This is a genomic window from Streptomyces sp. NPDC008125, assembly GCF_042957125.1.
In the GTDB taxonomy this organism is placed as follows: Bacteria; Actinomycetota; Actinomycetes; order Streptomycetales; family Streptomycetaceae; genus Streptomyces.
On sequence record NZ_JBIBHR010000008.1, the window covers coordinates 1 to 57,127 of the forward strand.

Genomic DNA, 57,127 nt, shown 5'->3' on the forward strand with positions numbered 1-57,127 from the left:
TCGAGCCCCACCTGCAAAAAGGCAGGTCAGCACATCGCTAATCGCGCAACACCTTCTAAGCGCTTGGCCGCAGGTTCGAGTCCTGCCGGGGGCACCGCCGAGAGCCCTCCCCTTCGGGAGGGCTTTTCGCTGGTCAGGGCCGTCGCGTACTGCGAGATCGTCTACGGGATCCCGGTCGGTCGGCAGTAGCGACCTGCCGCGTCCGTGACGGCATGCCGCGCAGGTCTGGCGCCTACCTTCGGCGCCGGAGGTACCAGGCCGCCGCGAGCACGATGAGGATGGCAACGACGAAGGCCCAGACCGTCGTTGCGCCGCTGTAGGACCGGTAGGCATACAGAGCCAGCATGCTGAGGCGGATACCCCGGGCTCGTGGCTTCAGCCGACATCCGCCGCACGCCCCGTGCCGCATACGAGGCAAAGGCGGCCGGTGCGGCGGTAACGCGGGAGTCGCCCACACCGCGCGGGACGACCCGGCGGGACAGCCGTCGCACGTGGTCCGTCGCCGGTGGCCAAGCGGCCGAGGACGCCTCTGCCGCTCGACCACCCTGCCGTTCGACCACCCTCCCGCGCCACCACCCTCCCGCGCGGCCACCCCGCCGCTGGCCCACCCCGCCGCAGCGACGGCCCGCGCGGCAGGGTGGGCCAGCGGGCCCTGGTCCCGGGCGGACCGGGCGAAGGGCCGGACCAGCCGGACCACCCGAACCGCCCGAACCGCCCGGACCGCCCGGACCAGGCCGGGCCGGACCGGTCCGGGCGTCAGCCGCTGGAGCAGACCGTGCCGTTGAGGCGGAAGGCCGTCGGGGCCGGGTTGGGGCCGTCGTTGGCGCCGACGAATCCGAAGGAGGCCGTCGAGCCGCCGCCCGGGGCCAGCGGCCCCGCGCCGTCGGGTGCGGTCACCCGCACGTGGGAGCCGGTCTGGTGGAACGTGGCGTTCCAGCCGGAGTCCACCGTCTGGGTCCCGGTCGGCCAGTCCCAGTCGACGGTCCAGCCGGTGACCGGCGTGTCGGAGAGGTTGCGGACGGTGACCGTGGACACGAAGCCGTTGCCCCAGCTCGTGTCACGGCGGTAGGTCACCGCGCAGGACGCGTCCGACGGGATGCCGGTGGTGAAGGTGAGCGGAGAGGACGCGGCGGAGAGCCGCCCCGAGGCGTCGGCCGCCAGCACGTTGACCGTGTGGGTGCTGCCCGGGGGCAGGTTCCGCAGGGTCACGGACGTGCCGGTGGACTCACCGACCAGGCGGGTGTGCGTGCCGTCGCGCTCCTGGATCAGGTAGCGGGCGGCGCCCGTCGCGCTCGTCCAGGAGAGGCGCGCGGTGGTGTCGCTCACCCCCTCCAGCTTCGGGGTGCCCGGGGTTCCGGCGGCCGAGGCCCCTGGACCGGTGCCGGCCTGCGGTTCGAGGGTGACGGTGAGCAGTGCGTACGGCGGGACGGTGACCCGGGAGGCGGACGCCTCCCCGGCGGCGACCGCGGTGATGTCGCTGTCGCCCCGTGCGTAGCGGCTGGCCTCGGGCGCGGTGGCGGCCGGAGTGAAGCCCGCGTAGCCGAGGTCCACGGTCCGGGCGGCGTCCGGGTTCTTGTTGACGAGCAGGACGCTCAGCCGCCCGTCGCGGCGGAGGACCGCGTGGGCCGAGACGTCCTGCGCGGAGGACGCGGCAGCGACCATGGTGTCGCCCGCGGTGCCGAGTTCGCTGGTCATCTTCATGCCGAAGTAGGGATGGAACGGCGTGTTCGGCGCCGGCTCGCACACGTCACCGGCGCAAGCGCCGCTGGAGAGCATCCCCATGTCGCCGTAGTCGGTCTCGCCGTCGACGGTCGTGATCTGGCCGACACCGTTGTGGGTGTTCCACCAGTCGACGTTGAACACGCCGTTCTCCAGCGCCGTCATGAACGCGTCCGCGGCGAACAGTCCGTTGGGACGGGCGGTGAGCCGGGCGCCACCGGTGTTGGTGTTGATCTCGGTGAGGGCGATGCCGATGCCCGGCGAGTCGGTCCCCGCGTACTGGTCGAGTTGGCTGCGCACCTCCCGCAGTTCCCCGGGCAGCCTGGCCAGCCTGGCCGAGGCGTCCGCGGCGGTGGTGTCGGACCCGCCCGCGTACCAGTGGACGCTCACAAAGTCGATGACGTCGGCCACTTGGGGCAGGACGGTGTTGTTCCAGTCGCCGGGGTCGCCCTCGCCGGCCACGCCGTCCGGCCATTCGCCCGGAGAGGTGAGGACTGCGCCGATCTTGATGGTCGGGTCGACGGCCTTCATGGCCGCGGCGTAGGCGCGGACCTGGCGGGCGTACTCGCCGGGGCTCTTGTCCTGGTGGTCGTCGTGCTCCCAGCCACTGCCGTAGTGACCGTTGCCGTAGATCTCGTTGCCGATCTCCCAGTACTTCGCGCCGTAGCGCTTCGTGATGTTCGCGTACCTGACCCAGCCGGCCGCCTCCTCGGGCGTGCCCGAACCGTAGTTGGCGATCAGGATGGGTTGCGCACCGGTGGCGGCGACGGTCCCCATGAAGGAGTCGAAACCGGTACCCGGAGCGACGTAGCCCCCGGGCGCCGTGTGCGTCTCCCAGTGGTAGATGTCCGCGTACGACCCACCGGGGTAGCGCATCGCCCCCACATCGGCCGCCTTCATCAACTCGGCCACCTCGGGATCGTTCATGTGCGAGTCCCACACGGCGGTGTTGACGCCGCGGGCGGTGTCGGACAGCCGGCCGAGCGACGCCTGGGCGTTGACCTGGACCGCCACGTCCGCGGCGTCGGTCGTCGAAGACGCGGCGGGCGCGACGCCGACCAGCGACGTCAGCAGGGCTGAGGCCACGGCCAGGACGGCCGCGCCGCGCGCGAGGGGGCGTAAGCCGGTGGCGGCCGGGCGGCCGGGTCCGTGCGGTGCTGGCATGGGAGTCCTCACTGGGTGATCCATCGTCACGAGCGGTTCGGTGGAGGTCGGGCCGTGCCGCCGGGCGGGCGGACGACCGGCGTGGCGGGCGAGGCGTCGTCCGGGCAACGGAACGTTCCGCGCGGGCGGCGCGGCAGGCGGGACGTGAGCACGGTGCGGTCGGGCACATGCGGGTCGACGGACCGGTCCCGCCGATGGGAGCGCTCCCATAGTGAGAGCGGTGCGACCTCCTGTCAACGCCCGTACACCACAGCGATTTCAGGTGCCCCACGACGACACGACCCGGTCCGACCGTGCGGCTCGGCCGGGGCGGAGGGCCCACCCGGCGAATGCACAGTTTCAGCCACACGGCGCGGAAGTGGCGCGTTCACACATTGCCGCTTTGTTTCACAGCGCGGCAATCTGAGGCGCGGGAGCGCTCCCATCGCACCTTCCCGCCGCTGCCCATGGCCGACACTCCCCACGGAAAGAAGACATCAATGACTTGTCAGGCACATGCAAGACAGCGGGTGGTGCGGCCACGGCGCGGGCTGCTCCCGCGACTGCGTCCCACGTCAGGGATCCGATCCCGCTGGGGCGTCGCCCTCGGCGTCGTGACCGCCTTGTTCGCCGTCGCCCTCACGCCGCTCGCCGCGACCCCGGCCGCGGCCGCCCCCGCGTTCGCCTACGGCGAGGCGCTGCAGAAGTCGCTCTTCTTCTACGAGGCCCAGCGCTCCGGCCGTCTGCCCGGCGACAACCGGGTCTCCTGGCGCGGCGACTCGGGTCTGGACGACGGCAAGGACGTCGGCTTGGACCTGACCGGCGGCTGGTACGACGCCGGCGACCACGTCAAGTTCGGTCTGCCCATGGCGTACAGCGCCACCGTCCTGGCCTGGGGCGGCGTCGAGCAGAAGGCCGCGTACGCCGCGTCGGGGCAGCTGAAGTACCTCAAGGACAGTCTGCGCTTCGTCAACGACTACTTCGTCAGGGCGCACCCGTCTCCGAACGTGCTGTACGGCCAGGTGGGCAACGGCGCCGACGACCACAAGTGGTGGGGTCCGGCCGAGGTGATGCCGATGGCCCGGCCCGCCTACCGGATCGACGCCTCCTGCCCCGGTACGGACCTCGCCGGGCAGACGGCCGCCGCGATGGCCTCCTCCTCGATGCTGTTCTCCGACGACGACCCGGCCTACGCGGCGAAGCTGGTCACCCACGCGAAGCAGCTGTACGCGTTCGCCGACACCTACCGGGGCAAGTACAGCGACTGCATCACCGACGCGAAGTCGTACTACAACTCCTGGAGCGGGTACCAGGACGAACTGGTGTGGGGCGCCGTCTGGCTCTACCGGGCCACCGGTGACGCCGCCTATCTCGCCAAGGCCGAGCAGTACTACGACGGCCTCTCCACCGAGCCGCAGACCACCACTCGCTCCTACCGGTGGACACTCTCCTGGGACGACACCTCCTACGGCTCCTACGTGCTGCTCGCCAAGATCACCGGGAAGCAGAAGTACATCGCCGACGCCAACCGATGGCTGGACTGGTGGACGTCCGGGGTGGACGGCGCGAAGGTCCGCTACTCCCCCGGCGGCGAGGCCGTGCTGGACTCGTGGGGCTCCCTGAGGTACGCGGCCAACACCGCGTTCGCCGCGCTCTCCTACAGCGACTGGCTGACGGGCGACGCGACCCGCAAGGCGCGGTACCACGACTTCGCGGTGCGCCAGATCGACTACGCGCTCGGCGACAACCCCCGCAGGGCGAGCTACGTCGTCGGCTTCGGCAACACACCTCCCACCAAACCGCACCACCGCACCTCGCACGGCTCGTGGACCGACCAGATCACCAGCCCCGCCGAAAGCCGCCACGTCCTCTACGGCGCCCTCGTGGGCGGACCGAGCGCACCCGACGACGCCTACACCGACGACCGGCAGAACTACACCAACAACGAGGTGGCCACCGACTACAACGCGGCGTTCACCGGTGCCCTCGCCCGCCTCTACGCCGAGTACGGCGGCGCCCCGCTCGTCGCCTTCCCGCCGACCGAGCAGCCGGACGGGCCGCAGGTGCTGGCGCAGGCGTCGGTGAACGCCTCCGGGAGCAACTTCACCGAGATCAAGGCCTACCTGGTGAACAAGTCGGCCTGGCCCGCCCGACCGCTGACGAAGGCCTCCCTGCGGTACTACTTCACGCTGGAACCGGGGGTCTCGCCGGCGAACATCACGGTCACCACCAACTACAACCAGTGCGGTACCGCGAGCGGCGCCACGCGGTACGCGGGCGACGTGTACTACGTGAGCGTGGACTGCTCGAACACGGTGATCGCGCCGGCCGGGCAGTCGGCGTACCGCAAGGAGGTCCAGTTCCGCGTCAGTTCCTCGGGCGCCTGGGACCCGTCGAACGACTGGTCCCTCCAGGGCCTGCCCACCACGCCGGGCGCCACCCCGGCGGACGCGCCGAACCTGGTGCTGCTGGACGGGGACGTACGTCAGTGGGGAGCGCTGCCGGACGGATCCGGTCCGACGCCCACACCCACCCCCACCCCCACCCCGACGCCGACACCCACGCCGACCCCGACACCCACACCCACACCCACACCCACGCCGACGCCCGCGCCGGGTGCGGGCTGCGCCGTCACCTACAAGGTCGGCTCCTCCTGGGGCGGCGGCTTCACCTCCGACGTCACCATCCGCAACACCGGCACCACCACGGTGAACGGTTGGCGTCTCGCCTGGAGTTTCGTCGGCGACGAGAAGGTCACCAGCGCGTGGAACGCGACCGCCACCCAGACCGGCGCGGCCGTGACCGCCATCGACGCCGGTCACAACAAGGCGATTCCACCGGGCGGTTCGGCGTCCTTCGGATTCCAGGGATCCGGCGTGCCCGGCGCCGCCCCTACGGGCTTCGCCCTGAACGGCGTTCCCTGCGCCTGAGAAGGTGAACGGTTGCACGGCGTCGGCGGCGCCGTGCGACCGTGAACGTGACGGACCACCCCGTGGAGGCCCGCCCGTCGGTGGGTGCGGCGGGCGGGGACCGCGCGTGGCTGCATCGGTGTACCGGTATCGCGATCACCGTGGGTGTGTCTCCCGTGCCCGCGTGCCACCGGCCGTTACGTTCCTGGCATCCAAGCACCGGGAGAGGCCATGCGCGTCAGTCGTCGTTCGCTGCTGAGAATGGGGGGCGCCGGTACGGTCACCGCCGGCCTCGCCGTCGTGGGCCCCGGGGCCGCCGCCTCGGTCAGGGACGGGGGCACGGGGGCAGCCGGCAAAGGCTCCAAGGGCTCCCGAGGCTCGAAGGGTTCCGGAGTCCCGGCCGCCGAAGGAGCCGCATCCGTGTCCGTGGGACCCGTGAAGCAGCCCGGGTCGGCCGCTGCCCGGGCGAAGGCGGTCGAGCTGGTCGGGCGGATGACGACGGACGAGAAGATCGCCCTGCTGCACGGGGTGAACGTCAAGGAGGTCGTCGCCCGGCCCGGGTACATCGGCAAGGTGCCGGGCAACGAGCGGCTCGGTGTCCCCGCGACAATCCTGGCCGACGGGCCGAGCGGGGTGGGGAACGGGTCGACGGGGGTGACCCAGTGGCCCTGTTCGAAGGCGCTGGCGGCGACCTGGGACCCGGCCGCGGCCGAGACGTACGGGCGGGCGTACGGGGGTGAGCAGGCGGCCAAGGGGCACAACGTAGCGCTGGGGCCGTGCGTCAACATCCTGCGGACGCCCCGGTGGGGCCGGTCGTTCGAGACGTTCACGGAGGACCCGCACCTCAACGCGGCGCTGGCGGCGCCCGTCGTACGGGGCATCCAGTCGAACCACGTCATCGCGACGGTGAAGCACTTCGCGGCCAACAACCAGGAGACGCTGCGGCACTCCATCGACGTGGTGGTGTCCTCCCGGGCGCTGCACGAGATCTACTTCCCGGCGTTCCGCGCGGCCGTCCAACAGGGCGGCGTGGGCGCGGTGATGACCGCGTACAACAAGGTCAACGGGGTCTGGACGCACGAGAACCGCACCCTGGTCCAGGACGTGCTGCGGGACGGCTGGGGCTTCGACGGCATCGTGATGTCGGACTGGGGCGGTACCCACAGCACGGTGCGGACCGCCGAGGCGGGGTCCACCACCGAGATGCCCGGGTCCACGTACCTCGGTACGGCGCTCGCCTCGGCGGTCGCGCGGGGTGCGGTCACCGGGGAGACGCTCGACACGATGGCCGTGCAGGTGCTGACGGGCATGTACCGGGTCGGGCTGTTCGACCACCCGCTCCCCGACCCGCTGACGCTGCTGGACACGGTCGTCTCCACCGAGGAGAACCGGCTGCTGGCCCGTCGGATCGGGGTCCAGGGCAGCGTGCTGTTGAAGAACGCGGGCGGGGTGCTGCCGTTCGGCGCCCCCCGGTCCGTGGCGGTGATCGGGGACGCGGCCGGTGCGGGATACCGGTCGCACGGCGGTGGTTCGGGCAGCGTGAACCCGTACGGCGGGGTGGTGACCCCGCTCGCCGGGATCACGGCCCGCGCCGCGAAGGCCCCGGTGAGCATCCCGGTGACGTACGCGCGCGGCACCCTCGGGGTCGGCGCGCTGCCCGCCGTGCCCGCCGACGCCCTCGGCTCGGGCCTCCGGGCCGTCTACTACGCCTCGGCCGACCTCACCGGCACGGTCCTCGCCACCACGACCACCGACCGCCTCGACTGGACGGCCGCACCGCCCCCGGTGAGCGGCCGGACCGGCGCCTGGTCGGTGCGGTACAGCGGTACGTACACGGCGTCCGTCACCGGGCGGTACCGGTTCTCGCTGAGCGGCGGCGGGGCGGTGGTGCTCACCGTCGACGGGACGGTGGTGGCGGATTACGCGACCGGGGCCGAGGTGGTGCAGAACGGCTTCGTGACGCTGGCGGAGGGCCCGCACTCCATCGAGGTCACCTACCGCCACACCTCCGGCACCGCGAGCCTGCGGGTCGGCCACCAGCCGGGGCAGGACCGGCTGATCGCCGAGGCCGCCGCCACCGCCGCGGCGGCCGAGGTGGCGGTGGTGGTCGTGGTGGACGTGACGGCGGAGAGCATGGACCGCTCCACCCTGTCCCTCGCCGCCGACCAGGACGAGCTGATCGCCGCGGTCGCCGCGGCCAACCCCCGTACCGTCGTGGTGCTCAACACCTCGGGGGCGGTGCTGATGCCGTGGCTGCCGGAGGTTCCGGCGGTGGTCGCCAACTGGTACGGAGGCCAGGAGCAGGGCAACGCGGTCGGGGCGATGCTCTTCGGCGACGCGGAGCCCGGCGGCCGGCTCCCCGAGACCTTCCCGGCGACGGAGACGCAGGGGCCGGCCAAGCGGCCGGTGGAGTTCCCCGGCGACGGCAAGCAGGTCTACTACGACGAGGGACTGGCCGTCGGGTACCGCTGGTACACGCAGTCGGGCGAGCAGCCGCTCTTCCCGTTCGGCCACGGTCTGTCGTACACCACCTTCGCCCTCTCCGGACTGAAGGTCGTCCGGGCCGGTTCCGGTCACCGGGCGACCGTGCGGGTCCGCAACACCGGGTCCCGGGCGGGCAGCGAGGTCGTACAGCTCTACGTCACCTTCCCCGCGGCGGCGGGCGAGCCCCCGGCGCAGCTCAAGGCGTTCGCCAAGGTGACGGTGGAGCCCGGGCGTTCGGCCGTCGTCACGCTGGACGTACCCCGGCAGGCGCTGGCCGTGTGGCGGTCCGTGGAGGACGGCTGGACGCTGCTGCCGGGGTCGTACGAGTTCGCGGTGGGGCGCTCGTCCGCGGAGCTGCCGCTGCGTACGCGGGTGCGGGTCACCGGGTAGGGCGGGTCCGGGTCCCCCGGCCAGGGTTCGGCCCCCGGCCAGGGTGCGGGACCCCCGGCCAGGGTTCGGCCCCCCGGCCAGGGTGCGGGTCACCCGGTAGGGCGGGACCCGGGCTCTTCGGCCACGGGGGCGGGGAGGGCCGCGATACGCTGCGCGCCCCTTCGCCCCGGTGACCGAGGGTTCGGGAACGGTTACGGAGGGGCACAACATCCTCGTGGGGCGCATTCCGCACGACTGCGTTCCTACGGCCGCAAACCGTGCGGCTGCGGTCGTACGACCGCATTCCGCACGACCGCAGCCGCACGACCGCATTCCGCACGACCGCGCAGACGAAGCACCGAGGGAGCACCACCATGGCAACCCCCTTGTCCGCCGACACCCTGCTCAAGGCCCTTCGCGACGAGGGGCTGAAGGTGGTGGAGTACAAGAGCTGGCGCACGAACAACCGTGATCACAAGGGCTCCTGGGGCCCGGTCAACGGCGTGATGATCCATCACACCGTCACTTCCGGCGTCGCGAGCTCCGTGGAGCTCTGCTACTCCGGCCGCTCCGACCTCCCCGGGCCGCTCTGCCACGGGGTCATCGACAAGGAGGGCACGGTCCACCTGGTCGGCAACGGTCGTGCCAACCACGCCGGGCTCGGCGACGACGACGTGCTGCGCGCGGTGATCGCCGAGTCGGCGGATCTGCCCGCCGACAACGAGGCCAACACGGACGGCAACACCCATTTCTACGGCTTCGAGTGCATCAACCTCGGCGACGGCCAGGACCCGTGGCCGGCCGCCCAACTGCTCGCGATCGAGCGGGCGTCGGCGGCGATCTGCCGCGCCCACAAGTGGTCCGAGCGCTCGGTGATCGGGCACCTGGAATGGCAGCCGGGGAAGGTGGACCCGCGCGGCTTCCCGATGACCGCGATGCGCGACCGGATCGCGGTCCGGCTCGGCGCGGGTCCGGACGGGCCGATCCCGGAGCCGTACGAGCCGTTCCCCGGGGCCGGGTTCTTCACCGTCGGGCGGAACAGTCCGATCATCACCGCCATGGGCAAGCGGCTCGTGGCGGAGGGCTGCGACCTGTACGCGGTCGGGCCCGGGCCCACCTGGTCGGCGTCCGACCGCGCGTCGTACGCCGCCTGGCAGCGCAAGCTCGGGTACGCCGGGGACGCGGCCGACGGCGTCCCGGGCGAGGACAGCTGGGCGAAGCTCAAGGTCCCGAACGTGTGAGAGGGAAGCGGCGGGGAGGGCCCGCGACTGCGGTCGCCGGCCCTCCCCGTGACGCCCCGCTCAGCCCATCTCGCCCTCGGCCGGTGCCTCCGGCAGGTCGTCCGCCGCGCCCTTGAGCTCGGCGGCCCGGCCGATCGCGTCGGCGAGCTTGCCCACCGAATCGTCCTCGGTCTCCGCCGCCAGCTTCCGTGCCCGGGACGCGAGTTCGCCCAGCGCGGGCGTTCCGGGGAGAGTCCCGCCGCGCAGGATGTCGGCGAAGTAGGCGGCCACCGCGGTCACTTGGAGGCGCTCGTCGGAGCCGCCCCAGAGCGCCCCGCCGATGGCGCCGGTCTCCACCGATCCGGTCGCCTCCCGCGCCTTGCGGGTCGCCGGGTCGAGCCAGCGCACGGTGGCGGTGGCGACATGGCCGGAGGCCTTCTCGCGCAGGCGCACGGCGTAGAGCGCGGTCACCGTGTGCCCGGGGCCGACCTCGCCGCCGTCCACGCTGTCGTCGCGGAAGTCCTCGTCGGCGACGGCCCTGTCCTCGTAGCCGATGAGCTTGAACTGCTGGACCGTGCCACGGTCGAACGCCACCTGCGCCTTGGCGTCGCGGGCGCGGAGCTGGACGTGGGCGGGGAGCTGGTCGACGAAGACCTTGCGGGCCTGGGCCTCGTCGGCGACGTAGGTGGTGTTGCCGTCGCCCTTGTCGGCGAGCCGTTCCATCAGCGCGTCGCCGTAGTCGCTGCCGACGCCGACGCCGAAGAGGGTGATGCCGTACTCGCGCCGTGAGCTGTCGATCCGCTCCAGGATCGCGTCGGCGTCCGTCTCGCCGGTGTTGGCGAGGGCGTCGGAGAGCAGGACGACCCGGTTGGTGGCGCCCTCGCGGCGGCCGTCCACGGCCTCGTCGTAACCCCGCTCCACCCCCGCGGCGACGTTGGTGGAGCTTGCCGTGTGGAGCGACTCGACGGCTTCCCGGATCTTCGTGCGGTGGCCGCGCAGCGGGGTCATCGGGACCACGGTCTCGGCCTCGTCGCTGAAGGTGACCAGGGCCACCGAGTCGTCGTCGCGCAGTTGCTCGGTGAGGTACGCGAGCGAGGTGCGCACCAGGTCCAGGCGGCCGGTCTCCGCCATGGAGCCGGAGATGTCGACGACGAAGGTGAGTGCGGCGGGGGGCCTCGGGGTGGTGGTGTCGGCGGCCTTGGTCGCGAGCCCGACCCGCAGCAGCGACCAGCCGTCCGCCCCTTGCCCGGCGCGGGCTCCGTCGACGCTGACGGAGAAGCCGTTGCCGCCGGGGCGTTCGTACCCCTGTTTGAAGCTGTTGACGAACTCCTCGGGACGTACGGTCTCCGGCTCGGGGAGCTGCCCGTCGCCGAGGACGCGGCGCGCGTACCCGTAGCTGGCGGTGTCCACGTCGAGCGCGAAGGTGGAGAGGTAGTCGGGCGCGGCCTCGTCCTCCTTCGCCTGCTTGCCCGCCTCGTCGCCGGTGGTGGCCGCCGGGGCGGGCACGGGGCCGCCGCCGGTGACGGAGCCGCCGCGCGCGTCGGCGGCGGTTCCGTCGGACGAGGAGCCGCCGCCCGCGGCCGAGCATCCGGCGAGGAGTGCGGCGCTCACCAGCAGGGCGGCGAGCATTGCGCCCGCCCGTGCCCGGCCCGCCGGGCGTATCGATGTGCTGTGCTTCATCCCTGGCCCCCATGTCGTCGACATCTGTGAATGTGACGCGCGAGGGGGCCGCCGGGAGCCGTCGAACCGGTTGCGGATGAATCTCGATGCGGTGACGGAGAGCTGCCGAAGGGCGTCCGGGACGCGGAACATCAGGGTCCGGACACGATGTCCTCACGGACCGGCTCCGGCCGGCGGACCGGAGGCGTCACGACACGATGTCCTTCCGGCTGAATCCCCGGAAGGCCAGGGCGAAGAGGATCAGGGCGTACGTCACGGACACGGCCGAGCCCTTGATCATGCCGCCCCACTCCAGTTCGGGCTGGAGGGCGTCCGCCCAGGCGAACTGCCAGTGCGCGGGCAGGAAGTCGCGCCAGTGGCCGAGCGCGGTGACCGCGTCCAGGACATTGCCGACGATGGTCAGGCCGACCGCGCCGCCCACCGCGCCCAGCGGTGCGTCCGTCCGTGTCGACAGCCAGAACGCCAGGGCGGCGGTCACGAGCTGGGAGACGAAGACGAAGGCGACGACCAGCGCGAGCCGGGGCAGCGCGGCGGACTGGGCGAGTTCGCCGCCGGTCGGCAGCTGGAGAGGTCCCCAGCCGTAGGCCACCGCTCCGGCCCCGAGGGCGACCAGCGGGAGCAGCACCATCGCGGCCAGGCTGAAGCCGAGGGCGACGACGAGCTTGCTCCACAGCAGCCGGGTGCGCGGGACGGGGGCGGCGAGGAGGTAGCGCAGTGAGGACCAGCTCGCCTCGGAGGCCACGGTGTCCCCGCAGAACAGCGCCACCGGTACGACCAGCAGGAAGCCCGCCGAGACGAACAGGTTGACGGCGGCGAAGTTGGCCGCCGAGGCGGTGGCGGTGTCCATCAGGTTGATCCGGTCGGCACCGGAGCCTCCCCGGGAGCCGGGGGTGCCGCCGATGGCGAAGGCGACGATCAGGATGAACGGCAGGGCAGCGAGCACCCCGCCCATGAGCAGGGTGCGGCGGCGGCGCAGTTGCCGCATCGCCTCGACGCGGAGCGGGAGGGTGCGCCGGGGGTGGTAGCCGGGTGCGCCGGGCGTCTCCGTGGCCCCGGCAGGGCCGGAGCCGGGGGAGGTACCGGGGCCCGGGCCGGTGAGGACGTCACTCATGCGGAGCCTCCGGAGATCAGGGTGAGGAACGCGTCCTCCAGGCGGCGGTGCGGGCCGACGCCGGTGAGCGGCACGTCGAGCCGGACGAGGTCGGCGACCAGCGAGGCGGTGGTGGCGCCGTCGAGCCGTACGAGAAGCCCCCGCCCGTCCTCGGCGGGGACCGCGGAGGCGACGCCCGCGAGGGCCTCGATCTTGCGGAGCACCGGTTCGGTGACCTCTTCGGCGGTGGTGACGAGCAGCATGTCGCCGGAGCCGGTGATCTCGGCGACGGGACCTGCCTGGACGAGCCGCCCCCGGTCCATGACCACGAGGTGGGTGCAGGACTGTTCGACCTCGGAGAGGAGGTGGCTGGAGACGATGACGGTCCGGCCTCCGGCCGCGTAACGGATCATCACGTCCCGCATCTCGCGGATCTGCGGCGGGTCGAGGCCGTTGGTCGGTTCGTCGAGGATGAGGAGGTCGGGCATGCCGAGCATGGCCTGGGCGATGGCGAGACGCTGGCGCATGCCCTGGGAGTAGGTGCGTACGGCCCGGGCGAGCGCGTCGCCGAGGCCCGCGATCTCCAGCGCCTCGTCGATGCGGGAGTCCTCGGCGGGGCGGCCGGTTGCCTGCCAGTACAGCTCCAGGTTGGCGCGGCCGGTCAGGTGCGGCAGGAAGCCGGCGCCTTCGACGAACGCGCCGACACGGGAGAGTACCGGGGCGCCGGGCCGGATGGCCTGGCCGAAGACGCGGATCTCGCCCGCGTCGGGGGTGATGAGACCCATCAGCATCCGCAGGGTGGTGGTCTTCCCGGCGCCGTTGGGGCCGAGAAGTCCGAGCACCTGCCCCTGTTCGACGCGGAAGCCGAGGTCCTTGACGGCGTAACGGTCCGCGGCGCCCGCGTACTTCTTCGCGAGCCCGGAGATCTGGAGCGGTACGCCCGCGAGCGCCGGGTCCGGGGCGGGCGTCGCGGTGCGGCGGCGCGCGGTGAGCAGCAGCACGGCGGCGATGACGAGGGCGGCGGCCGGAAGCCCCCAGGTCCACCAGGGGAGTCCGGCCGCCGCCGCGGTCAGTCCGGCGTCGGTGGGTACGGAGAGCGGGCCGTCGACGGTGACGGTGTACGTGTTCGGCTCGGCGGGTGAGGCGTAGCCGAGATCGGTGGCGGAGAGCACCAGGCGGAGGCGGTGTCCGGCGTCGAAGGCGTGGTCGACGGCGGGCAGGGTCAGCTCGACGGGCCTGCCCTGCCGGCCGGGGGTGATCCGGAAGGGGGCGACGAGCTGGGAGGGCAGCTCCTGGCGCTTGCCGTCCGGCGCGACGTCGTACACCTTGCCGAAGAGGACGGCATCGCCGGTACGCGCCTTGACGGTGACCCGCACGGTGGGGGTGCCGGTGGCGCGGACCGATGAGGTCAGCGGCGCGCTGTCGAAGGTGGCGTGCTGGCCGGGGAAGTCCAGGGAGAGGCCGACGCCGAGGGAGGAGAGCTGCGAGAGTCCGGCGCCGAGTCCGGGAACGGCGGAGATCGCGGGCGGGCTGCCTCCGGCCGGGTTGCGGACGGTCGCGGTGTCCGCGGTGTCCGCGGCGCTCCCGGTGTCCGAGGCGCTCCCGGTGTCAGGGTTGGCCTCGGTGTCCGGGTTGGCCTCGGTGTCCGGGTTGGCCTCGGTCGCCCTGAGGGCGAAGTCCTGGGCGCCGCCGCGCAGTCCGGGGTAGGTGCCGGCGCTCGCGCCCCTGGTGAGGGCGGCCCCGTCGGTGGAGTCGACGCCGCCGGTGCGGGTGACGCGGAAGGCGGGGCCGGTGTCGGCGTCCCTGTCGCCCTTGAGGTAGCGGTCGAACCAGGCGCCGATCCGGTTCTGGACGCGGGTGTCCTCGGTGTCGCCGCCGTCGTGGCCGCCGGCGATCCAGTCGACGGAGACCGGTGCGCCGTTGCCGGAGACAGCCTTCGCCATGGCGTCGGCCTGGCCGAGCGGGAAGAGCGAGTCGGTCTGGCCCTGCACGATGAGAGCGGGCACGTCGATACGGTCGGCGACGGCGGAGGGCGAACGTTCCGTCAGCAGGGCGCGCGCCTCGGCGTCGGGTACACCGCTCGCCGCGACGCGTTCGTACATCGCGCAGAGCCGCGGCTCGAACTTCTCGCAGCCGCCGCCGCTGCTCACGAAGATCCCGGCCCAGAGCTTCTTGAACACCCCGTCCGGGAAGAGCGCGTCGGCGAGGTTCCAGTAGGTGATGACGGGCGCGATGGCGTCCACCCGGTCGTCGTACCCGGCGGCGAGGAGGGAGACCGCGCCGCCGTAGGAGGCGCCGGTGACGCCGACGCGCGGGTCGCCCTTGCCGTCGAGCCGGACCTCGGGGCGGGCGGCGAGCCAGTCGACCAGGCGGGAGACGTCCTCGACCTCGGCACCGGGGTCGTTGAGGCCGATCTTTCCGCCGGACCTGCCGAACCCGCGCGCCGACCAGGTGAGGACCGCGTACCCGTCCGCCGCGAGCTTCTCGGCCTCGGCGCGCACGTCGGCCTTGCTGCCGCCGAAGCCGTGGCCGAGCAGGACGGCGGGGCGCCGCCCGCCGCCGTCGGCGGTGAAGTACGTGGTGTCCAGGGGCACTCCGCCGGAGCGGATCGTCCGGTCCTGGTGGTGCACGGTGGGTGCGCCGTCGTCGGCCACGGCGGTCCAGGTGCCGACGCCGGCGAGCACGACGAGTGCGGCGACGGCCGCCGCCCATCGGCCGCGCGCGCGGGGCCGGCGGAGCCGTCGTGCGGTAGAGGTCTCCATGTCACGACCCTAAGGGGAGGCGACAGGCGTTCCCCGGGCCGGAGGGCGGAACCGCCCGGCCTCCTTGAGAGGTACGGCTCCCGGGCGCGTACTGCGGACGCGGTACGCGCCCCGGGGCCGGTGTTCTCAGCCGCCCTGGCGGTGCTGGGGCGGGACGGCGGTCTCCAGGAAGAAGCTGTCGATGCTCTGGACGGTGTGCACGAAGTCGTCCAGGTTGACCGGCTTGGTCACGTAGGCGTTGGCGTGCTGCGTGTAGGCGTCCTGGACGTCGTCGGGCGCGGCCGAGGTGGTGAGGACCACGATCGGGATGCTGGAGAGCTGCTCGTCGTTCTTGAGCACGCCGAGCAGCTCACGGCCGTTCATGCGCGGCATGTTGAGGTCGAGCACGATCAGGTCGGGCCGGTCCTTCGCGGGGTCGCGCAGGTACTCCAGGGCGGACACCCCGTCGTCGACCCGGTTGATGCCCCGCGCCATCCCGCGCTCGATCAGGGCCTCCTCGATGAGCATGGCGTCGGCCACGTCGTCCTCCACGAGCAGGACGGTGTAGGTGCGCCGGGGGGTGAGGCCGTTCATGTGGGGGCTCCGGTGATCGTTGGGCAGGGGGCGGGAGGGGGGTCGTTGGGTGAAGACCAGGCCGGGCCAGCGTTTGCGGGCCCCTTGCCGGCTGACGCCCCAGGCGCTGCCCAGCTGCGGGTAGCCGGCCCCCTCGACGGCGGCGGCGCGGGCCGCCCGGGCGGCGCACTCGTCCACCGCACGGCTGAGGAGGGCGAGCGCGCGCAGCGAGGCCAGCGGGTCGGTCCAGTTCTCGTCCGCCGGGGAGCCGTCGTGGTCCTCCCCGTACGGCACGGCGTCCGGCTCCAGCGCCAGGCGCTGCGCCAGGTCCGCGACCGCGCGGCGCGCGCGGTCGGCGAGCTCGTCGGTCCCGGGACGCGCCGAGGTCTCCACTGTCATGGCCGCACCGTAGCCGGAGCGGGAGGCCCGCGACAACCTGCGTTGTCGGCGGGGTAGGGTGACCCGCGCTCCGGTGGGTACTGGAGCCCGTGATCCACCCACCGTTTCCCAGCCGAGTGAGAGGTAAACCACCGTGCAGAGCGCCGAAGAGGGTTTCCGGCCGGCCGAGCTCCGGCCGGAGCGGGACCGGCCCGGCTGGAGCACCAGCCGCTGGCTCGTCACGGGCACCACCGTGGCCCTGGTGGTGCTGCTCGTGCTCGGCAGCTGCGGCACCTGGGCCCTGGTCCGGTCCACGGCGGTCAATCAGCGGCTCATCGGCCGCTGGTCCCCCGCGCTCATCTCCTCGGTGCGCATGGAGGCGGCGCTGGTCAACCAGGAGACGGGCATCCGCGGTTACGGCCTGGCCGGGGACACGGAGTTCCTCACCCCCTACCGCACCGGCCTGGCCCAGCAGAAGACCGCGATGGCGGAGCTGGAGGACCTCACCGCCGGGGACGTGCGGGCCTCGGCCGACCTCGCCCGGGTGGGCGAGCTCGCCGAGAACTGGCACGCCTCCGTCGCCCGGCCCATCGCCGCCGCCGCGGACCCGACCGCCCTGGCCCAGGAGCGCGCGGAGAGCGGGCGGGCCCAGTTCGACGCGCTGCGCACCGCGCTCAGGGTCCAGCAGGACCACATCGCCGCGGAGCGCGACCGGGCACGGAGCGATCTGGCCTCCGTGCGGACCATGCGCAACACGGTCTTCATCGTGATCGCCGCCGTGATGCTGGCGGTGATGGCCCTCGCCTTCGCGGGCCTGCGGCTGGGGGTGCAACGGCCGCTGGACCGGCTGAGGGCCGACGTCCGCAAGGTCGCCTCCGGGGACTACGCCCACGCGCTGAGCCCCACCGGCCCGGCCGACATCCAGATCCTCGCCGCCGACGTGGACGCCATGCGCCGCCGGCTCGCGGAGGACCTCGAACTCAAGGACCGGGCCCGGGCGACGCTCGACGCCCAGACCGTCGAACTGCGCCGCTCCAACGAGGAACTGGAGCAGTTCGCGTACGTCGCCTCGCACGACCTCCAGGAACCCCTGCGCAAGGTGGCCAGCTTCTGCCAGCTCCTGGAGCGGCGGTACGCCGAGCAGCTCGACGACCGGGCCAGGCAGTACATCTCCTTCGCCGTCGACGGCGCCAACCGCATGCAGCTCCTCATCAACGACCTGCTGACCTTCTCGCGCGTCGGACGGCTCCACACCGACGACCAGCAGGTCGACCTGGCAAGCCTGGTGCGGCGGACGGTCGGCGATCTGGACGTGGCCGTCCAGCAGACCGGTGCCACCGTCACCCACGACGAGCTGCCGGCGGTCCACGGGCAGCCGACACAACTCGGCCTGGTGCTGCAGAACCTGATCTCCAACGCGATCAAGTTCCGCAAGCCCGACACCGCGCCCACCGTCCACATCGCCGCCCGCCGGGTACCGAACCCGGGTCATGAGGGGAACGCGGAGAGCGGGCGCCCGTTCTGGGAGATCTCGGTGACCGACAACGGCATCGGCATCGCGCCCGAGTACGCGGAGCGGGTCTTCGTCATCTTCCAGCGGCTGCACACCCGCGAGAGCTACGAGGGCAACGGCATCGGCCTGGCGCTCTGCAAGAAGATCGTCGAGCACCACGGCGGATCGATCGCCGTGGACACCACCTACACCTCGGGCACCCGCTTCGTCTTCACGCTGCCGGGAGCGCTGCCGGACGTGGTGGACGAGGGCGAGGGCGAGGGTGAGAGGGCGGAAACCGCGGTGAAGTGAGCGCGGCCCCCACCTGCGCTCGGGCCGCGCGTCCTCTCCCCGAGACCCACTCCGTGCTGATCGCGGCGTTCCCCACCGAACTCGCGGACGACGCCCGCGCCGCCGCGGCGGTCGTTACCGCCCTCCCGGCTCCGTCCGGTCGACCACCCGTTCCCGGTCTCGGTGCTGGGCGGGGAGGTGTCCGTGCCCGGACGTCTCTCCAGCGACGAGCCGTCGCCGGAAGCGGTGGCCGCCCTGCCGCCCCGTCAGTCGCGCCCCGGAGCCGTACCCGGCTGGACGGCTCCGGCTGAGCCCTCACCCGGACAACGGCCGGGGCGCGACAGCCTCCGCGTACGGCCTCTCCTCCGGCAGCAGGCCGGTCGCCGCGTCGAGGTCTCCGGCGCGGACCAGGTGATGGATCTCCCGGGCGAGCGGGGTGACGTCGGTGACTGAGGCGGTCCACTCGTCCGCGTACCGCGCCGCCGCCACGCCGGACAGGCCGAGCTGGAGCGAGCGGTACGGGAGCGGGTTCAGCCGCAGGTCACGCTCGGGGTCCCACTGGACGCGGGCGGGAGCACGGCGGAGGCTGCGGCTCCAGGCGGCCCGGTCCGGGTGGAGTCCGCGTACGTAGTGGGAGAGTTCGGCGTTCTCCAGGGCCCACTCGAAGCCCTCACGGGTGATCTCGACGGCGAGGACCGTCTCCTGGCCCTCCTTGGTGGCCCAGCCGCAGCGGTACATCATCCACAGGAAGCTCGGCTTGATCCAGGTCATCCGGTCGCGCTTCCAGGCCGACGGGAAGCGGCCGTCGCGGGCGGCGGGCAGGCCGATGCCCGGTGAGTAGGCCTGGTAGACGGTGACGGTGGTGCCGGTGTGCCGGGCCCGGATCTCGTACTGCGGTGCGGTCATGCCGACCATGGTGCGGGGGCCCACCGGTCCGCCGCACCGGCTTTTCCCGGCGTGGCGGACCGGTGGGCGGAGCCGTCAGCGCTCGGTGGCGTCGTCGTCCCCGGGGTCGCCCGAGGGGCCGCTCTCGGCCTGCAGCGCGAGGTCGCGGAGGACGTCGGTGGAGGAGACGTCGGTCTGGCCGGAGTCGTGCACCCGCGCCAGCATCGTGTAGGCGAGCGTGAACGCCCCCACCAGCTGCTCGACCGCGCCGCCCACCTCGCGGCCGATCAGAGCGGCCATCTCCTCGACGGTGGCGTCCCCGGGGATCGCGATGCGCGGCATCGTCTCGTTCAGCAGGGCGGTGACGACGCTGCCCTCCATGTCGACGTCGTCGCGCTCCACGTCCTCTTCGAGCAGCCGCTGGATCTCGCCGGCTTCGGTGAGGATGCCGATCACTCGCTTCAGGACTTCCCTCTGCTCCATCCCGCGAGCATAGGCGCCCCGACCGGCACGTTCCCGGTGTTCGGCCGCAGCGAAACCGCCTCCCCTCGAACGGTTCGGCGAGTCTGCGGGAAAGATGGAGACGCCCATTCGATTTGACCGATACCTGCCGTTACGTTCCTCCACCTTCTTCACAGGGCGTACACAAGGTGGCGTGGAGCGGGGCGCGAGACGCACGGGGTCGACCGCGCCCTTACGGCGCAAGGGTGGGTGCACTGCGCACCATTTGACAGGATCCCGACGATTGCGGCGAGTGCCAGTTACATCCGTTCATAACGGAAATGTCTGCACTGTGTAACCGCGCTCCGGAGCGACTTCCGGCCATCGGCGAATCCGGACAGAGTCTGTGCTCCCGGCAGCGAACGCCGGGGCCGAGAACCGCCCGGACCTCCCCGTCCGGGCCTGTACCGAGGGGTCCCATGTCCCGTACCGCACGACGGATCACCGCTACTGTCCTCGCGTCCGGCGCCCTGCTGGCGGTCGCCGCTCTGCCGGCCTCCGCGGACGGCCACGACCGCGGGCACGACCGCGTCAAGCCCGCCCCGCGCTCCTCCGTCGTCCTGGGCAAGGTCCAGTACGACAGCCCGGGCCGCGACAACCGCTCCAACCGTTCGCTGAACGACGAGTGGGTGACCGTCACCAACACGTCCCGTCAGGCCGTCAACCTGCGCGGCTGGACGCTCACCGACGAGAGCCGCCGCACCTACCGCTTCGACCTGCGTCTCGCGGGCCGTTCGTCGGTGCGCGTCCACACCGGTGTGGGCCGTGACAGCCGCACGGACGTCTACCAGGACCGCAACAACTACCTCTGGGACAACAGCGACACCGCCACGCTGCGCGACTCCCGCGGTCGGAAGGTCGACGAGAAGTCGTGGGGCCGTCACGGCCGTGACGACAACCGGGGCCACGGTCGTGACGACAACCGGGGCCACGGCCGTGACGACCGGGGCCACGGCGACGACAGCCGGGGCCACGGCCGCGACGACCGCCGCTGAGCGCACCGGAGGGGCCGGGCCCCACCGGGTGACGAGGTGGTACGGCACGGCCCGGGCAGGCGCGCGCTGACCGGGCACGGCCGAGAAGAAACGATCGGCTGAGCGGGAACGACCGGCTGGGACGTACCGATCGGCTGAGCGGAAACGAATCGACGGCGCCCCGCGGCAATCCGGCCGCGGGGCGCCGCGTCGTGTGCTTCGGAAAATCTCCGGGGCGCGGTCAGTGGTTGCGCGGGAAGCCCAGGTCGACGCCGGACGGGGCGTCGGCCGGGTCCGGCCAGCGGGTGGTGACGACCTTGCCGCGCGTGTAGAAGTGCACCCCGTCGTTGCCGTAGACGTGGTGGTCGCCGAAGAGGGAGTCCTTCCAGCCGCCGAAGGAGTGGTACCCGACCGGGACCGGGATCGGCACGTTCACGCCGACCATGCCGGCCTGGATCTCCAGCTGGAAGCGGCGGGCGGCCCCGCCGTCGCGGGTGAAGATCGCGCTGCCGTTGCCGTACGGGGAGGCGTTCATGAGGGCGACGCCCTCCTCGTACGTCCCGGCGCGCAGCACGCAGAGGACGGGGCCGAAGATCTCGTCGCGGTAGGCGTCGGAGTCGGTGGAGACGCGGTCCAGGAGCGAGATGCCGATCCAGTGACCGTCCTCGAAGCCCGCCACGGTGTGGCCGGTGCCGTCGAGGACGACCTCGGCGCCCTGAGCGGCGGCACCGGTGACGTAGGAGGCGACCTTGTCGCGGTGGGCGGCGGTGATCAGCGGACCCATCTCGGAGGAGGGGTCGGTGCCGGGGCCGATCTTGATCTTCTCCGCGCGGTCCTTGATGCGGGCGACGAGTTCGTCACCGATCGCGCCGACCGCGACGACCGCCGAGATCGCCATGCACCGCTCGCCGGCGGAGCCGTACGCGGCCGAGACCGCCGCGTCGGCGGCGGCGTCCAGGTCGGCGTCGGGCAGCACCAGCATGTGGTTCTTCGCGCCGCCGAGCGCCTGGACGCGCTTGCCGTTCGCGGAGGCCGTGGCGTGGACGTGGCGGGCGATCGGGGTGGAGCCGACGAAGGAGACGGCGGCCACGTCGGGGTGGGTGAGCAACGCGTCGACCGCGGTCCTGTCGCCGTGCACGACGTTGAGCACCCCGTCCGGCAGCCCGGCCTCGGCGGCCAGTTCGGCGAGCAGCACGGCGGCGGACGGGTCCTTCTCGCTGGGCTTGAGGACGAAGGTGTTGCCGCAGGCGATGGCGAGCGGGAACATCCACAGCGGCACCATGGCCGGGAAGTTGAACGGGGTGATCCCGGCGACGACTCCCAGGGGCTGGCGGATCGAGGAGACGTCCACCCCGCCGGACACCTGGGTGGAGAGCTCGCCCTTGAGCTGGGTGGTGATGCCGCAGGCCAGCTCGACGATCTCAAGGCCCCGGGCCACCTCGCCCAGCGCGTCGGAGTGCACCTTGCCGTGCTCGGCGGTGATCAGGGCCGCGATCTCGTCGCGGTGGGCGTCGAGCAGGGCGCGGTAGCGGAACAGGACGGCGGTGCGGGCCGCGAGGGAGGAGAGACCCCAGGTCGCGTGGGCGGCCTTGGCGGCGGTGACGGCGGCGTCCACCTCCTCGACGGAGGCGAAGGCGACGCGGGTGGTGGCGGTGCCGGTCGCGGGGTCGGTGACCGGGCCGTACGCGCCCGACGTGCCCTCGACGGTCTTGCCACCGATCCAGTGGTGGACGGTCCTGGTCATGACGATCTCCTTCGGACTTCAGAGACTTCAGAGACTTCGGGGACTTCGGGGACTTCGCAGGCTTCTCGGGTCGTCGGAACTTCGCCGTGCCGGAGCTGGGCCTTTCCGGCTTCAGAGACGGCGGTGCCGGGTCGCCCGTCGGCGGTCGTACACCTCGCGGGCCTCCACCGCCGCCGGGCGGGTGGCCGTCTCGGCGACGGGCACATCCCACCACGCCTGCGCCGGAGGCGGGCCCGGCACGTGGTCGGGGACGGGGCCACCGTGGTGGGCGGACGGCGGCGGGGCGAGGGCGACGTGGACGCAGACGGGGTGGTCGGCGGCCCGTGCCTCGGCGAGGGCGGCGCGGAGTTCGCCCACGGTTCGGGCGCGCAGGGACCGCATGCCGAGAGAGGCGGCGTTGGCGGCGAGGTCGAGCGGGAGCGGGTCGCCGGTGAACGCGCCGCCGGGGTCCCGGTGGCGGTAGTCGGTGCCGAAACGTTCGCCGCCGACGGCCGCCGAGAGCCCGCCGATGGAGGCGTAGCCGTGGTTGTCGAGCACCACGAGCTTGACCGGCAGCCGCTCCTGGACGGCGGTGACGATCTCGGTCGGGTTCATCAGGTACGTACCGTCGCCGACGAGCGCCCACACCGGGCGGCCGGGGGCGGCGAGCTGGACGCCGATGGCCGCCGGGATCTCGTAGCCCATGCAGGAGTAGCCGTACTCGACGTGGTACTGCCGGGGCGAACGGGCCCGCCACAGCTGGTGCAGGTCGCCGGGGAGGGAGCCGGCGGCGTTGATCAGCACGTCGTCCTCGGTGACGAGGGCGTCCAGCAGCCCGAGTACCTGGGTCTGGGTGGGTGCGGCCTCGGGATCGGGGGCGGCGAAGGCGGCGTCCACCCGGGCCTCCCAGCGCGCCTTGCCCTCCGTGTACGACCGCTGGTAGCCGGGGTCGACCCGGTGGCCGTGGGCGCCGAGGGCTGCGGCGAGTGCTTCGAGGCCGGCACGGGCGTCCGCGACGAGCGGGAGGGCGGCCTGCTTGTGGGCGTCGAACCCGGTGACGTTGAGGTTGACGAACCGGGTCGCCGGGTCGGGGAAGAGGGTGGCGGAGGCGGTGGAGAAGTCGGTCCAGCGGGTGCCGACACCGATCACCAGGTCGGCCTCGCGGGCCAGTTCGTCGGCGGTGGCGGTACCGGTGTGGCCGATGCCGCCGACGTCCTGCGGGTGGTCGTGGCGCAGGGTGCCCTTGCCCGCCTGGGTGGTGGCGACGGGGATGCCGGTGGCCGCGGCGAACGCGGCGAGGGTCTCCTCGGCGGCGCTGTGCCGCACCCCGCCGCCCGCGACGAGCAGCGGCCGGCGGGCGGCCCGCACCGCCCGGACGGCGCGGTCCAGCTCGTACGGGTCGGGGGCGGGGCGGCGTACGTGCCAGACCCGCTCGGCGAAGAACTCCTCGGGCCAGTCGTACGCCTCCGCCTGCACGTCCTGCGGGAGGGCGAGGGTGACCGCACCGGTGGAGACCGGGTCGGTGAGGGTGCGTACGGCCTGGAGCGCGGCGGGGATCAGCGCCTCGGGGCGGGTGATCCGGTCGAAGTACCGGGAGACCGGCCGCAGGCAGTCGTTGACCGACACGTCCCCCGCATGGGGGACTTCGAGCTGCTGGAGCACCGGGTCGGCGGGGCGGGAGGCGAAGGTGTCGCCCGGGAGGAGGAGGACGGGCAGGTGGTTGACGGTGGCGAGGGCGGCGCCGGTGACGAGGTTGGTGGCGCCGGGGCCGATGGAGGTGGTGACGGCGTGGGCGGAGAGCCGCCCGGACTGCCGGGCGTAGCCGACGGCCGCGTGGACCATGGCCTGTTCGTTGCGGCCCTGGAGGAAGGGCATCCCGGAACCGGCGTCCCGGGTGACCGGGGAGCCCGGGCCCTTGGCGTCCTCGGAGCCGCCGTACTCCAGAAGTGCCTGGCCGATGCCGGCGACGTTGCCATGGCCGAAGATGCCCCAGGTGGCGCCGATCAGCCGCTGCCGTGCTCCGTCGCGCTCGGTGTACTGCCGGGCGAGGAAGGCGATCAGGGCGTGCGCGGTGGTCAGACGGACGGTCACCTGCGGTCCTCCGGGGCGGCGTACAGCGGGAGCCGGGGGTCGGTCCCCCGGGTGTCCCAGGTCTCCCTGATCCATGCGTGGTCGGGGTGGTCGCGGATCAGCCAGGCGCGTTCCTCGCCCGGCCCCGCCATCACGTTGAGGTAGTACAGGGCACCCTCCGGGGGCGCGATGGACGGGCCGTGCCAGCCGTCGGGGACGAGGACGGCGTCGCCGCCGCGCACCTCGGCGAGCACGTCCGCGCCGCCGGGGCGGGACGGGGAGACGCGGTGGTAACCGGGGCCTCCGCGCTCCAGTTCGAAGTAGTAGATCTCCTCCAGCACCGACTCCACGCCGGGTTCGGCCTCGTCGTGCTTGTGCGGCGGGTAGGAGGACCAGTTGCCCGCCGGGGTGAGGACTTCGACGGCGATGAGCCGGTCGCAGCGGAAGGTGTCGGCGGCGGCGAAGTTGTTGACCTGCCGGGCGCAGGTGCCGGAGCCGCGCAGTTCGACAGGTACCTCCGGCGCGGGGCCGTAGCGAGCGGGGAGTTGTCGCTCGCACTTCGCTCCTGCCAGGGCGAAGCGGCCTCCCGCGCCGGAGGAGATCTGTGCGGTGGCATCGCGCGGTAGGTACGCGAAGTCGGCCACCCCACTGAACACGCTCTCACGGCCGGTGAGTTCAAAGATGTCACCTGCCGCGTGCACCGTACAGCCGCCGGTCAACGGCAGAACGATCCATTCGCTCTCCCCGGTGACGAATGTGTGAACTCCGCCCGGCGGCAGGTCGAGCACCCGAAGGCTCGAACGCTCCCATCCGGCCCGCTCCGGCCCGATGTCCAGGGCGTACGGAGCGTCTTCTGGGCCACCCCTCAGGTGCAGGGGGCGGTGGTGCGCCTCGTCGGTGCCGTGGTGGGTCGTCATGGTGTCTCCCTGCCCTCATCGGTGGTGCGCGGCCGGAGCAGCCCGACCGCCGTGTCGACGGCCCGCGCGACGTCCCCGTCCGGCGGGTAGAGCAGCGCCCGGCCCACCACGAGGCCGCGCACGGTCGGCAGCCGCAGGGCGCCGCGCCACTTCTCGTACGCCCCCTCCAGGTCGTCGCCGACCTCGCCGCCGAGCAGCACGGCGGGCAGCGTGGAGGTCTCCATCACCCGGGCCATGTCCTCGGGGTGCTCGGTGACCGGGACCTTCAGCCAGGTGTACGCGGACGAGCCGGCGAGCCCGGAGGCGACGGCGATGGCGGTGGTGACGGCCGGGATGCTGAGGTCCGTGCGGAGTCGGCCGTCCTCCCGGTGGCAGAGGAAGGGCTCCACGAAGACGGGCAGCCGGTGGGCGGCCATCGCGTCGATGGTGCGGGCGGCGGTGTGGAGGGTGTCGAGGGAGCCGGGGTCCTCGTGGTCGATGCGGAGCAGTAGCTTGCCCGCGTCGAATCCGCGCCGGGCGAGGTCGAGGGGGCGGAAGCCGGTGAAGCGGTCGTCCAGCTCGAAGGCGGCGCCCGCGAGGCCGCCCCGGTTGAGCGAGCCCATGACGACCTTGTCCTCCAAGGCGCCGAGGAGCAGCAGATCGTCCACGATGTCCGCGGTGGCGAGTACTCCGTCGACACCGGGGCGGGAGAGGGCGAGGCAGAGGCGTTCGAGGAGTTCGTAGCGGTGCGCCATGGCGAGGGCCCGGCCGCCGACGGCGAGCGCCCCGCGCGCCGGGTGGTCGGCGGCGAGGATGAGCAGCTGTCCGCCGGGGGGCGCGAGGGGCCGGCGACGCCTGCGGGAGGCGGCCTCCTCGATGGCCTCGGGGCGCTCGGCGCGCAGCCGTACGAGGTCGGCGAGTGAGGAGGCGGCCGGGCTCATGTGTCCGCCCCGGCCGGGAGCGGGGGCCGGGGCACGGGGCCGGGGCCGTCCGGTGCACCAGGTACGTCCGGTACGCCAGGTGCGTCCGGTACGTCCGGGGCGACCTCGCCGCGGGCGAGGGCGGCCTCCACCTCGGCGGGAAAGGGCATCGCGGACGAGCAGGCGAGCCGGGAGGCGACGATGGCGCCGGCGGCGTTGGCGTACCGCATCACGTGTCCGGTCTCCCATCCGGCGAGCAGCCCGTGGCAGAGGGCCCCGCCGAACGCGTCGCCCGCGCCGAGTCCGTTGACGACGCGCACGGGGAGCGGGGGCACCTCGGCGACCGTACCGTCACGGTGGACGGCGAGCACTCCCTTGGGCCCCTGTTTGACGACGGCCAGCTCGACTCCGGCATCGAGGAGCGCGCGGGCGGCGGCGTACGGTTCGCGCTCCCCGGTGGCGACGGCGCACTCCGCCAGGTTGCCGACGGCGACGGTGGCGAACGCGAGGGCTTCCCGGTAGCGGCGCGGTGCCTCGGGGTCCGTGTCGCCACCCGCCCAGAACATCGGCCGCCAGTCGAGGTCGAACACGGTGACGGGCCGCCGCTCCGGTACGCCGGGCGCCGGGGCCGTCCCGGGGCCGTCCGTACGGGCGTCGAGGGCGGCGAGGGTCGCGGTGCGGCTGGGTTCGGCGCTCAGGCCGGTGCCGGTGACCCAGAAGATCCGGGCGGCGCGCACCGCGTCCAGGTCGAGTTCGTCCGCGTGGATCTCCAGATCGGGCGCCTTGGGCAGGCGGTAGAAGTAGAGCGGGAAGTCGTCGGGCGGGAACAGCTCGCAGAAGGTGACGGGAGTCGGGTAGGCGGCCACCTCACCCACCCACCGGTCGTCCACCCCGAACTCCCGCAACTGGGCGCGCAGATACGCGCCGAAGGGGTCCCGTCCGGTGCGGGTGACGACGGCGGTGCGGAGTCCGAGCCGGGCGCCGGCCACCGCCACGTTGGAGGGCGAGCCCCCGAGGAACTTGCCGAAGGCGTCGACCTGGGCGAGGGACACCCCCGTCCGCAACGGGTAGAGATCCACCCCGATCCGGCCCATGGTGATCAGGTCGTACGGCTGAGGCATACGCATCCTTTCCGACGCCGCGCACCGATCCGGCCCGGATCGCGTCCACACGGATCCCGTCCGCCACGGATCACACCCGCCACGAATTCCGTCCGCCACTCATGGCATCCGCCACTCATGGCATCTGCCACGGACCACGGGGACAGCCCTACCCCGAAACACCGTCAACATTGGGCCGGGACATGCGGACGCGCCCTTGACTCCACCGGGACAGGGGCCGAGTGTGGCCGATATGACCCGTTCCGCACCCGCCTCCTCCCGTATCCGTATCGGCTCGGCACCCGACTCCTGGGGCGTCTGGTTCCCGGACGATCCGCGGCAGGTGCCCTGGCAGCGCTTCCTGGACGAGGTCGCGGCGGCGGGGTACGAGTGGATCGAGCTGGGACCGTACGGCTATCTGCCCACCGATCCCGCCCGGCTTGCCGACGAGACCCGGCGCAGGGGACTCTCGGTCTCCGCGGGGACCGTGTTCACCGGGCTGCACCACGGGCCGGCGGTCTGGGAACGGACCTGGGAGCACGTCGCCGGCATCGCCGGGCTGACCCGGGCGATGGGTGCGGAACACCTCGTCGTCATCCCGTCGTTCTGGCGCGACGACAAGACGGGCGAGGTGCTGGAGGACCGCACCCTCACCCCCGCGCAGTGGCGCGACCTCACCACCCAGACCGAGCGGCTCGGCCGGGAGGTACAGGACCGGTACGGGCTGCGGATCGTCGTCCACCCGCATGCCGACACCCACATCGACAGCGAGGAGAACGTCAGCCGGTTCCTCGACGCCACCGACCCCGATCTCGTCTCCCTCTGCCTGGACACGGGGCACTACGCGTACTGCGGCGGCGACAGCGTCGCCCTGCTGCGGACGTACGGGGAGCGGATCGGTTACCTCCATCTGAAGCAGGTCGATCCCGGGGTCCTGGCGAAGGTGGTCGCCGAGGAGCTGCCCTTCGGTCCCGCCGTCGCCCGGGGCGTGATGTGCGAACCGCCGCGCGGTGTACCGGCGCTGGAGCCGGTGCTCGAAGCGGCACGCGCGCTCGACACCGACCTCTTCGCCATCGTCGAGCAGGACATGTACCCCTGCGACCCGGACGCGCCGCTGCCGATCGCCCGCCGCACCCGCGCCTACCTCCGCTCCTGCGGCGCGCCGCCGTCCACGTCCTGACTCCACGACGCGGTGTGCCGCAGGGGGGAGGTAGGCGCGGGTGGTGTCCCACCCTCGCCTCCGCCCTCTCACCTCCGCCCTCTCACCTCCGCCCTCTCGCCTCCGCCTCCGCGTAGGGACGGCCGGTCAGGTCGGTCGGGTCAGGTCGGTCAGGTCGGTCGGGTCAGGTCGGTCAGGTCGGTCGGGTCAGGTCGGATCGGATCGGTCGGGTCGGGTCGGGTCGGGTCGGGTCACGCGAGTTGCGCCTGCGGTTCCGGCGAGGCAGCGGGGGCCCGGTGACCGCGCCGGTCCGCGATCAGCATCAGGGCGAGGCCGAACACGGCCCAGCAGCCGAGCACGAGAGCGGGTTCGACGGCACCGGTGCCGTCGAAGAACGCGTTGGCGCGCAGCAGGCTTCCGGAGGCACCCGGCGGGAGTATCTGTCCGAGCGTGGCCCAGCCGTTCGGCAGCCAGTGGGCCCCACTGCCCAGTCCGGAGAGCGGGTTACCGAGCAGCATGACCACGGCGGCACCGAGGCCGAATCCGGCCATCCCCATCAGCGCTTCGAGCCCGAGCAGGGTCATCACCAGGGCGGCCATGCCCAGGGACAGGCCGAGCCCGCTGAGCACGTAGTCGCCGTCGAGGGAGCCCGTGCCGAACTGGAGGAAGGCCGTGACCGCGAAACCGGCCAGCAGGGCGAAGGCGGCACCTCCGGCAAGGCGGCGGCGGAGTCCGGCGTGTCCGGGGAAGAGACGGGTGAGAATCACCGCGGGGATCATGCCGCCGAAGATCATGGGGAACGCCGCGGCGGCGAAGCCCGCACCCTTCGGATCGTCGGCCGTGAACGGCTTGAGGTCGGTGACGGTCACCTCGGCCTGCTGCTGGTGCGCGATCCCGTTCCCCACTGCGGTCACCGCGGCCGTGGGCTGCGCCCCTCCGGCAGTAGCCGTGTAGACGGTCACGTGCCCGGGGGCCAGTGCTATGCCGCCCATGATGTCGCGGTTCTCCATCGCGGCCTTCAAGGACGCCTCGTCGCCGTAGGTGGTCACGTTCCATTCGTCACCGGAAAGGGCGCCGGAGACGGCCCCGGCCGCCTGCGCGGACCCGGTGACCCCGACGGGAAGGTCATGGGGGCCACTGTTCACCGAGGGCAGAGCGAAGGCACAGAGCATGAGGATCACGACGGCGACCAGGCCCACCACCACGGCCATGACCTTGCGCGCCTGCCAGGCGGGTGCGGGCGGGGTGATTTGCTGGGTCATGGCGGATCTCCTTGCGAGGGGCCGGTGGGTGGATACCTGCGGGTCGTCGTGATGCGCAAAAGGCCGGGGAGGAACGAAGAGGCCGGCGTGGGGCGTCGGCAGCGGACGTCGCGCTCCGCGCGAGGCTCGGCGGCAGAGTGCGCGGCAGAGCAACGGTTCGCGCAGTCGCAGACCTCCGCCACAGGATCTGATACAAGAATACAAGGTACCTTGATGCGTGTGTCAAACGAAGAGTTCCACCCTGCGGTCCAGGTGCCGTCCGACCTCGTCGAGGCAGCCCTCCGGGCAGCGCGGACGCGCAGGACGGCCGTCGCCGACGTGTCGATGCAAGCCATCGCCCAGGAAGCGGGCATCTCCCGCAGCACCCTGCTGCGTCGCCTCGGGGGCTCCCGGCACGCCCTCGACGAAGCGGTCCGGGCCACCGGGGTCGACCCGGGCGGCCACAGGCCCGTGCGCGAGCGGGCCGTCGAAGCGGGAGCCGCCCTCATCAGCAGCGACGGACTGGCCGCGCTCTCCCTCGAACGCGTCGCGACGGCGGCCGAGTGCTCGGTGCACAGCCTCTACGCCGCGTTCGGCGGCCGGGACGGGATGATGCAGGCCATCTTCGAGCGGTACGGCCCGTTCGTGAACATCGAGGCAGCCCTGGCCGCCCACCCCGGGGACCTGCGGAGCACGGTCCGCGTGATCTACGCGCACCTCGCCCACGTCGTCGGCCTCGAACCCCGAGTGCTCCCCGCGATCCTCGCCGAGGTCCTGGCCCGCCCGGGGGACGACGCGACGCAGGCACTCGCGCGCCACATGGTCCCGCGCCTCTACGCGAGCATCGGCGAATGGCTGGCCTCAGAGGTCGCGGCGGGCCGCATCCGGGACCTGCCGCTCATCGCGCTCATCCACCAGATGTCGAACCCCCTGCTCATGCACCTCCTGCTCCGACCGGCCCTGGAACTCGTCCCCGGCCTCCAGATCCCGTCGGTCGAGGAGATGTGCGACGCCTTCGCCGACGCCTTCGTGCACGCCGTGGGGCTGCCCGACACCTGACCGGCCGACGGACCGGCCCCGGCCGCACGGCCCCACGACCGCCCCGGCCGCACGGGTCCCGCCCAACCGCCCGGCCGCACGGGTCCCGCCCAACCGCCCGGCCGCACGGGTCCCGCCCAACCGCCCGGCCGCACGGGTCCCGCCCAACCGCCGGGCCGCACGGGTCCCGCCCAGCAGCCCGCCCGTCTTCGCGGGACATGTACCGGTTGTGTACGGCATGCGTCACAGCTGCGCGACAACAACCGGCAGCCGGCGTTCCCGGTCGTTCGACAGAACACCACTGACCGATCGTCAGCCGGTGCACCGCAGCCCCCTCAGTCCCTCCTCACCGCTGCGGTGCGGCAACGCGCAGAGAGGCGAAACTCGATGACGGACAGCACGCTCTGGTCCTACAAGGACATCGCCGCGCACATCCGGGTCCTGCCGGACACCGTGCGCTCGTACCGCAAGCATGGCTTTCTTCCCGACCCCGACCAGGTGCGGGACGGCCGGCCCTACTGGTACCCGGACACCGTCCGCCACTGGGTCGCCCGCCGGCCCGGCAACCGCAACCGCGTCCGCACGCTCACCACGTAGGACCGGCTGAACGGTCACGCGCTGAACGTCACGCGCTGACGGGTCACGCGCTGACGGGTCACGCGCTGACGGGTCACGCGCTGACGGGTCACGCGCTGAACGCCCCGTGGCGAGTACGCCCCGGTTCGATGATCGTCACCCCCGCTCCCGGGGCCCCGCCCATCGCGGCGAGTGCCGCGGGGGCGTCGGCGAGACCGATGGCGGAGGTCACCAGAAGATCGGGGCGCAGGGTTCCCGCCCGGACCAGGTCCATCATCGGCGGGTAGTCGTGGGCGGCCATTCCGTGACTGCCGAGGATCTCCAGTTCCAGCGCGATCACGCGTGCCATCGGAACGGCCGGGTCCCCGACCGCCGTCGGCAGCAGTCCGACCTGCACATGGCGTCCGCGCCGGCGCAGGCTGCGTACGGAGGCGGCGCAGGTCAGCGGCGAGCCGAGGGCGTCGAGCGACAGATGCGCCCCTCCACCGGTGATGTCACGGACGACGGCGTCGGAGCCCTCCGGGTGGGCCGAGGCGTCCACGCACGCCGCCGCCCCGAACGACTTCGCCAGGTCGAGAGCGGCGGCCGAGACGTCCACGGCCACCACCCGGGCTCCGGCGGCTGCCGCGATCATCACGGCGGAGAGCCCCACCCCACCGCAGCCGTGCACCGTGACCCACTCCCCCGGTGCGACCCTGCCCTGACCGACGACCGCGCGGAACGCCGTGGCGAACCGGCACCCCAGGCCCGCCGCCGTGGCGAAGGAGAGTTCCTCGGGCACGGCGACCAGGTTGACGTCGGCGTGCTCCAGCGCGACGTACTCGGCGAACGAACCCCAGTGCGTGAAGCCGGGCTGGGTCTGGTGCTCGCACACCTGCTGCGCCCCCGAGGCGCAGGCCGCGCACCGCCCGCAGGCACAGACGAACGGAACGGTGACCCGGTCGCCGGGGCGCCAGCCGACGACTCCGGAACCGACCGCCTCGACCACTCCGGCGAGTTCGTGGCCCGGCACGTGCGGCAGGGTGATGCCGTCGTCGTGCCCCATCCAGCCGTGCCAGTCGCTGCGGCACAGCCCGGTCGCCTCGACCCGCACCACCACCCCCTGCGGGGCAGGAATGGGATCGGGCACCTCACGCACCCGCGCCTCCTGACCGAACTCCTCGAACACCACTGCCCGCATGGCCCCGCCCTTCCGTCACGTCTCGCGTCCCGGTGGAACGCCCGGTGATGCGCCCGGTGATGCGCCCGGTGGGGACGGTACGGTGTGTCGCCCTCTCGCGTCCCGCCGGACGGGGCGTCAACCGCCGCTGGAGATCGTGGTCCGGCCCGGGTCCTTCGGCGCTGTTCCGCCGGCACCGCCGTCCGCCCCCCGGCTGCCCGGTACGGGAGCGACGGTCCCGGCGGTTCGCGCGGTCGGGGCGGGCGCCGCTCCCTCGTCGAGGCCGACCCTCCGGTGGAGGGCGTGCAGCGGGGCGGGCGCCCACCAGGTGGCACGGCCCATCACCTTCATGACCGACGGGACCAGGAGGCTGCGCACCACCATGGCGTCCATCAGTACGGCCAGGGCGATGCCGAGTCCGAGCATCTTGATGTTGGTCACCCGTGAGGTCCCCATGGCGACCATCACCACGGCCAGGATCACGGCGGCCGCGCTGATGAGTCCGCCGGTCTGGCGCAGTCCGAAGGCGATGGAGCCCTCGTGGTCGCCGCTGCGGTCGTGCTCCTCCTTGATGCGGGAGAGCAGGAAGACGCCGTAGTCCATGGAGAGCCCGAAAGCGACGCAGAACATCAGCACGGGCAGGGTGGTCTCGATGTCGCCGGTGCTGGTGAAGGAGAGCAGTCCGGAGAGGTGGCCTTCCTGGAAGACCCAGACGACCGCGCCGAACATCGCCGTCAGGCTGAGGGCGTTGAGCACGACCGCCTGGACGGGGATGAGGATGCTGCCGGTGAGCAGGAAGACCAGGAGCAGGGTCACCACGGCGATGATGCCGACGGCCCAGGGGAGCCGTTCGGCGATGGCGTCCTTCGAGTCGACGAGTACGGCGGCGGTCCCGGTCACCGAGGCGTGGACAGGTGCGTCGAGCGCGCGGAGGTCGTGGACGAGCTTCTGGGCCTCCGGCCCGGCCGCCTTGCCCTCGGGCACCACGGTGTAGGTGGCGGAATCGCCGGCCGTCAGCGGCCCGTCCACCCGCGCCACTCCTTCCGTGGCGGCGATCCGCTCCCGGAGGGCCGCGTACTGGGCGGGGGTGGCGGCCTCTCGGACGAGCAGCGTGAGGCCGCCGCCCGGGGACCCGGGAAAAGCCTCGCGGATGTGGTCCTGCACCACGCGGGACGCGGAGTCCGCGGGGAGCTGGCGGTCGTCGGCCATCCCGAACCGTACGCCCAGGAAGGGCAGTCCCAGCAGGACGAGCGTCGCCGCGGTCACCAGGGCGAAGACCGGGGCGCGGCGCATCACCAGCGCGGCGAGACCGGCCCGCCCCCGGCCGGCCGTCCCCGGCCCCGCCGCCCGGACACCTCTTCCGCGAACCAGTGCGCGCCGCAGGTCCAGGGCGTCGACCCGGGGGCCGAGCAGCACCAGTGCGGCCGGAAGGACGATGAGGGCCGCCCCGGCGGCCAGGATCACCACGGCGATTCCGGCGTACGCGAAGGAGCGCAGGAAGTACTGAGGGAAGACGAGCATCGCGGAGAGCGAGACCGCGACCGTGAGTGCGGAGAAGAGCACGGTGCGCCCGGCCGTGCGGAGGGTGATGCCGACCGCGGAGCGGGGGTCGGCGCCGGAGGCCAGCTCTTCGCGGAACCGTCGCACGATGAACAGGGCGTAGTCGACAGCGAGTCCGAGGCCGAGGGCGGTCGTGAGGTTCTGCGCGAAGACGGAGACGTCGGTCAGCTCGGTGATACCGCGCAGCACGGCGCTGGTCCCGAGGATCGCCACGATGCCCACGCCGAGAGGGAGGAGGGCCGCCACCGCGCTGCCGAAGACCATCACCAGCAGGACGAGAGTGACCGGCAGGGCGACCATCTCCGCCCTCAACAGGTCCTCCTGAATGATCGACTGCATCTCGTGCCGTACGGCGATCAGCCCACCGATGGAGACCTTCACCGGCCCGTGACCCCCCTCGAAGAGCGGGGTGATCCGGTCGAGCGTCTCTCCGGAGCCCTTCTCATCGCCGGTGATGTGGGCAGCGATCAGCGCTTCGTGTCCGTCCCGGGCGCGCAGGGCGGGGGCGGGAGTCTGCCAGTACGAACCGACGCCGGTGACCCCCTGCTGGGCGGCCAGGCGTGCGGTGAGACGCGAGGCCTCGGCCACCACCGCCGGATCGTCGACCGAGGCCCGCCCGCTGTCGACCAGCAGCAGGAGATTGGGCTGGGAGGCGGGGAATTCCTTCTCCAGCGCCCGGGTCGTCCAGGTCGATTCGGCGTCCGGGGCCTCCCAGCCGCCGCTGCCCATCCGGTCGCCGACACCGCTGCCCGCGAACACCGCGAGCGCGGTGAAGAGGAGCGCCGCGAGCAGGGCGAGCCGAGGCCGCGCCGTCACGAAACGGGTCCAGCCACCGAGCCGCCGCGGGCTCTCGACTACGGACATGATGCGGTGCCCCCTCCACCAGGCCCGGGCTGCGCGGGGCAGCACGGGTCGGCCACTGCCACATAGACTGGCAAACACGAGTGGTCGCTCGCGTTTCTCAAGAATGCGAGTGCCCGCTCGTGTTTGTCAATCACTCTCTCGTGGGTTGGGGATGAAGCATGTCTGAGGCCGGAGCAGAGCGGGCCGCCACCGCGGCGGCAAAGGGATCGACCGCCGAGGAGTCGACCGCCGAGGAGCCGACCACGGAGGAGTCGACCACGGGGGACGCGACCGCGGAGGACGCGACCGCCGCGGAATCGGCCACCGGGGATACGACCACCGGGAAATCGACCACCGGGAAATCGGCCACCGGGGATGCGACGCCGAAAAAGTCGGGGGCGCGGGACGGAGTACGCACGGGCGCCGCCCCGGACTGCGCCGGGAGCACCCGGACCCCCCGCCGTCGCCAGGCGCGCGGCGAGGCCCGGATGGCCCAGCTGCTGGCCGCCGCCGCCGACGTGTTCCGCACGCAGGGCTACACCGCCGCCAGCACCAACGCCATCGCCCGCGAGGCCGGCGTCTCGCCCGGCACGCTCTACCAGTTCTTCCCCAACAAGGAGGCGATCGCCGTGGAGCTCGGCGACCGCCTCCTGCACCGCTGGCAGGAGACGTACGGCGAGGCCATCACCCTGAGCCACTCCGAACTCGCGCTGGACCGACTGCTCGACACGGTGCTCGATCCGCTGATCGCCTTCAACACGGAGAATCCGGCGTTCTGCGTCCTGATGCACGGCGGGGAGGTGCCCGGCCGCATCACCGAGAAGCACGACCTCGTGCACGACGCGATGCTCACCCGCGTCGAAGCCCTCCTCGCGGGTTACCTGCCGGAGCTTCCCGACGCGCAGATACAGCGCGTCGGCGTCATGTCCTTCCAGCTGTTCAAGGCCGGAATCGACCTGATCATGACGCACGAGGGTGAGGAACGGGAGGCGTACGCCCGCGAGCTGAAGGCGGTGATGTTCCGCTACCTCAACCCCCTGCTCGACGAGGCGAACCGGCTCTCCCGCACCCCGGATTCCGCCTGACCACCCCGACCGCGCGGCACGGGACGCACCACGACGCGAGGCACAGCGGCGGACGGCGGCGCGATGCGGGGAGCGGCAGGGCCATCGCTCACTGGCATATGCCCCGGAACATCCCAAACAGTGCGATGACATGCCCCACCAACGACCGTCACGCGCCGACGACACGCCCTTCGCGTTCCGGCCCTGACGCGCCCGAACACAGCCCATAGGCTGTGCGAACCTCAGGCGATTCACCCCGATCGTCATGACATCAACCGATCCAGCGCGATCTCCCCTTTCCCGACCCCTCTCACGCCCCCTCCCGCCCTTCCCTCCCGGGAGCCGGGAGGCCCCCCGTCTGGAGCCGGCGTGCACTGGTCCTCCTCCGACGACCCTCCGTCTCCGTCTCCGCCACCGCTACCGCCACCGCCACCGCCACCGCCACCGCAATCGTCACCACCCGGGCCCCCGCCCGCCCCGCCGGGCGCGCCCCGGCCGCCGCCCGGCCTGTGGCGGCGCTGCCTCTGGGGAGGGGTGGTCTCGTGGGCCCTCGCCGTCGGCGCCACGTACCTGACCGAGAACTCCACCCTGTTGCCGACGCTGATCCTGCTCGGCAGCTTTCTCGTGCCGGCCGTGTTCGTACTGTGGGCGCACGAGCGGCACGAAACGGCGAGGACCTCGGGCCGTCGCTGATCCTGGGCTCGTTCCTGACGGGCGGAATCCTGGGGGTGCTGGGCGCCTCGGTCCTGGAGTACTACCTGCTGCACCGGGCCACGGTCTGGCTGTTCCTCGGCGTCGGGCTGATCGAGGAGGCGGTGAAGGTGGGCGCCCTGATGTTCGTACTCCGCCGCCACCACTCCGTTCACGGCCGCAGGGCCGGGCTGGTACTGGGCGCCACGGTGGGGTTCGGTTTCGCGGCATTCGAGAGCGCCGGGTACGCCTTCGACGCGGCGGTCACGCTGGAGGGCATCAACCTGCGGGCGCTGCTGGAGACCGAGGTGCTGCGCGGGGCGCCCTCCCCCTTCGGGCACGGCCTGTGGACAGCGATCGTCGGTGGGGTCCTGCTGGTCCACCGCGGGGCGAACGGCCGGTTCCGTTTCCCGCCGACGGTCCTCGGAACCTTCCTCGGGGTGCCCGTCCTGCACGCCCCGTGGGACTCGATGCGGGGTATCGCGGTCTGGCTGGTCGCCCGGGTCACCGGTGACGGGCAGGTGGATTCGATTCCGGCCCGAGGGTTCCTGGAGGACCCGTCCGACCAGCAGCCGCACCTTTTCACCCTGATCCCGGTGGGCGGCACGGTGGCGACCACTCCGGTCGGGGTCTGCTGGCTCCGTGTCCTCGTCGTTCGGTCGCGGCGGGAGCGGGCACGAGAGGCGTCGGCGGCCGGAGCGAGGCGCTCGCCTTGATACCCCCTAGGGGTATAGTCTGGAGAGTGAGGCAAGGAGGCCCCGGAGTAGCCCGGGTGCGCACCGGATGCCCTTGACGCCTCATACAACGCTCAATGTGCCGATTTGTTGCGCTTTCGACTTGCGGCCCTCGCCGCGGTCCACGCCCTTCGGCGCCCGATCAGAGGAGAACACCATGACCGCCGAGACCGAGACCCCCCAGGCCGCCGCCCGCTCCTGCTGCTCGTCCGGGGCCGACCACGGCGCCCCCGCCGAGGTGGCGATCGACTCGGTCACCGCGGTGTACGAGGTCAAGGGCATGACCTGCGGTCACTGCGAGGGCGCCGTCTCCGAGGAGATCTCCGCCATCGACGGGGTGACCGAGGTGAAGGCCGCCGCCGCGAGCGGGCAGGTGACCGTCTCCTCCCGTGCGCCGCTGACCGAGGAGGCCGTGCGCGCCGCCGTCGACGAGGCGGGCTACGAGTACGTCGGCAAGGTCTGACCGACACCGCCCCCGACGGCCCGGACGACAACGGCCCGGACAAAGACGGCCCGGACAACCACGACCCGGACGACTACGGCCCGGACAGCTGAGACCCGGTCGGCAACGGCCCGGACAGCACCCCGCCGGGGAGCGTCGCCCGGACCGCCGCCCCACCCACCATCCTTCGGGCCGGACGCCACCAGCAGATACTGGTGGGGTACGGCCCTGAAGTGTTTCCCCCAGGAGTTCGGACATGGCCAGCACCACCACAGCCGAGGTCACCACAGCCGGGGTCCCGGCCCCGGAAGTCTCCGAGACCGAGCTGATGATCGGCGGCATGACCTGCGCCTCCTGCGCGGCGCGGGTGGAGAAGAAGCTGAACCGGATGGACGGCGTGACCGCCACGGTCAATTACGCGACCGAGAAGGCCCGCGTCTCCTTCGGCCCCGACACGGACCTGGCGGACCTCGTCGCGACCGTCGAGCGGACCGGCTACACCGCCACCCCGCCCGCACCGCCACCGCCACCCGCGCCGGAGCCCGTGGCGTCCGCCGCCATACCCGGCGAAGCAGCCGGGGCGGAGGCCGGGGCGCCCGGCAACGACGCGGAGAACGGGCAGGACGGCCCCCTCGCCGCCCTCCGGCAGCGCCTGATCGTGTCGGTGCTGCTCTCCGTGCCGGTGGTCCTCCTGGCGATGGTCCCGGCGCTCCAGTTCGACAACTGGCAGTGGCTCTCGCTGACGCTCGCCGCTCCGGTGGTCGTCTGGGGCGGGCTGCCGTTCCACCGCGCGACCTGGACCAACCTCCGGCACGGCGCCGCCACCATGGACACGCTGGTCTCGGTCGGCACGTTGGCGGCCTTCGGCTGGTCGCTGTGGGCGCTCTTCTTCGGCGACGCCGGGATGCCCGGCATGCGGCACGGCTTCGACCTGGTGGCCTCCCGGGCCGACGCGTCCTCCGCGCTCTATCTGGAGGTCGCGGCCGGGGTGGTGAGCTTCATCCTGCTCGGTCGTTATCTGGAGGCCCGGTCCAAGCGGAAGGCGGGTTCGGCGCTGCGGGCGCTGATGCACCTCGGGGCGCGGGACGTGGCGGTCCTGAGGAGCGACGGTACGGAGGTACGCGTCCCGGTCGCCCGGCTCGCGGTGGGCGACCGGTTCGTGGTGCGGCCCGGCGAGAAGATCGCCACCGACGGCACGGTGGCCGAGGGCGAGTCCGCGGTGGACGCCTCGATGCTCACCGGCGAGTCGGTGCCGGTCGACGTGGGTCCCGGGGCCGCGGTCACCGGGGCGACGGTGAACGTCTCGGGCCGGCTCGTCGTGGAGGCGACCCGGGTCGGGGCCGACACGCAGCTCGCCCGGATGGCCCGGCTCGTGGAGGACGCCCAGAACGGCAAGGCGGAGGTCCAGCGGCTCGCCGACCGGGTGTCGGCGGTCTTCGTACCGGTGGTGCTGCTGATCGCGGTGGCCACGCTGGTCACCTGGCTGCTGGTGACGAGCGACGTGACGGCCGCGTTCACGGCCGCGGTCGCCGTACTGATCATCGCCTGCCCCTGCGCCCTGGGGCTCGCCACTCCCACCGCCCTGATGGTCGGTACGGGGCGCGGCGCCCAACTGGGCATCCTGATCAAGGGTCCCGAGGTTCTGGAGACCACCCGGCGCATCGACACGATCGTGCTCGACAAGACCGGCACCGTCACCACCGGCCGGATGGCACTCCGGGCGGTGCACACCGCGCCCGGGACGGACGAGGACGAGGCGCTGCGGCTGGCCGGGGCGCTGGAGCACGCATCGGAGCACCCGGTCGCCCGCGCGGTGGCCGCCGCGGCGGCGGAGCGTCTGGGGGCGCTGCCGTCCGTCACCGGCTTCGGGAACACCCCCGGGCTCGGCGTACGCGGCACGGTGGACGGCCGTACGGTCCTCGTCGGCCGGCCCGCGCTCCTGGCGGAAGCCGGGATCGCCCTGCCGCCGGTGCTGGAGTCGGCGCTCGCCGGGGCCACCGGAGCCACCGCGGTGGTGGTCGGCTGGGACGGGGAGGCCCGCGCGGTCCTGGAGGTCGCGGACACCGTGAAGGAGAGCAGCGCAGAGGCGGTCGCCGAGCTGCGCCGCCTGGGCCTGCGCCCCGTGCTGCTGACCGGTGACAACCGGGCCGTGGCCGAATCCGTGGCACGCGCCGTCGGGATCGACGAGGTCTACGCCGAGGTGCTGCCCCAGGAGAAGGTGGAGGTCGTGCGAAGGCTCCAGGCGGAGGGCAGGTCGGTCGCGATGGTCGGTGACGGCGTGAACGACGCCGCCGCTCTCGCCACCGCGGATCTGGGGCTGGCGATGGGCACGGGGACGGACGCGGCGATCGAGGCGAGCGATCTCACATTGGTACGTGGAGATCTCAAGGTGACCGGGGCCGCGATCCGCCTCTCGCGGCGTACGCTGTCCACCATCAGAGGCAACCTCGTCTGGGCCTTCGGGTACAACGTGGCGGCCCTGCCGCTTGCTGCGTTCGGCCTGCTCAACCCGATGATCGCGGGAGCCGCCATGGCGTTCTCCTCCGTGTTCGTCGTGACGAACAGCCTGCGCCTGCGCTCCTTCACGTAATTTCCACAAAGAGATCTAGATCACATCGATTTGAGGGTAACCATTCAATGGGTTCGTGAGTCTTAGAGTGCGATGCCAAGGATGTCTTGGGGGACGTCCGATGAAGTGTCTTGGGGGACGCTTCATGGCAAGCGTTGGCCGGGGCACGTGCATCGGGGAGCTTTGAGCGGCCCTCCCGTACGTACCCCGGCGGACCGCAGCAGGACAAGGGAGTGCAGACTCCCTGAGGACGCCCGGCCGGATCCCGTGGGGGGAATCCGCTCCGGGATATGGGAAGCGCCCTGTTCGTCGACCCGTGGGGGGATCGACGGCGGGGCGCTTCCTGCTATTTCCGGCCAGTTCGGGCGGAGACCCGCCCGGGGCACCGGCCCCAGGACGCCGAATCGCCCCGGACACCGCGCTCTGGGTGAGCGCGGCACGCGGGGCGAAGGCAGTCGGCCGAGGAGGCCGGGCGGTGCGGTGGTGCGGGTACTTCGATCAGTGCGGGCACTGCGGGGCAGCAGGTACTACGAGCCCTACGGGCGACGCCGAGGAGCGACTACGTCGAGCGGCCCTACGGGTACGGCGCCACGTGGCTCGTGCGGTCGTCGCGCCGTACCGGTGCACCCGGGCACCCGAAGGCACCGGACGGGTCGCGTCAGCGGCCCTCGACCGGGACGAAGTCACGGAGGACCTCGCCGGTGTAGATCTGGCGCGGGCGGCCGATGCGGGATCCCGGCTCCTTGATCATCTCGTGCCACTGGGCGATCCAGCCGGGGAGGCGGCCGATCGCGAAGAGCACGGTGAACATCTCGGTCGGGAAGCCCATGGCCCGGTAGATCAGACCGGTGTAGAAGTCCACGTTGGGGTAGAGGTTGCGCGAGACGAAGTACTCGTCGGAGAGCGCGTGCTCCTCCAGCTTGAGCGCGATGTCGAGCAGCTCGTCGGACTTGCCGAGGGCCGACAGGACGTCGTGCGCGGCATCCTTGATGATCTTGGCGCGCGGGTCGAAGGACTTGTACACCCGGTGGCCGAAGCCCATCAGGCGGACGCCGTCCTCCTTGTTCTTCACCTTGCGGATGAAGGAGTCGACGTCGCCGCCGTTGGCCTGGATGCCTTCCAGCATCTCCAGCACGGACTGGTTGGCGCCGCCGTGCAGCGGGCCCCACAGGGCGGAGATGCCGGCGGAGATCGAGGCGAACATGTTCGCCTGCGAGGAGCCGACCAGACGCACGGTGGAGGTCGAACAGTTCTGCTCGTGGTCCGCGTGCAGGATGAGCAGCTTCTCCAGCGCCGAGACGACGACCGGGTCCAGCTCGTACTCCTGGGCGGGGACCGAGAAGGTCATGCGCAGGAAGTTCTCGACGTAGCCGAGGTCGTTGCGCGGGTAGACGAACGGGTGACCGATCGACTTCTTGTACGCGTACGCCGCGATCGTCGGGAGCTTCGCCAGCAGGCGGATCGTCGAGAGGTGACGCTGCTCCTCGTCGAACGGGTTGTGGCTGTCCTGGTAGAAGGTGGACAGCGCGCTGACGACCGAGGACAGCATGGCCATCGGGTGGGCGTCGCGCGGGAAGCCGTCGAAGAACCGCTTGACGTCCTCGTGGAGCAGGGTGTGCTGGGTGATCTCGTTCTTGAAGGTCGACAGCTCGTCGACCTTCGGAAGCTCACCGTTGATCAGCGTGTACGCGACCTCAAGGAAGGTCGAGCTCTCGGCGAGCTGCTCGATCGGGTACCCGCGGTAGCGGAGGATGCCCTGCTCACCGTCGAGGTAGGTGATGCCGGATTTATAGGCGGCGGTGTTGCCGTAGCCGCTGTCCAGCGTCACGAGGCCGGTGTTGGCCCGCAGCTTCCCGATGTCGAAGCCCTTGTCGCCGACGGTGCTGTCGATCACCGGGTAGGTGTACTCGTCATCGCCGTACCGCAGTACTACAGCGTTGTTGGTGTGCTCGCTCACGTCATCCCTCACCGACGTAGTGCCTCTTCTTCGAGGTGCCCTGACTAGGTGCCCTGTGCCCTGACTGTCTTCACCCTCCCCCATTTGGCTCAGGAGAGTGCACTCGGGGTCGTCCATTGGACCTATTGGCGGCACTGAGTGCCGCCAACTTAGTCATCCTGCCCCCTTGCCGGTGGTTCCGGAAGCCCCGCGTGATGTTTCCCACCGATTTGATCGATCATTTTTTACGGTGAGTCTCCCCCCGCCCCTCCCCTGAGCCGGAAATCCAGCGCCGTACAGCGTCTTCCGGCGGAAACCGTGCGGACGGCCTGCCCGATCGCTTTGCGGGAGCCGACCAGGACCACGAGCCTCTTGGCCCGGGTCACCGCCGTGTAGAGGAGGTTGCGCTGGAGCATCATCCAGGCGCTGGTGGTGACGGGGACGACGACGGCCGGGTACTCGCTGCCCTGGGAGCGGTGGATCGTCATGGCGTAGGCGTGGGCCAGCTCGTCGAGCTCGTCGAAGTCGTAGCCGATCTCCTCGTCCTCGTCGGTGCGCACGGTCAGCCGCTGCTCGTCGGTGTCGAGCGAGGTCACGACGCCGACGGTGCCGTTGAAGACGCCGTTCTCGCCCTTCTCGTAGTTGTTGCGGATCTGGGTGACCTTGTCGCCGACCCGGAAGACCCGGCCGCCGAACCTCTTCTCCGGCAGCTCGGGGCGGCCCGGGGTGATGACCTGCTGGAGCAGGCCGTTGAGGTGCCCGGCGCCGGCCGGGCCCCGGTGCATCGGGGTGAGCACCTGGATGTCGCGGCGCGGGTCGAGGCCGAACTTCTTCGGGATGCGGCGGGCCGCCACGTCCACGGCGAGCACCCCGGCGTCCTCCGTCTCGTCCTCCACGAAGAGGAAGAAGTCGTCGAGACCCTGGGTGAGCGGGGGCTGTCCGGAGTTGATGCGGTGGGCGTTGGTGACCACGCCGGACTGCTGGGCCTGGCGGAAGATCCGGGTCAGCCGGACGGCCGGTACGGGTCCGCCCTCGGCGAGCAGGTCCCGCAGCACCTCGCCCGCGCCGACCGACGGCAACTGGTCCACGTCGCCCACCAGGAGGAGGTGGGCACCGGGTGCCACCGCCTTCACGAGCTTGTTGGCGAGCAGCAGATCGAGCATGGACGCCTCGTCCACGACCACCAGATCGGCGTCGAGCGGGCGGTCCTTGTCGTACGCGGCGTCCCCGCCCGGCTTCAGTTCGAGGAGCCGGTGCACGGTGGACGCCTCGGCGCCGGTCAACTCGGAGAGGCGCTTCGCGGCCCGTCCGGTGGGGGCGGCCAGCACGACCTTCGCCTTCTTCGCGCGGGCCAGCTCGACCACGGAGCGTACGGTGAACGACTTCCCGCACCCCGGTCCGCCGGTCAGCACGGCCACCTTGTGGCTCAGCGCGAGCCGGACCGCCGCCTCCTGCTCGGGTGCGAGGGTGGCGCCGGTCCGCCGGGCCAGCCACTGCAGCGCCTTCTCCCAGTCCACGTCCTTGAAGGCGGGCATCCGGTCCTCCTGGGTCCGCAGCAGCCGGCGCACCTGCCCGGCGAGGGAGAGCTCCGCCCGGTGGAAGGGCACGAGGTAGACGGCCGTCACCGGCTCGCCGCCCTCCGGCGACGGCACCTTCTCGCGCACGACGCCCTCCGGGTCGGCGGCGAGTTCGGCGAGGCACTCGATGACCAGCCCGGTGTCGACCTGGAGCAGCTTCACGCCGTCCGCGATCAGCCGTTCCTCGGGGAGGTAGCAGTGGCCCTGGTCGGAGGACTGGGAGAGGGCGTACTGCAGTCCGGCGCGCACGCGTTCCGGGCTGTCGTGCGGGATGCCGACCGCCTGCGCGATCCGGTCGGCGGTCAGGAAGCCGATGCCCCAGACGTCGGCGGCCAGCCGGTAGGGCTGGTTCTTCACGACGGAGATCGAGGCGTCCTCGTACTTCTTGTAGATCCGCACCGCGATCGAGGTCGAGACCCCGACCGACTGGAGGAAGATCATGACCTCCTTGATCGCTTTCTGCTCCTCCCAGGCATCGGCGATCTTCTTGGTGCGTTTCGGGCCGAGCCCGGGGACCTCGACGAGCCGCTTGGGCGCGTTCTCGATGATGTCGAGGGTGTCGGTGCCGAAGTGGGTGGTGATCCGGTCGGCCATGACCGGGCCGATGCCCTTGATCAGCCCGGAACCGAGGTAGCGGCGGATGCCCTGGATGGTGGCGGGGAGCACCGTCGTGTAGTTCTCCACGACGAACTGCTTGCCGTACTGCTGGTGGGAGGCCCAGCGGCCCTCCATCCGGAGCGACTCCCCCGGCTGCGCGCCGAGCAGCGAGCCCACCACGGTGAGCAGGTCGCCGCCGCGCCCGGTGTCGACGCGGGCGACGGTGTACCCGTTCTCCTCGTTGGCGTAGGTGATCCGCTCCAGGACCCCTTCGAGGACTGCCAGGCTGGGGGGCGGGGTGGGCGCGTTGGGCATGGATCGACGGTATCGGGTGGCGCCGACACCTGTAGGGGGGAGGAGCCGGGACGACGGCCCGGCCGGGGTGTCCCGGCCGGGCCGCTGCCCCACCGAGGCGCCGCGCCACCGCCCCCGCCCCCGTAACCGCCGTCGCCACCGCCACCGCCACCGCCACCGCCACCGCCACCGCCCGAAAACCGGTGGAACCGCATCTCCGTGCGCCGTTACGGTGCTTCCGCTCCGCTCCCCCCCCGTGGTCACCCGTCGGAGGACACGCCGATGTACACGAAGTGAGACACCCCGAGCGCTGTTCCTTCGCCCGTCGCCCCCGTGCGCCGGGCTCCTTCTCGCTGCGGCTCTCTCACTGAAACCGGTGTATCTCCATGTCCAGGAACTGGGTCGTCGTGCCCGCCGTCCGCCTGCTCACCACCTGCACGCTCACCCCGTGGCCACTCGGAACCTCTCCGCTCGCCGACCGCCCGCCGGCCGTGGTCCGTCGTGGTGACGGCTGCCGCACCGCGCCGGGCACCGGGTTCGGGGCCACCGCCGGACTCGCCGCCCCGAGGAGGACGGCCGTGCCGCGCTTCGAGCTTCCGAGCCCACTGCTCGACGCCGGTCTCCGCCGGGCGGCAGCGCCCCTCGCGAACCGGCGCGAGCGACGCCGCACCGCAGATTCGGACCGGACCGGGCGCCCGGCCTGGCAGTCGCCGTACGGTCCGCCGCTCGTCCGTGCGCACCGCGTTCGGTGGGCGCCCGTGCCGGGGCGGGCCGACTCCTCGGCCGCCGTACGGCACGGATTCCCGTGCGGGCGCTGCGAGTGATCCGGGAGGAGGCCCGGGTCACGCCGGGCGCGCGGCGGGACGCTCGATGACGATCATGGCGGCGTCGTCGCCGAGCCGCCCGCCGACCCAGTCCATCAGGTCGCGTCGGAGGCGGCCGAGGAAGGCGTCCGCGTCGCGCTCGGTCCAGCCGGTGATGCGCTCGGCGAGCGGGTAGAAGGTGCCGGTGGCGTCGCGGGCCTCGGTGACGCCGTCGGTGTACAGCAGCAGAAGGCTTCCCGGCTCGAACGGGAAGCTGTCGACGTGGTACCTCGGGCGCGCCAGTTCCCCCAGGCCCAGCGGAGGCGCGGGGTGGAGGACGTCCACCGTCGTCGGCCGTCCGTCGCGCAGGACGACCGGCGGCGGATGCCCGCAGGCGACCATCTCGACCCGGCCGCCCTGGTCGGGGATGTCCAGGACGGTGGCGGTGATGAACGTTTCTCCGTAACGGCCGGCCTCACCCGGCTCCACGAGGTCCCAGCACACGCTCCGGTCGAGGTAGCTCACCAGCTCGCCCAGGTTCGACCGGCGGTGGGCGGCGACACGGAACGCGCCGAGGAGCAGGGCGGCGTCGTTCACCGCGGTCATCCCCTTGCCGCGCACGTCTCCGATGATCAGCCGGGTGCCGGAGGCGGTACGCGCCACCGCGTACAGGTCCCCGCCGATCTGGGCCTCGGCCTCGGCGGCGAGGTAGAGCGAGGCGACGCGCAACGGTCCGAGTCTCTTGGGCAGCGGCGGCAGGACCACGCGCTGGGCGGACTCGGAGACGTACCGAACCTGCGCCAGTTCCTTCGCCCGGCGCTCCCTCAGTACGCAGAAGATCACCAGCAGGGCGCCGACGAGCAGCAGGGCGACGACCTGGGCCTGGTGGTTGGTGGAGAGCAGTTCGCCGGGATCACGTACCAGCCCGATGGCCGTCTGCGCGAGCGCCGCCAGTACGGCGATCAGACCCACCGTCCGGGGCCCGGCGAACGACGCCGTGACCGCCGGGGCCGCGACGAGCAGCGGGCCCAGGTGGATGTCGTCGGGCGCGAGAAGGTCGATCAGCGACACCGCGACGATCCAGAGGACCGGGACGGCGATCAGGAACCGGCTCCGGCTCCCGCGCACCACGCGGCCTCGCCCCTCCCGACGAGGTCCTTCGCCGTGCTGTGACATGACTCCTCTCTACACCGCCCGCACCCGGCCCGCACGCAGAACGAGGCGGGGGCAAAGTGACTGCGGCGGTCCCGCGCGACCCCGGCGCCGGGCTCCCACGACGTCACGCCTTCGAGCGACGAGAGGGCCACCGGAACACCACATCCCGCCCTGAAGGAGGGAATGTTCGGCCTTGACAGCGGTCCCGCCGGGCGCCCTCCTGTCCATACCAAACGTTGTCCCTCAGGGGGCTCGCCGGCGTATCCCGCGCCACGACCGACAGGAGCACCTTCCATGACCGAGTCCGCGGCCTCACTCTTCGAGCATCTCGTCCACGCCGACCCGCCCGACGACGCCCCCGTGCTGGTGGACACGGCCTGTGTGATCGGGGGCAGCATCGCGGGGCTCCTGGCGGCACGGGTGCTCTCCGACCGCGCACGCCGGGTCGTCGTCATCGAGCCCGACGACGTGTCCGCGCAGGCCGGCCCGCGGGCCGGCGTGCCCCAGGGCCGGCACGTGCACGCGCTGCTCCCGGCGGGCCGGCAGTGGGCGGAGAGGTGGTTTCCGGGGTTAACGAGGGAAGCGCAGGACCTCGGCGCGACCTTGATCCCCACCCACGGGACGCTCCTCATCGACGGCGTGCCCCAGGCGCCGGACGGTGAAGGCCGCCCCATCTTCGGGATCGGGCGCCCCCTGCTGGAGGCTCTGATCCGGAACCGGGTCATGTCCTTGCCCAACGTGACCGTGCTGCGCGGACGGGCGACCGGATTGCGGTACCGCGACGGTGCCGTCAGCGCCGTCCGCTTCGTCGCGGCCGCCGGCGGGGAGCAGGGCGACGGAGGTGCGGGGGTACTGGACGCCGATTTCGTCGTGGACGCCATGGGACGCGCCAGCAAGCTGTCGAACTGGCTCAGGGAGGGCGGTTACGACGAGCCCAGGATCGAGCGGCTGAAAACCCCCATCAACTACGCGACGGCCCTGTTCGAGCGGTCGGAGCATGCCGCCGACCTGGAAACGGCCGTCGGCTACGCGCTCTTCTCACCGGAGTACCCGTCGGGCGGGATCGCCCTCGCGGCGGCGGTCCCGATCGAGGGAATGCGGTGGCTCGTCACACTGGAGGGGTACGACGACTACCGGCCCGCCCGGACGATCGCCGAGTTCCGCGCCTCCCTCCCCACGCACCCGCCCGTCTTCGCCGAGGCCACGGCGGGCGCCCCCGTGGGCGACGTGGTGACCTACCACCAGGCCGAGAGCCGGCGGCGCCACTTCACCGACACGGGCCGCCTCCCCGCCCGCCTGGCCGTCCTGGGGGACGCCGTGGCGTCGTTCAACCCCATCCACGGCCAAGGCATGACCTCCGCCGCGCTGCACGCCTCCTGCCTGGCCTCGTACCTCGACGCCGACCCCGACCTCGGCATGCCCGCACGGGAGTTCTTCCGCCTCCAGCAGGTGGTCGTGGACGCCGCCTGGGCCGTCTCCACCGGGGACGACACAGCCCGTCTCGACGCGCGGAACGGTACGGAGGTACCGGAGGAAGTCCGGCGCCGGCGGTGGGCCACGGGACAGATCACCGCGGCCACCCTCCGCGACGGGGACGTCGCACGCGCCTTCAACGCCGTCGCCCAGATGCTGCACCACCCCGACCGGCTGGCCGATCCGGAACTGCTGGCGAGGGCCGTCACCGTCAACGAAGCCGCAGCCACGCCCATGTGACGGTCAAGGCCGTGCGCGCCTGTCGGCGGGGCGGCCCGCCCGCCCGTCGGCGGGCGACCGGGATCGGCCCAGTCGCGGTCAGGGGGGGATGTCCACCCCACGGTCGCCGTCCAGGAGTCGGCCCGGCTGGATGCGGGCGCTCACCGGTGGTGGCGGACCGAGCCGCTCGTGACAGCGGGCCCCTCGTGCAACGCGAGCCCCTTCGACGCGGCTGCCGCCGGGAGTGGCGCCGATCCGGCCGGGCAGCGTGCCGCGGGTCTGCCGGCCCCGTCGTCAGCTCCGGCTCAACCGCCGTGCGACGGCGTCCAGCAGCTCATCCAGCGCCGCCTGACGAGTCCGGCCCCTCGGCCGGGCCAGCCCCACCCTGCTCGGTGAGACCCCGCGGACTGAACGGAACACCACGTCCGGGTGGGAGTAGAAACGGGCCGTCGACGCCGGGGCCAGCGCCACGCAGCCGGCCGCCACCGCTCCGAGCCACTCGTCGGGCCTGCTGGTGACGGCACCGACCCGGACCGGGTGCCCTTCCCGCTCCTCCGTCGCCAGCCAGTACTCCCTCCAGGCCCCGGTCTCGGCTCCGGCCGCGACGAACGGCTCGTCCCACAGCTCCCGGAACTCCACCGCCCCGCTGTTCGCCAGCGGATGCCGAGCCGACAGCAGCACCCCACGTTCCTCGACGAACAGCTCCCGGACGTGCAGCCGCTCCTGCCCCGGAAACGGCAACCGCACCACTGCCGCATCCACATCGCCCCGGGCCAAGCCGGCACTCGCGTCCGACCAGTCGAACTGTCGCAGTTCCACCCGCCATTCCTGATGCGCCCGGCGGAACTCGGCGACGACCTCGTGGACGGCGCCCAAGGCGCCCGCGTCCAGGAAACCCAGGCGCAGCACCCTTGCCGCCCTTCCGGTTGCCTCCAGCGCCTCGTCCCAGCCCTTCAACAGTGCGGGCACCCGCGCGGCGAGCTCTCGACCGGCCTCGGTCAGCGCCATCCCGGACCGCGAACGCGCGAAGAGCGGCACCCCGAGATCCCCCTCCAGGCGCCGGATCTGCTTCGTCAGCGCGGGCTGGGAGACGAACAGCTTTCGCGCCGCCCCGGTCAGGCTGCCCTCCTCCGCCACTGCGGCGAAGTACCGGAGCAGGCGCGTGTCCACATCCATGCCACCAGGTTATAGAAGCAGGTATTGGACGGTGCCGAAGCCCACGCGGACCCTGAAGACATGACCGGTACCCAGCTCGCACATCTCGTCGTCACCTTGATCACCGTCGCCGCCAACGCCGGAATCGCCGCGGCCGACCTCGCCGGGGCACGCTTCGTGCTGGCCAACTCGGCACAGGTGGGTGTGCCCCGATCCTGGCTGCCCCGGCTGGCCACTCTCAAGCTGGCCGGTGCGGCCGGCCTCCTCCTCGGTCTCCTCGACGCGTCACTGCGCCCCCTCGGTGCCGCCGCGGCCTGCGGTCTCGCCCTGCTCTACCTGGGCGCGCTCGCCTTCCATCTACGCGCCCGCGTGCTCCACAACCTCGCGTTTCCCGGCTTCTACTTCGCCACCGCCGTCGCCTCGTCGGCCTTGACCGTGTCCTCCTGACGGCGGCACCGCTCAAGGTTCGACGAGAAGACTCGGCCTTCGCCGCGCGAGGTCACCGGGCTCGCAGACGCCGCCGCGAGCCGCCCACCCGTTCACCCGCCCACCCGTCCACCCGTCCACCCGAGAACCGAACGTACGTCCGGTGCGTCACTATGCTGCGGAACGCATCCACGCCGTCGCCGTCTCCTCCGTGCGGCCCGGCACCACTCCTTGCCGCAGAGGACCCGCCATGCCCGCTCTCCGTCCGTCCGGCCGCCGTATCGCCGCCCTGGCCGCCGCATCCGTCGCCGCACTTCTCCTGACCGCCTGCGGCGCGGACCCGGTGCACGGAACGATCACGGAGAAGGAGTACAAGCGCGGCACCACCACGTACACCAACGAGGCGGTCACCCGCAGCGAGTGTTCCTCGACCACGAAGAAGGGCAAGACCAAGAAGTCGTGCCACCAGGTGAAGACCGGTGCCACCAAGCGCGTCGCGCACCACAAGGGCGAGTGCTACCAGATCGAACTGGACAACGACGCGCACGAGTTGTGCATCTCGCGGTCCAAGTGGAACAAGGTGCGCGTCGGCGACAAGTGGTGAGGGGACGAGCGCGGGGTCACAGCGGACGCCCGTGCTGACAGTGGGCTCTCCGCGACAGACGTCGATGACGCCCAGCGGCACAGCCGTTCTTGAGGATGAGCCGTGCGCGGCACAGGCGGGTGGCGCGAGCCGGTTCCGTACGAAGCCCGGCGAGGATCCGGCCGTCCTTCAGGTGGGCGAGGCAACGTTCGACGGGTGGGCCCGCACCTGATCGACGGGCCGGCGATGCCCCGGCCGGACGAGCAGATCTCCGAAGCACGCTCCGGGCCGGCGCGACCAGCAGCTCGCGCGAAACCCGTCGCCCTGTTCCTTCCGACCCGGCAGGACCAGGTACGACGGTGCCGAAGCCCTCGGGAGCCGCGGAAGGCTGTGACCCCGTCGGCCTGGCCACCGGTCGGCGGAGATAAATGGCCTTGCTCTTTTCCGGACGCCCGTGGACCGTTGACCGAGGCACGCCGGCCGTCTCGGCAGCCGACCGGGTCGCCTTGTCCCGTTGCTCGTAAGGCCGTTGGGCGCACACGGCCTGATCGTCGAGGAGCGCGCAGTCGATGAGCGCGCACCGGAGACCGCCGACCCGCCTGCAGGCCGGGCGGAGGCGAGCCATCCGGGGCAGGCACCTGTCCCCGTACCGAAACGAGGGGGAATGACTCATGGCTCGATGCAAGGCCTGCCCTGAGAGGAAGGGCGAGTGCCGTACGTGCAAGGGCACCGGGAAGACCTACGGATGGGGCGGGCAGCGCAACTGCGACAAGTGCGGCGGCGACGGCGTCTGTTGTGGATGCAACGGCAAGGGGTACACATCCGGCTGGTAGCAGCCGGAGGTGAAACTCAGGCGGCCCGGAGTCACAGCAAAGGACTTCGGGCCGCGCCGAGCCGTACGTGACGTCCCACCATGCGGTTCTACGAGTCCCAACTCCGCGCAGGAGCAGGGGAACCAGATCCACATCGCCCACGTCGAACCGCGGAACACGAGGGGCCTCGCCCTGGGCACGGTCTCATTCCCGTGCCGAGCGATGGCGAGGTCACTCGGCGGAGAGGGCGCGCTCCTCTCCGCCGCATCGACTGAGGGGGGACACTCATGAGTTGGACCAGGCGATCCGCCGGCTTGCTGGTGGCGGCGGTCATGATGACATCGGTAGCGGCGTGCACGGACGAAGGCCACGCTGAGGTCCTGTGCGTCGCTCGGTACACCTACCAGGGCAGTTCGTACCAGGACGTGGGGAACGTGAAGTACACCGTCGGAAAGAAGCTCGGCGCCGTCACGGCACCGCCCTGCGACGACACCGGCGGCTCGGGCAAGGACGAGGAGCCGGTCGGGACGGGGACACCCGCCTACGCCGTGGACGGCGTTCCCACCAGGATCGCCATCGCCGTCGGGGACACGCCGGAGACGACCAGGTTGTACGCCGTCCACTCCGGCGCCGATCTCCCGCCCGAGGTGCAGAAGCTGGTCGACCGACCCTGAGCTGCCCTGATCCGTCCCTGATCCGCATGTGCTCCCGCATCTGCGGCTGATCCGGCGCGCGGGGCCCGGCGTGGTTCACAGGCCGGCGCCACACCGGGCCCGGCGCGCCCCGGGCCCCGCGCGGCTCGGGCCCCGCGCGCCCCGGGCCGCCTCGTCACGTGGCGACCGGCGGTCATCGATCGGGCAGGCCCGAGGGCGGCCGGGAAGCGGCGTCGACGGCGTCGATGACCCCCACCGTCTCCGCGATGTCGTAGGCGTCGTGATAGGCGTCGTCGTCCTCCGCGTAGGAGTCTTCGGAGTCTTCGGCCTCACCATGGACGGCCAACCGAGCACCCCGGCTCTCCGCGATGCGTTTGACGTCCCGGAGCGACTCGCTCAACCGGTTGGCGAGGAACCGGTACTCCGCCCCCGTGACCCGGCGATCATCCAGCAACGCGGCGGCGTGGTCGAGCAGGTCACTCGCCATACCGAGCTGGACGCTCTCGATGTTGTCCGCCATCCGCGAGACGTAACCCGTGCCGTCCCCCAGCACCCAGCACTGCTTGCCCCCGGCTCCCGTCCACGGCAACAGCCGGAACGTACCCCGTGCGCGATGCTCCTCGATCATGCCGCGACCTCCGTCACAGGGGCGGGCAGGGCAGTGGCCACGACCCGGTCGGCACGCCACTCGTGGGCCAGGAGGTAGGGGCGGATCAGCTGCGTGTCCTCCCCGCGCAGGGGGCGTTCGCCGGTACGCCGGGTGGTGGGGCCGGAGGGGTGCGGGCGGGTGCCCGGGGCGGGGCGGGCTGACCGGGCGGGGCACACCCGCCTCCTCAGCGAGCCGGTGAGCCGGCGGACGAGGTCCTTCATCTCTGCGCGTTCTCCTTCTGACGACGGCACCCACGAACGGGTGCGTTCCGTGGTGAATCCATCACAGAGTGAGGCGGCTCATGGCTACGCTGCCAGGGTTTGGGCTTGACAGCCCGCCTGTCAGGAACAGGGGAGTTGGTGCCGCATGGTTGTGGAGCAGAAGCCTCGGACTTTGAGGGAGAGGTACGGGGCGGAACTGCGACTACGGCGGTTGGCCGCCGGCCTGACCCAGGAGGAGTTGGGCGCTCAGTTGCTCTGCTCATCGACTTTGGTCAGTCACTGGGAGGCGGGACGACGACTGCCGAACCCGGATGACGCACAGCGGATCGATCTTGTTCTGAAGACGGACGGCTTCTTCTTTCGCTGGCTGGAGGATCTGGACACCAGATTCGCGCAATACTTCCAAGCAGTGATCGAGCTGGAGCGCGAGGCCACCCAAATTCGCCAGTATGGCGCCTCTCTCATTCCTGGTCTGCTTCAGACAGAGGCATACACGCTTGCCGTGTACCAGGCGTACCGCCCCAACCACGGCGCCGACCCACTTGACGAGTACGTTGCCAAGCGCATGGAGCGCGGTCAGTTGCTCACCAAATCCTCGACCCCAGTAGCTTGGACCCTGCTGGACGAGGCGGCCCTACGGCGTACCACCGGCGGACCGGGCGTCATGGCAGAGCAGTTGCACAAGGTTGCGGACATGGCCGAGGCCGGTCGCCTGCGTCTGCACGTCCTGCCATTCGCGTCGGGCGCCCATGCCCTGCTGGGAAGCATGCTCTACCTGCTGGACTTCGCGGACGCGAGTCCTGTCGCCTACGTAGAAGGGCTCCTCACCGGACATCTGATGGACCAACCGGCCGAGGTTGAGGCTTGTCAGAGGGCCTACACACTTGCTCTGAGTGACGCGGCGTCCTGCCGGGAGTCACTAGCCCTCGTCAGAAACATCGCGAAGGAGTACGAACATGCGCACCACGCAGCTCAAGATCGCTGACACCAGTGCGGTCACTGGCTGGTTCAAGTCCACTTACAGCGGCGGCGCCGACGAGACCAGCGACTGCCTAGAAGTAGCAACCGGCCACCCCACCGTCCCCGTCCGCGACAGCAAGACCGCCAACGGCCCAGCGCTCGTCTTCTCCCCCGCCGGATGGTCCTCGTTCGTCGCCGCCGTCAAGAGTGGCGACCTCGACGCCTGACGGCCGCCGTCGACAGCAGGCCACCGAAGCGATGTGGAGTGACAAGCGTCAGCGGATCTTCTGGGACCCGCCGTGTCAGCCCGGCAGTCGGTCCTGCCGCCCCGTCCGCTGACGTGCCGCGTTGCGGACGCGCCGGGTACGCCCCCTGGTGGCTAGCACTTCGAGGGCGGCGGGCGAGTCGATCCGGGGAGATGCCACGGCAGTGCGCTGGAGCCAATCGGACGCGGCGGCCAGTTCCTCGGCCCTCCATGCCTCGTCCGACGCGACGGCCCTGAGCAGGGTCCACTCGCGGAGTCGACGGGCGAGGAAGTCGTGGTGCGCCACGACGGTGGCCATGAGGTCGGCCCAGGCGGTGAACCGGGCATCGGTCAACAACTCGGCCGCGCGGAGGTCCATATGGCGGGCCACCGCGCTCTGCCCCATCTGAACGTCCTCGTCGCACAGCACGGAGGCGACCAAAGTCGCTTCCTCGGATGCCGGACCGGAGGCCAGGGCTCGAAGATGGCCGGCGAACCGCCTGTGCTCAGCGGGCTCCCGGTCAGCGTCCTCGTCGGCCGATGCGCTTACTTCCATTCGTGACTCCCCGATCTCGGCTGCCGGCGCACTCGGCCCAGGTGTGAACAGCAGGTCGCGCCCCTCACGCCCGCGCCAGAAAGCTCGCCCGTAACGCCGGGTCGCGCAGCAGCGCCAAGGTCTCCTCCTCGCCGTCGAAGAGCAGGTCGGCCGCGGGGTGCGCGGACTGGTGGAACATCGCGGCGAGGACGTCGGCGAGCGGGCGGTCCCAGGCGACCCGGGCGACCTCGTCGGCCTTGGTGTGCTGGCCCCGGTCGGTGGCTATGCGCCAGAGCTCGACGGACTGCTTGGCCGTGGCGTAGGCGGTGCGGCGCCCGGCGACGAGGACGCCTCGCCGGTTGAGGCCGAATACGTCTATGCAGGCGTCGCCCTGGGCGCTGAGGCCCTTGTACGTACAGAGCGGCAGCACCAGCCGTAAGTGGTGCAGCGGGTCGTCGAGGGTGGGGTCGAGGAGGAGGGGTCTGCCGGTGCGGGGGTCGCGCGGGAAGAGGTCGCGCTTCTGGTTGCTGTTGCAGTAGGAGCAGGCCAGCAGGTAGTTGGTCCAGTCGAAGGTGCGCAGCGGCGCCTGGCTCTTCGGCTCGAAGTGGTCGATGTCGGTGCCCTGGCTGTCGCCGCAGTACATGCAGCGCTGGTGGCCGGGGGCCATGTCGGTGAGGGCGGCGAGGACGCCGGGGCGCACCCGTCGGCGTACGGCGAAACGGCCCCAGAGGCCGATGGCGATCGCCTTGCGGTCGGAGGCCGCGGCGTCGGCGATCTGACGGGTGTAGGTCGCCAGGTGTTCCCGGGTGTCCGGGGGGAGTTCGGGGCGGATCATCCGGATCACTTGGTCTCGCCCGCCTCTCCGTCCTCGTCGGCCTCGGCTCCGTACCTGTCGGACCGGTCCTGTACCTGGTCGGCGATCCGGTACAGCCGGGCGGAGACCTCGTGGGCGCGGGCGGTCGGGGAGCTGGACAGCAGGCTCTTGAGCTCCTTGTACCGGGCGACGGTCTCGGGCGAGGTGTCGCCCTCGTACACCTTGGACTCCAGGGCGACGAACTCGGCGCGGGCGTATTCGGCGCGTTCCGAGTACGGGGTGTCGAGGCCGAAGAGGTCGGAGAGGACGGCGTCGTCGCCACTGCCGTAGACGACGCGTTCGTACAGGTCCTCGGGGACGACCTCCGGGGAGGCGCCCTCGTCGACGCCGGGCAGGCGGATCAGGCCGCCGGGGTCGGCGGCCTGGCAGATGTAGGGGCTGTGGGTGGTGACGATGAACTGGATGTTGGGGAAGTGGGTGGTCAGCCAGGGGCCGATGCGGCGCTGCCAGGAGACGTGGAGGTGGGCGTCGATCTCGTCGATGATCACGACCCCGGGGACCTGGAGCGGGCTCGGGCCCTCACCTTCGCCGCCCCGGCCCAGCGCGTGGTCCCCGAAGGCGTCGTGGATCTGCTTCAGCAGGTCGACGACGAGGGCGGCGACGGTACGGAACCCGTCGCTCATCTCCCGCAGCGGGAAGCGGTGTCCGCCCCTGGTGACCCAGAGGCCCTCGGAGTCGACGTCCTTGATGCGGTAGCCGTCCGGCAGGAGTCCGTCGCCGAGGACGGAGAGGGCGGCCTCCTTGAGGGCGAGCGCGCCCTCCCGGCCTTCGAGGGCGCGCAGATGCTGTTCGATCAGCCAGGCGACGCCCTCCGCCAGCGAGGCGTCCTCGTGGAAGAGGCTCGCCTGCCGGGCCACCGGGCCCGAGGCCAGCATCAGGCGCTGTACGTCGCCCGAGCCGCCGGCCATCCGCCGGAACGGGCCGTACGCGGCGCAGAACCAGCCCACCGGGTTGTCGGCCCACGGTCCGCGCTGGGCGGCGCTGGCGCTCTGGGTACGGGAGTTGTTGCGGATCTCGCCCAGTGCGGGCTGCGCGCTCTTGCGCCCGGCCGCCGATTCGCCGGGGGGCGTCCAGCGCAGGCCCGTGCCGAACTTGTTCTGGGTGCGGCCCGAGGCGGTGAACTTGTCGAAGTCCTTGTCGCGGACGATCTCCGCCGAGGCGCTGCCCGACTCCGCGCCGCGCGTGACCCAGTTCTCGAAGCCCTGGACCAGCCCCCGGGCGGCCACCGGGCCGCTCAGCGCGAGCGCCAGGGCGCGCAGCAGGGTGGTCTTCCCGGCGCCGTTGCGGCCGGCGAGGACCGTCCAGCCGGCGTGCGAGCCGTCCGGGCGGGTCAGGGTCAGGTCGACTTTTCGCGGTCCGTTGAACGACTTGATGTTCTCGATGGTGACGCGGGAGACGTACATCTGCTGACGGTTCCTTCCGGTGCGCGCGGGAGTCCGTGTCGGGCAAGGAGAGGCCGGCGCGGGCGGAGTCGGAGGGGTGGACCGGGGTCGGCCCCGTCGCGGACGCGGTGCGGGCACGCGCACGGACGCGGTGGCGGATGTCCGAGTTTACGAGGGATGGGCGCGCAGGCGTAGCCATCGGCGGCCGGGAACACTGAGACGTGGTCGGCTTCGCCGTGGAGCGGCACGCGAGGCGGCGCAAGGCATCGGCGGACAGGCGTCGGTCTCCGCGCCCGTCGCCCCGGAAAAGCGAAACGGGCCCGGCCTCGCGGCCGGACCCCTCCCG

The 57,127-nt window shown here is 72.0% G+C and carries 44 protein-coding genes and 1 pseudogene; 20 read left to right on the plus strand and 25 right to left on the minus strand.

From position 1 onward, the window contains the following. Positions 1-232: 232 nt before the first annotated feature. A complete protein-coding gene (locus ACFZAX_RS15315; protein WP_390961943.1) occupies positions 233-346 on the minus strand; it encodes an LPXTG cell wall anchor domain-containing protein in 114 nt (37 codons plus the stop codon). A gap of 410 nt (positions 347-756) precedes the next feature. After that, positions 757-2,883 (minus strand): cellulose binding domain-containing protein, encoded by a 2,127-nt coding sequence (locus ACFZAX_RS15320; RefSeq protein ID WP_390961945.1) that lies wholly within the window; start codon positions 2,881-2,883, stop codon positions 757-759. 593 nt (positions 2,884-3,476) lie between these two features. Here ACFZAX_RS15320 and ACFZAX_RS15325 point away from each other — a divergent pair. The 3 genes from ACFZAX_RS15325 (at position 3,477) to ACFZAX_RS15335 (ending at position 9,865) form a co-directional block, all read left to right on the plus strand. After that, positions 3,477-5,792 (plus strand): glycoside hydrolase family 9 protein, encoded by a 2,316-nt coding sequence (locus ACFZAX_RS15325; RefSeq protein WP_390961946.1) that lies wholly within the window; start codon positions 3,477-3,479, stop codon positions 5,790-5,792. 399 nt (positions 5,793-6,191) lie between these two features. Further along, positions 6,192-8,645 (plus strand): glycoside hydrolase family 3 C-terminal domain-containing protein, encoded by a 2,454-nt coding sequence (locus tag ACFZAX_RS15330; protein WP_390961948.1) that lies wholly within the window; start codon positions 6,192-6,194, stop codon positions 8,643-8,645. Between the two features lie 353 nt (positions 8,646-8,998). Then, positions 8,999-9,865 (plus strand): peptidoglycan-binding protein, encoded by an 867-nt coding sequence (locus tag ACFZAX_RS15335; protein WP_390961950.1) that lies wholly within the window; start codon positions 8,999-9,001, stop codon positions 9,863-9,865. A gap of 60 nt (positions 9,866-9,925) precedes the next feature. On the opposite strand, the gene ACFZAX_RS15340 is transcribed toward ACFZAX_RS15335, so the two are convergent. The 4 genes from ACFZAX_RS15340 to ACFZAX_RS15355 form a co-directional block, all read right to left on the minus strand. Next, complete coding sequence (locus ACFZAX_RS15340; protein WP_390961952.1) at positions 9,926-11,524, minus strand: von Willebrand factor type A domain-containing protein; 1,599 nt, start codon at positions 11,522-11,524, stop codon at positions 9,926-9,928. 187 nt (positions 11,525-11,711) lie between these two features. Continuing rightward, positions 11,712-12,635: an ABC transporter permease gene (locus tag ACFZAX_RS15345; protein WP_390961954.1), complete on the minus strand. Its 924-nt coding sequence runs from the start codon at positions 12,633-12,635 to the stop codon at positions 11,712-11,714. Then, complete coding sequence (locus ACFZAX_RS15350; RefSeq protein WP_390961956.1) at positions 12,632-15,376, minus strand: alpha/beta fold hydrolase; 2,745 nt, start codon at positions 15,374-15,376, stop codon at positions 12,632-12,634. The genes ACFZAX_RS15345 and ACFZAX_RS15350 overlap by 4 nt, the downstream gene beginning before the upstream one ends. Positions 15,377-15,502: 126 nt before the next feature. Continuing rightward, positions 15,503-16,327, minus strand: a complete 825-nt coding sequence (locus tag ACFZAX_RS15355) for a response regulator (RefSeq protein WP_390961958.1) — start codon at positions 16,325-16,327, stop codon at positions 15,503-15,505. A 133-nt stretch (positions 16,328-16,460) separates the two neighbouring features. Between ACFZAX_RS15355 and ACFZAX_RS15360 the strand changes: the two genes are divergently transcribed. Continuing rightward, the gene (locus tag ACFZAX_RS15360) at positions 16,461-18,110 is read left to right on the plus strand and encodes an ATP-binding protein (RefSeq protein ID WP_390961959.1); all 1,650 of its coding nucleotides are present in this window, start codon (positions 16,461-16,463) and stop codon (positions 18,108-18,110) included. A gap of 294 nt (positions 18,111-18,404) precedes the next feature. Here the strand turns inward: ACFZAX_RS15360 and ACFZAX_RS15365 are convergent, their stop codons facing one another. Next, the gene (locus tag ACFZAX_RS15365) at positions 18,405-19,004 is read right to left on the minus strand and encodes a DUF4291 family protein (RefSeq protein ID WP_390962292.1); all 600 of its coding nucleotides are present in this window, start codon (positions 19,002-19,004) and stop codon (positions 18,405-18,407) included. Between the two features lie 66 nt (positions 19,005-19,070). Next, complete coding sequence (locus tag ACFZAX_RS15370) at positions 19,071-19,457, minus strand: hypothetical protein (RefSeq protein WP_390961961.1); 387 nt, start codon at positions 19,455-19,457, stop codon at positions 19,071-19,073. 437 nt (positions 19,458-19,894) lie between these two features. On the opposite strand from ACFZAX_RS15370, the gene ACFZAX_RS15375 reads away from it, so the two are divergent. Beyond that, positions 19,895-20,470, plus strand: a complete 576-nt coding sequence (locus ACFZAX_RS15375) for a lamin tail domain-containing protein (protein WP_390961963.1) — start codon at positions 19,895-19,897, stop codon at positions 20,468-20,470. A gap of 220 nt (positions 20,471-20,690) precedes the next feature. Here the strand turns inward: ACFZAX_RS15375 and ACFZAX_RS15380 are convergent, their stop codons facing one another. The 5 genes from ACFZAX_RS15380 to iolC all read right to left on the minus strand — a co-directional run bounded on the left by ACFZAX_RS15380 (position 20,691) and on the right by iolC (position 27,179). Beyond that, the gene (locus ACFZAX_RS15380) at positions 20,691-22,193 is read right to left on the minus strand and encodes a CoA-acylating methylmalonate-semialdehyde dehydrogenase (protein WP_390961965.1); all 1,503 of its coding nucleotides are present in this window, start codon (positions 22,191-22,193) and stop codon (positions 20,691-20,693) included. Between the two features lie 111 nt (positions 22,194-22,304). Then, the gene (gene iolD / locus ACFZAX_RS15385; RefSeq protein WP_390961967.1) at positions 22,305-24,338 is read right to left on the minus strand and encodes a 3D-(3,5/4)-trihydroxycyclohexane-1,2-dione acylhydrolase (decyclizing); all 2,034 of its coding nucleotides are present in this window, start codon (positions 24,336-24,338) and stop codon (positions 22,305-22,307) included. After that, positions 24,260-25,159 (minus strand): 5-deoxy-glucuronate isomerase, encoded by a 900-nt coding sequence (iolB, locus tag ACFZAX_RS15390; RefSeq protein WP_390961969.1) that lies wholly within the window; start codon positions 25,157-25,159, stop codon positions 24,260-24,262. Before iolB ends, iolD begins: the two co-directional genes overlap by 79 nt. Next, positions 25,156-26,079, minus strand: coding sequence for a deoxyribose-phosphate aldolase (locus tag ACFZAX_RS15395; protein ID WP_390961970.1), 924 nt, complete (start codon positions 26,077-26,079; stop codon positions 25,156-25,158). The genes iolB and ACFZAX_RS15395 overlap by 4 nt, the downstream gene beginning before the upstream one ends. Beyond that, on the minus strand, positions 26,076-27,179 hold the full coding sequence (gene iolC, locus ACFZAX_RS15400; RefSeq protein ID WP_390961972.1) for a 5-dehydro-2-deoxygluconokinase: 1,104 nt from the start codon (positions 27,177-27,179) through the stop codon (positions 26,076-26,078). Before iolC ends, ACFZAX_RS15395 begins: the two co-directional genes overlap by 4 nt. Positions 27,180-27,411: 232 nt before the next feature. Here iolC and ACFZAX_RS15405 point away from each other — a divergent pair, with 232 nt between their 5' ends. Further along, a complete protein-coding gene (locus ACFZAX_RS15405; RefSeq protein ID WP_390961973.1) occupies positions 27,412-28,338 on the plus strand; it encodes a TIM barrel protein in 927 nt (308 codons plus the stop codon). 230 nt (positions 28,339-28,568) lie between these two features. Here the strand turns inward: ACFZAX_RS15405 and ACFZAX_RS15410 are convergent, their stop codons facing one another. Further along, on the minus strand, positions 28,569-29,579 hold the full coding sequence (locus ACFZAX_RS15410) for a hypothetical protein (protein ID WP_390961974.1): 1,011 nt from the start codon (positions 29,577-29,579) through the stop codon (positions 28,569-28,571). Positions 29,580-29,798: 219 nt separating this feature from the next. On the opposite strand from ACFZAX_RS15410, the gene ACFZAX_RS15415 reads away from it, so the two are divergent. Further along, a complete protein-coding gene (locus tag ACFZAX_RS15415) occupies positions 29,799-30,617 on the plus strand; it encodes a TetR family transcriptional regulator (protein WP_390961975.1) in 819 nt (272 codons plus the stop codon). A 366-nt stretch (positions 30,618-30,983) separates the two neighbouring features. Further along, a complete protein-coding gene (locus tag ACFZAX_RS15420) occupies positions 30,984-31,193 on the plus strand; it encodes a MarR family transcriptional regulator (protein WP_390961976.1) in 210 nt (69 codons plus the stop codon). Between the two features lie 88 nt (positions 31,194-31,281). On the opposite strand, the gene ACFZAX_RS15425 is transcribed toward ACFZAX_RS15420, so the two are convergent. Continuing rightward, a complete protein-coding gene (locus ACFZAX_RS15425) occupies positions 31,282-32,352 on the minus strand; it encodes a zinc-binding dehydrogenase (RefSeq protein WP_390961977.1) in 1,071 nt (356 codons plus the stop codon). Between the two features lie 117 nt (positions 32,353-32,469). After that, entirely contained in the window at positions 32,470-34,755 is a 2,286-nt protein-coding gene (locus ACFZAX_RS15430) for an MMPL family transporter (protein ID WP_390961979.1), read from the minus strand. A gap of 158 nt (positions 34,756-34,913) precedes the next feature. On the opposite strand from ACFZAX_RS15430, the gene ACFZAX_RS15435 reads away from it, so the two are divergent. The 5 genes from ACFZAX_RS15435 (at position 34,914) to ACFZAX_RS15455 (ending at position 40,254) form a co-directional block, all read left to right on the plus strand. Further along, entirely contained in the window at positions 34,914-35,819 is a 906-nt protein-coding gene (locus ACFZAX_RS15435; RefSeq protein ID WP_390961981.1) for a TetR family transcriptional regulator, read from the plus strand. Between the two features lie 513 nt (positions 35,820-36,332). Beyond that, positions 36,333-36,491 carry a hypothetical protein gene (locus tag ACFZAX_RS15440; protein ID WP_390961982.1) on the plus strand — a complete coding sequence of 53 codons (159 nt, stop codon included), beginning with the start codon at positions 36,333-36,335 and terminating at the stop codon, positions 36,489-36,491. Further along, on the plus strand, positions 36,443-37,204 hold the full coding sequence (locus ACFZAX_RS15445) for a PrsW family glutamic-type intramembrane protease (RefSeq protein WP_390961983.1): 762 nt from the start codon (positions 36,443-36,445) through the stop codon (positions 37,202-37,204). The genes ACFZAX_RS15440 and ACFZAX_RS15445 overlap by 49 nt, the downstream gene beginning before the upstream one ends. A gap of 175 nt (positions 37,205-37,379) precedes the next feature. Next, complete coding sequence (locus ACFZAX_RS15450; RefSeq protein WP_390961985.1) at positions 37,380-37,685, plus strand: cation transporter; 306 nt, start codon at positions 37,380-37,382, stop codon at positions 37,683-37,685. A 235-nt stretch (positions 37,686-37,920) separates the two neighbouring features. Then, on the plus strand, positions 37,921-40,254 hold the full coding sequence (locus ACFZAX_RS15455; RefSeq protein WP_390961986.1) for a heavy metal translocating P-type ATPase: 2,334 nt from the start codon (positions 37,921-37,923) through the stop codon (positions 40,252-40,254). Between the two features lie 637 nt (positions 40,255-40,891). Here ACFZAX_RS15455 and ACFZAX_RS15460 read toward each other — a convergent pair. Both ACFZAX_RS15460 and ACFZAX_RS15465 read right to left on the minus strand, forming a co-directional pair. Beyond that, the gene (locus ACFZAX_RS15460) at positions 40,892-42,190 is read right to left on the minus strand and encodes a citrate synthase (protein WP_390961987.1); all 1,299 of its coding nucleotides are present in this window, start codon (positions 42,188-42,190) and stop codon (positions 40,892-40,894) included. Positions 42,191-42,414: 224 nt separating this feature from the next. After that, positions 42,415-44,658 carry an ATP-dependent RecD-like DNA helicase gene (locus ACFZAX_RS15465; RefSeq protein WP_390961988.1) on the minus strand — a complete coding sequence of 748 codons (2,244 nt, stop codon included), beginning with the start codon at positions 44,656-44,658 and terminating at the stop codon, positions 42,415-42,417. 365 nt (positions 44,659-45,023) lie between these two features. On the opposite strand from ACFZAX_RS15465, the gene ACFZAX_RS15470 reads away from it, so the two are divergent. Next, positions 45,024-45,461, plus strand: coding sequence for a hypothetical protein (locus tag ACFZAX_RS15470; protein ID WP_390961989.1), 438 nt, complete (start codon positions 45,024-45,026; stop codon positions 45,459-45,461). A gap of 18 nt (positions 45,462-45,479) precedes the next feature. Here ACFZAX_RS15470 and ACFZAX_RS15475 read toward each other — a convergent pair whose 3' ends face one another. After that, positions 45,480-46,616 (minus strand): SpoIIE family protein phosphatase, encoded by a 1,137-nt coding sequence (locus ACFZAX_RS15475; protein WP_390961990.1) that lies wholly within the window; start codon positions 46,614-46,616, stop codon positions 45,480-45,482. 273 nt (positions 46,617-46,889) lie between these two features. Between ACFZAX_RS15475 and ACFZAX_RS15480 the strand changes: the two genes are divergently transcribed. Further along, a complete protein-coding gene (locus ACFZAX_RS15480; protein ID WP_390961991.1) occupies positions 46,890-48,308 on the plus strand; it encodes an FAD-dependent monooxygenase in 1,419 nt (472 codons plus the stop codon). Positions 48,309-48,581: 273 nt separating this feature from the next. Here ACFZAX_RS15480 and ACFZAX_RS15485 read toward each other — a convergent pair whose 3' ends face one another. Further along, complete coding sequence (locus ACFZAX_RS15485; protein ID WP_390961992.1) at positions 48,582-49,463, minus strand: LysR substrate-binding domain-containing protein; 882 nt, start codon at positions 49,461-49,463, stop codon at positions 48,582-48,584. A gap of 60 nt (positions 49,464-49,523) precedes the next feature. On the opposite strand from ACFZAX_RS15485, the gene ACFZAX_RS15490 reads away from it, so the two are divergent. The 3 genes from ACFZAX_RS15490 to ACFZAX_RS15500 all read left to right on the plus strand — a co-directional run bounded on the left by ACFZAX_RS15490 (position 49,524) and on the right by ACFZAX_RS15500 (position 51,937). After that, complete coding sequence (locus tag ACFZAX_RS15490) at positions 49,524-49,889, plus strand: DoxX family protein (RefSeq protein ID WP_390961993.1); 366 nt, start codon at positions 49,524-49,526, stop codon at positions 49,887-49,889. 229 nt (positions 49,890-50,118) lie between these two features. Next, the gene (locus ACFZAX_RS15495; protein WP_390961994.1) at positions 50,119-50,472 is read left to right on the plus strand and encodes a hypothetical protein; all 354 of its coding nucleotides are present in this window, start codon (positions 50,119-50,121) and stop codon (positions 50,470-50,472) included. Between the two features lie 1,078 nt (positions 50,473-51,550). Then, positions 51,551-51,937: a DUF6281 family protein gene (locus ACFZAX_RS15500; protein ID WP_390961995.1), complete on the plus strand. Its 387-nt coding sequence runs from the start codon at positions 51,551-51,553 to the stop codon at positions 51,935-51,937. A gap of 310 nt (positions 51,938-52,247) precedes the next feature. Here ACFZAX_RS15500 and ACFZAX_RS15505 read toward each other — a convergent pair. Beyond that, positions 52,248-52,544, minus strand: a pseudogene (locus ACFZAX_RS15505) (hypothetical protein); the annotation flags it as partial. Beyond that, the gene (locus ACFZAX_RS15510) at positions 52,541-52,786 is read right to left on the minus strand and encodes a hypothetical protein (protein WP_390961997.1); all 246 of its coding nucleotides are present in this window, start codon (positions 52,784-52,786) and stop codon (positions 52,541-52,543) included. The pseudogene ACFZAX_RS15505 and the gene ACFZAX_RS15510, both read right to left, overlap by 4 nt. Positions 52,787-52,931: 145 nt before the next feature. Between ACFZAX_RS15510 and ACFZAX_RS15515 the strand changes: the two genes are divergently transcribed. Together ACFZAX_RS15515 and ACFZAX_RS15520 are read left to right on the plus strand one after the other, a co-directional pair. Further along, positions 52,932-53,771, plus strand: coding sequence for a Scr1 family TA system antitoxin-like transcriptional regulator (locus ACFZAX_RS15515; RefSeq protein ID WP_390961998.1), 840 nt, complete (start codon positions 52,932-52,934; stop codon positions 53,769-53,771). Next, entirely contained in the window at positions 53,743-53,973 is a 231-nt protein-coding gene (locus ACFZAX_RS15520) for a DUF397 domain-containing protein (RefSeq protein ID WP_390961999.1), read from the plus strand. The genes ACFZAX_RS15515 and ACFZAX_RS15520 overlap by 29 nt, the downstream gene beginning before the upstream one ends. A 75-nt stretch (positions 53,974-54,048) precedes the next feature. Here the strand turns inward: ACFZAX_RS15520 and ACFZAX_RS15525 are convergent, their stop codons facing one another. The 3 genes from ACFZAX_RS15525 to ACFZAX_RS15535 form a co-directional block, all read right to left on the minus strand. Continuing rightward, the gene (locus ACFZAX_RS15525) at positions 54,049-54,432 is read right to left on the minus strand and encodes a hypothetical protein (RefSeq protein ID WP_390962001.1); all 384 of its coding nucleotides are present in this window, start codon (positions 54,430-54,432) and stop codon (positions 54,049-54,051) included. Positions 54,433-54,610: 178 nt separating this feature from the next. Further along, a complete protein-coding gene (locus tag ACFZAX_RS15530) occupies positions 54,611-55,360 on the minus strand; it encodes an HNH endonuclease (protein WP_390962003.1) in 750 nt (249 codons plus the stop codon). 5 nt (positions 55,361-55,365) lie between these two features. After that, positions 55,366-56,802, minus strand: a complete 1,437-nt coding sequence (locus ACFZAX_RS15535; RefSeq protein WP_390962005.1) for an AAA family ATPase — start codon at positions 56,800-56,802, stop codon at positions 55,366-55,368. Positions 56,803-57,127: the final 325 nt, after the last annotated feature.

Bases quoted from the DNA above. Each gene is read 5' to 3' on its own strand.
- ACFZAX_RS15380 (WP_390961965.1), bottom strand. From the start codon at position 22,193: ATGACCAGGACCGTCCACCACTGGATCGGTGGCAAGACCGTCGAGGGC.
- ACFZAX_RS15375 (WP_390961963.1), top strand. From the start codon at position 19,895: ATGTCCCGTACCGCACGACGGATCACCGCTACTGTCCTCGCGTCCGGC.
- ACFZAX_RS15395 (WP_390961970.1), bottom strand. From the start codon at position 26,079: ATGAGCCCGGCCGCCTCCTCACTCGCCGACCTCGTACGGCTGCGCGCC.
- ACFZAX_RS15530 (WP_390962003.1), bottom strand. From the start codon at position 55,360: ATGATCCGCCCCGAACTCCCCCCGGACACCCGGGAACACCTGGCGACC.
- ACFZAX_RS15510 (WP_390961997.1), bottom strand. From the start codon at position 52,786: ATGAAGGACCTCGTCCGCCGGCTCACCGGCTCGCTGAGGAGGCGGGTG.
- ACFZAX_RS15315 (WP_390961943.1), bottom strand. From the start codon at position 346: ATGCTGGCTCTGTATGCCTACCGGTCCTACAGCGGCGCAACGACGGTC.
- ACFZAX_RS15335 (WP_390961950.1), top strand. From the start codon at position 8,999: ATGGCAACCCCCTTGTCCGCCGACACCCTGCTCAAGGCCCTTCGCGAC.
- ACFZAX_RS15450 (WP_390961985.1), top strand. From the start codon at position 37,380: ATGACCGCCGAGACCGAGACCCCCCAGGCCGCCGCCCGCTCCTGCTGC.
- ACFZAX_RS15345 (WP_390961954.1), bottom strand. From the start codon at position 12,635: ATGAGTGACGTCCTCACCGGCCCGGGCCCCGGTACCTCCCCCGGCTCC.
- ACFZAX_RS15485 (WP_390961992.1), bottom strand. From the start codon at position 49,463: ATGGATGTGGACACGCGCCTGCTCCGGTACTTCGCCGCAGTGGCGGAG.
- ACFZAX_RS15465 (WP_390961988.1), bottom strand. From the start codon at position 44,658: ATGCCCAACGCGCCCACCCCGCCCCCCAGCCTGGCAGTCCTCGAAGGG.
- iolD (WP_390961967.1), bottom strand. From the start codon at position 24,338: ATGGATCAGGGAGACCTGGGACACCCGGGGGACCGACCCCCGGCTCCC.
- ACFZAX_RS15535 (WP_390962005.1), bottom strand. From the start codon at position 56,802: ATGTACGTCTCCCGCGTCACCATCGAGAACATCAAGTCGTTCAACGGA.
- ACFZAX_RS15425 (WP_390961977.1), bottom strand. From the start codon at position 32,352: ATGCGGGCAGTGGTGTTCGAGGAGTTCGGTCAGGAGGCGCGGGTGCGT.
- ACFZAX_RS15455 (WP_390961986.1), top strand. From the start codon at position 37,921: ATGGCCAGCACCACCACAGCCGAGGTCACCACAGCCGGGGTCCCGGCC.
- iolC (WP_390961972.1), bottom strand. From the start codon at position 27,179: ATGCCTCAGCCGTACGACCTGATCACCATGGGCCGGATCGGGGTGGAT.
- ACFZAX_RS15430 (WP_390961979.1), bottom strand. From the start codon at position 34,755: ATGTCCGTAGTCGAGAGCCCGCGGCGGCTCGGTGGCTGGACCCGTTTC.
- ACFZAX_RS15435 (WP_390961981.1), top strand. From the start codon at position 34,914: ATGTCTGAGGCCGGAGCAGAGCGGGCCGCCACCGCGGCGGCAAAGGGA.
- ACFZAX_RS15355 (WP_390961958.1), bottom strand. From the start codon at position 16,327: ATGACAGTGGAGACCTCGGCGCGTCCCGGGACCGACGAGCTCGCCGAC.
- ACFZAX_RS15475 (WP_390961990.1), bottom strand. From the start codon at position 46,616: ATGTCACAGCACGGCGAAGGACCTCGTCGGGAGGGGCGAGGCCGCGTG.
- iolB (WP_390961969.1), bottom strand. From the start codon at position 25,159: ATGACGACCCACCACGGCACCGACGAGGCGCACCACCGCCCCCTGCAC.
- ACFZAX_RS15470 (WP_390961989.1), top strand. From the start codon at position 45,024: ATGTCCAGGAACTGGGTCGTCGTGCCCGCCGTCCGCCTGCTCACCACC.
- ACFZAX_RS15480 (WP_390961991.1), top strand. From the start codon at position 46,890: ATGACCGAGTCCGCGGCCTCACTCTTCGAGCATCTCGTCCACGCCGAC.
- ACFZAX_RS15405 (WP_390961973.1), top strand. From the start codon at position 27,412: ATGACCCGTTCCGCACCCGCCTCCTCCCGTATCCGTATCGGCTCGGCA.
- ACFZAX_RS15410 (WP_390961974.1), bottom strand. From the start codon at position 29,579: ATGACCCAGCAAATCACCCCGCCCGCACCCGCCTGGCAGGCGCGCAAG.
- ACFZAX_RS15495 (WP_390961994.1), top strand. From the start codon at position 50,119: ATGCCCGCTCTCCGTCCGTCCGGCCGCCGTATCGCCGCCCTGGCCGCC.
- ACFZAX_RS15500 (WP_390961995.1), top strand. From the start codon at position 51,551: ATGAGTTGGACCAGGCGATCCGCCGGCTTGCTGGTGGCGGCGGTCATG.
- ACFZAX_RS15350 (WP_390961956.1), bottom strand. From the start codon at position 15,376: ATGGAGACCTCTACCGCACGACGGCTCCGCCGGCCCCGCGCGCGCGGC.
- ACFZAX_RS15370 (WP_390961961.1), bottom strand. From the start codon at position 19,457: ATGGAGCAGAGGGAAGTCCTGAAGCGAGTGATCGGCATCCTCACCGAA.
- ACFZAX_RS15365 (WP_390962292.1), bottom strand. From the start codon at position 19,004: ATGGTCGGCATGACCGCACCGCAGTACGAGATCCGGGCCCGGCACACC.
- ACFZAX_RS15515 (WP_390961998.1), top strand. From the start codon at position 52,932: ATGGTTGTGGAGCAGAAGCCTCGGACTTTGAGGGAGAGGTACGGGGCG.
- ACFZAX_RS15420 (WP_390961976.1), top strand. From the start codon at position 30,984: ATGACGGACAGCACGCTCTGGTCCTACAAGGACATCGCCGCGCACATC.
- ACFZAX_RS15340 (WP_390961952.1), bottom strand. From the start codon at position 11,524: ATGAAGCACAGCACATCGATACGCCCGGCGGGCCGGGCACGGGCGGGC.
- ACFZAX_RS15490 (WP_390961993.1), top strand. From the start codon at position 49,524: ATGACCGGTACCCAGCTCGCACATCTCGTCGTCACCTTGATCACCGTC.
- ACFZAX_RS15520 (WP_390961999.1), top strand. From the start codon at position 53,743: ATGCGCACCACGCAGCTCAAGATCGCTGACACCAGTGCGGTCACTGGC.
- ACFZAX_RS15320 (WP_390961945.1), bottom strand. From the start codon at position 2,883: ATGCCAGCACCGCACGGACCCGGCCGCCCGGCCGCCACCGGCTTACGC.